At 70.4% G+C, this 56,201-nt stretch carries 36 protein-coding genes and 1 rRNA gene; 22 read left to right on the top strand and 15 right to left on the bottom strand.

The features are described 5' to 3' along the window. Positions 1 to 508: 508 nt before the first annotated feature. Together ltrA and VF092_06575 are read left to right on the top strand one after the other, a co-directional pair. A complete protein-coding gene (gene ltrA, locus VF092_06580; protein ID HEX6746946.1) occupies positions 509 to 1,573 on the top strand; it encodes a group II intron reverse transcriptase/maturase in 1,065 nt (354 codons plus the stop codon). 17 nt (positions 1,574 to 1,590) lie between these two features. Beyond that, a complete protein-coding gene (locus tag VF092_06575) occupies positions 1,591 to 1,902 on the top strand; it encodes a group II intron maturase-specific domain-containing protein (protein HEX6746945.1) in 312 nt (103 codons plus the stop codon). A gap of 268 nt (positions 1,903 to 2,170) precedes the next feature. Here VF092_06575 and argH read toward each other — a convergent pair whose 3' ends face one another. From argH to VF092_06545, 6 genes are all read right to left on the bottom strand, one after another. After that, complete coding sequence (gene argH, locus VF092_06570; GenBank protein HEX6746944.1) at positions 2,171 to 3,712, bottom strand: argininosuccinate lyase; 1,542 nt, start codon at positions 3,710 to 3,712, stop codon at positions 2,171 to 2,173. Continuing rightward, positions 3,709 to 4,989: an ATP-grasp domain-containing protein gene (locus VF092_06565; protein HEX6746943.1), complete on the bottom strand. Its 1,281-nt coding sequence runs from the start codon at positions 4,987 to 4,989 to the stop codon at positions 3,709 to 3,711. Before VF092_06565 ends, argH begins: the two co-directional genes overlap by 4 nt. Next, complete coding sequence (locus tag VF092_06560) at positions 4,986 to 6,050, bottom strand: cysteine synthase family protein (GenBank protein HEX6746942.1); 1,065 nt, start codon at positions 6,048 to 6,050, stop codon at positions 4,986 to 4,988. The genes VF092_06565 and VF092_06560 overlap by 4 nt, the downstream gene beginning before the upstream one ends. Continuing rightward, entirely contained in the window at positions 6,047 to 7,048 is a 1,002-nt protein-coding gene (locus VF092_06555; GenBank protein ID HEX6746941.1) for a hypothetical protein, read from the bottom strand. Before VF092_06555 ends, VF092_06560 begins: the two co-directional genes overlap by 4 nt. An 8-nt stretch (positions 7,049 to 7,056) precedes the next feature. Beyond that, complete coding sequence (locus tag VF092_06550; GenBank protein ID HEX6746940.1) at positions 7,057 to 8,085, bottom strand: hypothetical protein; 1,029 nt, start codon at positions 8,083 to 8,085, stop codon at positions 7,057 to 7,059. 773 nt (positions 8,086 to 8,858) lie between these two features. Continuing rightward, positions 8,859 to 10,049: a hypothetical protein gene (locus VF092_06545; GenBank protein HEX6746939.1), complete on the bottom strand. Its 1,191-nt coding sequence runs from the start codon at positions 10,047 to 10,049 to the stop codon at positions 8,859 to 8,861. 975 nt (positions 10,050 to 11,024) lie between these two features. Between VF092_06545 and VF092_06540 the strand changes: the two genes are divergently transcribed. The 3 genes from VF092_06540 (at position 11,025) to VF092_06530 (ending at position 15,427) form a co-directional block, all read left to right on the top strand. Continuing rightward, positions 11,025 to 12,536 (top strand): PLAT/LH2 domain-containing protein, encoded by a 1,512-nt coding sequence (locus tag VF092_06540; GenBank protein HEX6746938.1) that lies wholly within the window; start codon positions 11,025 to 11,027, stop codon positions 12,534 to 12,536. Positions 12,537 to 12,570: 34 nt separating this feature from the next. Then, positions 12,571 to 14,754, top strand: coding sequence for a LamG-like jellyroll fold domain-containing protein (locus tag VF092_06535; protein HEX6746937.1), 2,184 nt, complete (start codon positions 12,571 to 12,573; stop codon positions 14,752 to 14,754). A 529-nt stretch (positions 14,755 to 15,283) separates the two neighbouring features. Beyond that, positions 15,284 to 15,427: a hypothetical protein gene (locus VF092_06530; protein ID HEX6746936.1), complete on the top strand. Its 144-nt coding sequence runs from the start codon at positions 15,284 to 15,286 to the stop codon at positions 15,425 to 15,427. A 134-nt stretch (positions 15,428 to 15,561) separates the two neighbouring features. Here VF092_06530 and VF092_06525 read toward each other — a convergent pair whose 3' ends face one another. Next, a complete protein-coding gene (locus VF092_06525) occupies positions 15,562 to 15,786 on the bottom strand; it encodes a hypothetical protein (GenBank protein ID HEX6746935.1) in 225 nt (74 codons plus the stop codon). A gap of 207 nt (positions 15,787 to 15,993) precedes the next feature. Between VF092_06525 and VF092_06520 the strand changes: the two genes are divergently transcribed. From VF092_06520 to VF092_06475, 10 genes are all read left to right on the top strand, one after another. Continuing rightward, the gene (locus VF092_06520) at positions 15,994 to 18,618 is read left to right on the top strand and encodes a hypothetical protein (protein ID HEX6746934.1); all 2,625 of its coding nucleotides are present in this window, start codon (positions 15,994 to 15,996) and stop codon (positions 18,616 to 18,618) included. 538 nt (positions 18,619 to 19,156) lie between these two features. Beyond that, positions 19,157 to 21,778, top strand: coding sequence for a glycoside hydrolase family 2 TIM barrel-domain containing protein (locus VF092_06515; protein ID HEX6746933.1), 2,622 nt, complete (start codon positions 19,157 to 19,159; stop codon positions 21,776 to 21,778). A gap of 623 nt (positions 21,779 to 22,401) precedes the next feature. Continuing rightward, positions 22,402 to 25,377, top strand: coding sequence for a SusC/RagA family TonB-linked outer membrane protein (locus VF092_06510; GenBank protein ID HEX6746932.1), 2,976 nt, complete (start codon positions 22,402 to 22,404; stop codon positions 25,375 to 25,377). A gap of 23 nt (positions 25,378 to 25,400) precedes the next feature. Beyond that, positions 25,401 to 26,969, top strand: coding sequence for a RagB/SusD family nutrient uptake outer membrane protein (locus tag VF092_06505; GenBank protein HEX6746931.1), 1,569 nt, complete (start codon positions 25,401 to 25,403; stop codon positions 26,967 to 26,969). 121 nt (positions 26,970 to 27,090) lie between these two features. Further along, complete coding sequence (locus VF092_06500) at positions 27,091 to 28,689, top strand: alpha-amylase family protein (GenBank protein ID HEX6746930.1); 1,599 nt, start codon at positions 27,091 to 27,093, stop codon at positions 28,687 to 28,689. Between the two features lie 96 nt (positions 28,690 to 28,785). Next, positions 28,786 to 30,855, top strand: a complete 2,070-nt coding sequence (locus VF092_06495; protein HEX6746929.1) for a glycoside hydrolase family 97 protein — start codon at positions 28,786 to 28,788, stop codon at positions 30,853 to 30,855. Positions 30,856 to 30,953: 98 nt separating this feature from the next. Next, on the top strand, positions 30,954 to 32,129 hold the full coding sequence (locus VF092_06490; protein HEX6746928.1) for an alpha/beta hydrolase-fold protein: 1,176 nt from the start codon (positions 30,954 to 30,956) through the stop codon (positions 32,127 to 32,129). After that, positions 32,126 to 32,536 carry a VOC family protein gene (locus VF092_06485; protein ID HEX6746927.1) on the top strand — a complete coding sequence of 137 codons (411 nt, stop codon included), beginning with the start codon at positions 32,126 to 32,128 and terminating at the stop codon, positions 32,534 to 32,536. Before VF092_06490 ends, VF092_06485 begins: the two co-directional genes overlap by 4 nt. A 360-nt stretch (positions 32,537 to 32,896) precedes the next feature. Further along, on the top strand, positions 32,897 to 34,531 hold the full coding sequence (locus VF092_06480; protein ID HEX6746926.1) for an alpha-amylase family glycosyl hydrolase: 1,635 nt from the start codon (positions 32,897 to 32,899) through the stop codon (positions 34,529 to 34,531). Positions 34,532 to 34,658: 127 nt separating this feature from the next. Continuing rightward, positions 34,659 to 36,089 carry an MFS transporter gene (locus VF092_06475; protein HEX6746925.1) on the top strand — a complete coding sequence of 477 codons (1,431 nt, stop codon included), beginning with the start codon at positions 34,659 to 34,661 and terminating at the stop codon, positions 36,087 to 36,089. A 146-nt stretch (positions 36,090 to 36,235) separates the two neighbouring features. Here VF092_06475 and VF092_06470 read toward each other — a convergent pair whose 3' ends face one another. Then, positions 36,236 to 36,805, bottom strand: coding sequence for a DUF6174 domain-containing protein (locus VF092_06470; protein HEX6746924.1), 570 nt, complete (start codon positions 36,803 to 36,805; stop codon positions 36,236 to 36,238). 42 nt (positions 36,806 to 36,847) lie between these two features. Here VF092_06470 and treF point away from each other — a divergent pair, with 42 nt between their 5' ends. After that, entirely contained in the window at positions 36,848 to 38,626 is a 1,779-nt protein-coding gene (gene treF / locus VF092_06465; GenBank protein HEX6746923.1) for an alpha,alpha-trehalase TreF, read from the top strand. A gap of 524 nt (positions 38,627 to 39,150) precedes the next feature. Next, on the top strand, positions 39,151 to 40,368 hold the full coding sequence (locus VF092_06460) for an ROK family protein (protein ID HEX6746922.1): 1,218 nt from the start codon (positions 39,151 to 39,153) through the stop codon (positions 40,366 to 40,368). Positions 40,369 to 40,641: 273 nt separating this feature from the next. Here VF092_06460 and VF092_06455 read toward each other — a convergent pair whose 3' ends face one another. The 3 genes from VF092_06455 to VF092_06445 all read right to left on the bottom strand — a co-directional run bounded on the left by VF092_06455 (position 40,642) and on the right by VF092_06445 (position 43,187). Next, positions 40,642 to 41,256 carry a hypothetical protein gene (locus VF092_06455; protein HEX6746921.1) on the bottom strand — a complete coding sequence of 205 codons (615 nt, stop codon included), beginning with the start codon at positions 41,254 to 41,256 and terminating at the stop codon, positions 40,642 to 40,644. A 475-nt stretch (positions 41,257 to 41,731) separates the two neighbouring features. Continuing rightward, the gene (locus VF092_06450; protein HEX6746920.1) at positions 41,732 to 42,829 is read right to left on the bottom strand and encodes an ATP-dependent 6-phosphofructokinase; all 1,098 of its coding nucleotides are present in this window, start codon (positions 42,827 to 42,829) and stop codon (positions 41,732 to 41,734) included. Between the two features lie 88 nt (positions 42,830 to 42,917). After that, positions 42,918 to 43,187 (bottom strand): hypothetical protein, encoded by a 270-nt coding sequence (locus tag VF092_06445; GenBank protein HEX6746919.1) that lies wholly within the window; start codon positions 43,185 to 43,187, stop codon positions 42,918 to 42,920. Positions 43,188 to 44,200: 1,013 nt separating this feature from the next. On the opposite strand from VF092_06445, the gene VF092_06440 reads away from it, so the two are divergent. From VF092_06440 to VF092_06430, 3 genes are all read left to right on the top strand, one after another. Next, entirely contained in the window at positions 44,201 to 44,683 is a 483-nt protein-coding gene (locus tag VF092_06440) for a hypothetical protein (GenBank protein HEX6746918.1), read from the top strand. A gap of 95 nt (positions 44,684 to 44,778) precedes the next feature. Further along, on the top strand, positions 44,779 to 45,867 hold the full coding sequence (locus tag VF092_06435; protein HEX6746917.1) for a Gfo/Idh/MocA family oxidoreductase: 1,089 nt from the start codon (positions 44,779 to 44,781) through the stop codon (positions 45,865 to 45,867). Positions 45,868 to 46,199: 332 nt separating this feature from the next. Then, a complete protein-coding gene (locus VF092_06430) occupies positions 46,200 to 47,375 on the top strand; it encodes a di-heme oxidoredictase family protein (GenBank protein HEX6746916.1) in 1,176 nt (391 codons plus the stop codon). 124 nt (positions 47,376 to 47,499) lie between these two features. Here the strand turns inward: VF092_06430 and VF092_06425 are convergent, their stop codons facing one another. The 4 genes from VF092_06425 to glk all read right to left on the bottom strand — a co-directional run bounded on the left by VF092_06425 (position 47,500) and on the right by glk (position 53,885). After that, the gene (locus VF092_06425; GenBank protein HEX6746915.1) at positions 47,500 to 50,190 is read right to left on the bottom strand and encodes a hypothetical protein; all 2,691 of its coding nucleotides are present in this window, start codon (positions 50,188 to 50,190) and stop codon (positions 47,500 to 47,502) included. A 237-nt stretch (positions 50,191 to 50,427) separates the two neighbouring features. Beyond that, positions 50,428 to 50,721, bottom strand: a complete 294-nt coding sequence (locus VF092_06420; protein HEX6746914.1) for a hypothetical protein — start codon at positions 50,719 to 50,721, stop codon at positions 50,428 to 50,430. A gap of 93 nt (positions 50,722 to 50,814) precedes the next feature. Next, entirely contained in the window at positions 50,815 to 52,530 is a 1,716-nt protein-coding gene (locus VF092_06415; protein ID HEX6746913.1) for a sodium:solute symporter family protein, read from the bottom strand. Between the two features lie 284 nt (positions 52,531 to 52,814). Beyond that, complete coding sequence (gene glk / locus VF092_06410; GenBank protein ID HEX6746912.1) at positions 52,815 to 53,885, bottom strand: glucokinase; 1,071 nt, start codon at positions 53,883 to 53,885, stop codon at positions 52,815 to 52,817. A gap of 330 nt (positions 53,886 to 54,215) precedes the next feature. Here glk and VF092_06405 point away from each other — a divergent pair, with 330 nt between their 5' ends. Further along, the gene (locus VF092_06405) at positions 54,216 to 55,442 is read left to right on the top strand and encodes an ROK family protein (protein ID HEX6746911.1); all 1,227 of its coding nucleotides are present in this window, start codon (positions 54,216 to 54,218) and stop codon (positions 55,440 to 55,442) included. A gap of 620 nt (positions 55,443 to 56,062) precedes the next feature. Then, a 16S ribosomal RNA gene (locus tag VF092_06400) occupies positions 56,063 to 56,201 on the top strand; the annotation flags it as partial.

Genomic DNA, 56,201 nt, shown 5'->3' with positions numbered 1-56,201 from the left:
AGATCCAGTTTGATATGAAGGGTTGATAAAACCCCGAAGCAAGAGGAAGCTCGAGTCAGGCGGTTCGCGAACGGTATTCCGGATTCGGTGGTGCGCCGTGCAAAGGCGGCGCGTTCTAGCAGGTGAAAGTCCTGCCGGAGGAGTTGACGGTACACCTCCGTAGCTACGGGCGCATTGCAGAGGATCGCGATGAAGCCGCCCGGACAACTGTCTTCCTTGGGAAGGCTGGCGAGCGTGCGGGCCCAACGAGAGTGAACCCTGAGCAGGCCTCGAAACGATGGATGTGAGTGCCGACCCGCCTACCAATCGGGGAAGGCCGCCGCGCCCGGATCTTCAACCGTCGCAGACCGGGCGACTCGCCGGGGTAATGGGGAGGGCACGCAAGCACAGAGCGCGCACGCAACACGGGAGGCCCGCGCCGGAGTGGAGGTCGCTGCTCCGCAACGCTCGGAAAGCGAGCGGCCGGTGCGGGCGTCGGAGGGGCTCATAGTACCGGGGAAGCCGGGTAATGCCGGTGGAGGGAAGGGGCCCTGCTTCTGGGACGCTTCGGAAGAAGGCGAGAAGAGGAGATTGGCGTGAGCCTGCAAACTCCAGAGAAGATTCGGACCCTTCAGAACAAGCTCTACCTCAAGGCCAAGGGGGAGCCTGCCTATCCTTCTACCTGCTCTACGACAAGGTCTGGAGAGCGGACATCCTGTTGCACGCCTATGGGCTGTGCCGTGCGAACGGCGGGGCTGCGGGAGTGGACGGGGTGACGTTCACCGACATTGACGAATCAGGGTTGGAGGCGTGGCTGGCCGCTCTGGCGGCAGACCTTCGAGAGGAGAAGTACAGGCCCGAGGCGGTGCGTCGGGTGAGGATCCCCAAGCCGGACGGCGGGGAGCGGCTGCTCGGAATCCCGACGGTTCGGGACCGGGTGGTGCAGCAAGCCGCCAAGCTGGTTCTGGAGCCGATCTTCGAGGCGGACTTCGAGCCGAATGCCTATGGCTACCGGCCGAAGCGTGGGGCGCTGGATGCAGTGCAGGAGGTGCATCGGGCGATCCAGCACGGGGAAGTACACGTGGTGGATGCGGACCTGTCGAAGTACTTCGACACGATCCCGCACCGCGAGCTGATGCAGTCGGTCGCGCGGCGAGTCAGCGACGGCAAGATGCTGCGTCTGATCAAGATGTGGCTGAAGGCCCCGGCTGAGGAGACGGATGACCGGGGGCACACGCTGAGAACGGGAGGCGAAGGCTCGCGGGAGGGCACCCCGCAGGGTGGGGTGATCTCGCCGCTGCTGGCCAACGTCTACATCCACCGCCTGCTGAAGGCGTGGAAGAAGTTCGGACTGGAGCGGCACCTGCGGGCGCGGATCATCAACTACGCCGACGATCTGGTCATCCTGTGCCGCGACCGCTTCGACGCCGAAACGGCGCTGAAGTCGCTGCGGTGGATCGTCGAACGCATTGGGCTGAGGCTGAACGAGCAGAAGACGCACCTCCGGTACGCCCGGGAAGAGAGCTTCGACTTTCTGGGCTATACCTTCGGGCCGATGGTGTCCGGAGGACCGGTGGAACGTATCTGGGAGTGACGCCCTCGAAGAAGCGGGTGAAGCGCTTCAAGCAGTCGCTGCGCACCGTGCTGCGACCGGGGAACCAGGGCCGCTCAGGGGAGGTCGTGGCCGAGGTGAACCGGAGACTGGTAGGCTGGGCGAACTACTTCAGCGTAGGGACGCTCGGCGACGTCTACCGGTCCTTGGACGAATACTCCTGCATGCTGCTGCGGAGGTTTCTGGTGCGACGCCACAAGGTCCCCGGGCGGGGGACCCGACGCTTTGGGAATCAGTGGCTCCGGTCGAGTCTCGGCCTGGTGCAACTGTACAAGCGTCGGCAGGTGGTGCCCTCGCATGCCTTGACGTGAACCCAGTCGGAGAGCCGGATGCGGGAAATCCGCACGTCCGGTTCGATGAGCGGGCTGGGGAAACCGGGCATTCACGCCACGGCGCCCCAGCTCGACTCTACTAAATCCTCCGTTTCCTCCGTTCCCTCCGTGTGAGTCATTCTGTTGGTCTGATTGCACAATTAATCCGCAGATTCCGGTATCACGCAGAGCAGCGGAGGCAGCAGAGGTGAGTTCTCTGCTGCCTCCGCGGTTCTGCGTGAGCCAGATCTTTTTCCGGATCGCCCGGTCATCCCGCCGGGGCCGGCTCCGTCGCCGGCGCCGCCATCGGCCCGGACGGCGCGTCGTCGGGCGCAGGCTCGCCGGCCAGCACCCCGGCCGCCGCGGCGTCCAGGGCGCGGTCGCCCTCGCGCCACCGTTCCCGGCGCGCGTGGAGCCGGCGGGCGGCGGCCGACCACTCGCGCCGCAGCTCGGCAACGGCGCGGCGCAGCGCGACCTTGGCCGGCCCTCCGCCGTGCGCCGCCGCCGCCGCGACCGCGGCGGGGTCCAGGCCGGCCGCGTCCGCGTCGATCCCCAGCTCGCGGAAGAGGGCGCCGGCCGCGTCCGCCAGCGGCTCTCCGCGCGCGGCCGCCTCCGTCACCCGCTCGCCCACGCGGTGGTGCGCCCGGCGGAACGACATCCCCGTCTCCAGCACCAGCCGGTTGGCCAGCTCGGTGGCGGCGGTGAACCCCTCGTCCGCCCGCCGGCGCATCCGCTCCGGCCGCGGCTCGGCGCCGGCAACGACGAGGCGGGAGAGGACCACCGCCTCCGTCACCCCCTCCAGCGCGCCCCAGAGCGGCCGCACCCCCTCGGTGCCGACGGCCACCGAGTTGCTGAACGGCGTGGCGTGCATCGCCACGGCGGCCGCGGTGAAGGCCCCCAGCGGCGCCCCGGCCCGCCCCTGCACGTGCTCCAGGAGGAAGGCGTTGCGCTTCTGCGGCAGCATCGAGCTGGAGCCGACCAGGGTGTCGGGGAAGGAGACCAGGCCGAACTCCGCCGTGCTCCAGAGCTGCAGGTCGGTCGCCAGCCGGCTGAGCGTGACGCCCAGGACCGACGCGGCCGAGAGGAGGCGGAGAACCAGGTCGCGCGAGGCCACCGCGTCGATCGAGTGCAGCACGCCCTCGGCGAAGCCGAGGAGCGCCGCCGTCCGCTCCGCGTCGATCGGCACCGTGGTTCCCCCCGCCGCGCCGGCGCCCAGCGGACAGCGGTCGAGGCCGGCGGCCGCGGCCGCGGCCTCGATCCCGTGCAGGTCGCGCAAGAGCGCCAGGGCCACGCCGGCCAGGTAGTGCCCGAAGGTGACCGGGAGCGCCGCCTGGTAGTGCGTGTAGACCGGCATCGTGGTGGCGGCATGGCGCTCGGCGCGGCGGACCAGGACGGCCAGCAGGCGGAGCACCTCGCCGAGGAGGCGGCCGTACGGCTCCCGCAGCCGGAGCCGGAGGACGGTGGCGTTGATGTCGTTGCGCGAGCGGGCCAGGTGCACCGCGCCGCCGGTCTCCTCGCCCAGCGTCTCGACCAGCCAGCTTTCGTAGAGGAGGTACAGCCCGCGCGGCGCCGCGCGCCCCTTCAGCGGCGCGTAGTCTTCCACAACGAGCCGGTCCATCGCGGCCAGGAGCCGCCGCCCGCGCCCGGGGGCAAGGATCCCGCGCTCCACCAGCATCGTCAGGTGCGCCCGGTCGATGCGGACGTAGAACGGGAGCTCGTCGCGGATCGCCGGGCCGGCGTCGTCGCCGAAGACGATCTTTCGCGCGCGCGGGTCCAGCGCCCGGCGGATCCGCCCGGTGTCCTCGCTCACGCCGCCGCCTCTCCCGCGCCCACCAGGGGCGCGGTGGAGTCGGCCGCGGGAGCGGGGGCGTCGACCCGGATGCGGACGATGTCGCGGGCGCGCTCCGCGGCGCGTGACGCCGAGCGGGCCTCCGGGGCGCAGGCGACCACGTGGCCGATGCGGTCGCGGAAGTCGCCGTGGACGGACAGCGCGTCGCCGGCGTGGCGGTACGCGCGCACCTCCACCACGTCGGGGCGGCTGAGCGCGTCCGACATCCCCTCGATCGCCGCCAGCCGCCCCGCGCCGGGCGCGAAGAGGAAGCGGATGGAGGCGTGCCGCCGGTGCGCCCGGACCAGCCCCGGCTTCCGCCCCACCACCAGGCGCAGCGTCTCGCGGATCAGGTCGATCCCCTCGGCGTGGCGCACCAGCTCGGGGATGAAGCCGCCGGCCAGCCGCGGGTTGACCTCCATCGGCACGGCGCGCCCCTCGCGGTCGATCCGCAGCTCCCAGTGGAGCGGGCCCCACCCCAGGCCCAGGAGCGCCGTCCCGCGCATCACCGAGTCGACCAGCGCCGATGCGGCCTCCCCGGGGACGTCGGCCGGGTAGTCGTGCCCCGCCTCGACGAAGAAGGGCGGATCTCCCAGGTGCTTGCGGGTGATCCCCACCACCCGCCCGGAGAAGACCTCGACGGAGAACTCGTCGCCGGCCACGAGCGACTCCACCAGGACGCGGGGATCCTCGCCGTCCCGGGCGAAGAGCGCCGCCGCGTGGGCCCGGACCTCGGCCTCGTCGGCGCAGGCGCGCACGCCCACGCTCCCGCTCCCGTCCACCGGCTTGACCACCACGGGAAAGCCGATCGCGCGCGCGGCGGCCACGGCCTCGGGCGCCGAGGAGACGGCGCGGAAGGCGGGGACCGGGATCCCGCCGGCGGCCAGCACCTGGCGCTGCCGCGACTTGTCGCGCGCGGCGCGAACGGACTCCGCGCTCGGGCCGGGAAGGCCGAAGCGCGCCGCCAGTGCCGCCGCGGTGGCGACGAAGTACTCGGAGCTGGAGGTGATCCCGGCCACCCCGGCGGCTCCGCCCCAGCGCGCGGCGACCAGCGCGTGCAGCTCGTCCTCGTCGACGCGCGGGACCACGACCACCTCCGGCGCGCCCTCCTCGGCGAGGTAGGCGTACTTCCCGGGCCGGGCGGTGATCAGCACCGGGAGGAAGCCCATGCTCCGGGCGGTGCGCGCGAAGAGCCGCCCCGTTCCGCTGGTGTTGCTCTCGACGAAGAGCAGCGCCTTTCCGGCGGGGGCCGTGCTCACGCCGGCACCAGCCTCAGGTTGGCGCCGGGCTGGTCCATCACCTCGGCGTACGAGCGGCGGCCCCAGCGGAAGAACGCCCACGGGTCGTGGCCGTCGTGGGGGTGCTCCCACTCCACGGGCCCCCGCGGGAGCACGTCGAGGCGCGCCCCCTTCGCCTCCAGCCAGGCGTCGTCGTAGACGGTGTCCTGGTAGCGGTACCCCTCGTCGGGAAAGATCACGGCGCCCAGCCGGTCGGGGTTCTCGCGCGCCCACCACTCGGCCACCAGGTACGCCGCGCCGCTGGTGGGGCCCATGAAGAGCGCGTGCTCGCGGTGGAGCTGGCGCGTGGCGCGGAAGGCCTCGGCCGCGCCCACCCAGTGCACCAGGTCGAACGCCGAGTGGTCCACGTTCGGCGGCATCAGCGAGTTCCCCAGCCCGCGCAGCAGCCGCCCGCTTCCGGCGTCGGACTGGCCGAAGATCACGCTGCGGTGCGTGTCCACGCCGATCGCCGTCAGCTCGGGGCAGATCAGCCGCAGGTACGACGAGATCCCGCACACGCTCCCGCCCGACCCCACGGTGCCGATCAGGCAGTCGATGGCGCCCGCCGCGTGGGCCAGCTGCTCGGCGCAGGGGGCGTAGCTCTCCGGGTTGTGCGGATTGCTGTACTGGCGGGGGCAGAAGCTCCCCGGGTGCTCGGCCAGCACCTGCTCGAGCACCGCGAGCCGCGCCTGCTGGAAGCCGCCGGTGGGCCCCGGCTCGCGCACGATGTGCACCGTGGCGCCCAGGTCTTCCAGCCGCCGCTCGAGCGGGGCGTCGATGGCCGGGTCGCTCACCAGCGTCAGCGGGTGGCCGCCGAGCCGCGCCACCATCGCCAGCGCCAGCCCGAAGGTGCCGGAGGTGGTCTCGGCGATGAGGCCGCCCGGCCGCAGCTCGCCCTCCTCCAGCGCCTTGCGCACGATGAAGCGCGCCGGGAGCAGCTTCATCAGGGGGAAGGCCAATCCGATCAGGTTGGGGCGGAGCCGGACCAGGCGGGGAAGCGCGAGCGCGTCCACGAAGTTGGCGTGGATCAGGGGACCGCTCACGCGGCAACCTCCGGGTGCGAGGCGAGCTCGGTGGAGAACTCCCAACTCGAGGACAGGCCCAGCCGGCGCAGGCCGGCGCGCGCGAGCTCGATCCGCCCGGCGGCCCCGGGCCCGGGCTCGAAGAGGAAGCCGGCCACGGTGCCGCTGTGCGCCACCTGCACCCCCAGCGCGCCCGCCTCCTTCGCCAGGCGGAGGAGCTCGGGCATGTGCCGCTTGGGGCGGTGGCGCTGCATGATCAGGGTGCTGCCGGTGGCCACGCGCCCCAGCAGCCCGGGGTCCTGCTCCTCCACCGCGCGGCGCAGCAGCCCCAGGACCGCGCGGTAGGCCTCGATCTCCCACGCCGAGTAGGGGACGGGCGGAAGGGTCAGCGTGGCCACGCCGCGCTCGCCCTCGGTGTTGAAGCCCAGCACCCGCACCGCGGGGAGGGGCCCGCCCAGGTCCAGCAGGACGCGGCCGCGGCGCTGCGCGAAGAGCACCGCGCGGCCGGGGCCGAACATCAGCGAGTCCGACGCGGTCTCGGCGGCCACGGCCAGCCCCGCGATCCACGCCGGCTCCAGCACCGCGCCGAAGGCGTCGGTGACCGCGCGGATGGTGGCCAGCACGTCGGTGGTCGACGAGCCGCACCCCCACTGGACGGGGACGTTGCTCTCGATCCGGATCGCCCCGCCCCACCCGGTGCGCCCCAGCGCGTCCAGCGTGAGCCGGGCGGCGGCCTTCGCCCGCGAGCGGTCGCCCGGCTCCACCGTGAGCGGCCCCGAGGGCAGGGGACGGAAGCGGCCGGCGGTGCGGAACAGGGTGCACGGGAGGGTGACCAGCCCGTGCTCCACCGTCCCGTCGCTCGAGTAGAACATCCCCTGCACGATCTCGCCGTGGTGCGCGTGGATCTCGCCGTGCCCCACGCGGAACTCGCTCGCGGGCGGCAGGATGCGCACGGCGGCCACGGCCGGCGCGGCGTGCGCGGGGGCGTCGCGGGTGTCCAGGAGGAATCCGGGCTGCATGGCCGGGCTCAGGAGGGGGAGGAGATCTCGGCGTCCACGACGCCCGCGCCGCACCACTCCAGCACCGCCATGGCGCTCCACATCTTGTGCTGGGCCTGCACCCAGGCCAGGCTCTGCGGCCCGTCGAGCACCTCGTCGTCCACGTCTTCGCCGCGCACGGCGGGAAGGTCGTGAAGGAACACCGTCCCCCGCGGCTTCGACACCCGCTCCATCAGCGCCCGGGTGACGGCGAACGGCCGGAAGAGGGTCGTCCACTCGGGGTCCGGCTTTTCCACCCCCATCTCCTGCCAGCGGCTGGTGTACACCGCGTCCACCCCGCGCGGGAGGGAACCGGCGTCGTGTGTCTCCTCCACCGTGGCGCCGGACTCGGCGGCCTGCGCCCGCGCGATAGCCAGCTTCCGCGGGTCGAGGCCGTACCCCTCGGGCGTGGCCAGGGTGAGCCGCGTCCCGCGGATGCGGCTCAGCGCCAGCGCCAGCGCGGCGGCGGTCTTGTTCCCCTCGCCGCAGTAGAGCAGGTCGAGCCCCTCCAGCCGCCCGAAGTGCTCCAGCAGGGTGGCCAGGTCGGCGAGCGCCTGCGTGGGGTGCTCGTCCGAGGAGAGCGCGTTGACCACCGACATCCCCGGGTGCGCGGCGAAGGTCTTCATCTCGTCCACGCTCTCGTTGGTGCGCATCACCAGCACGTCCAGGTACCCGGCGAAGGTGCGGGCGGTGTCTTCCAGCGTCTCGCCCGTGTTGGTCTGCAGGTCGCCCGGGCCGAAGGTGGCCACGGTGGCCCCCAGCCGACCGGCGCCCACCACGAAGGAGGTGCGGGTGCGGGTGGACGTCTTGCGGAAGTAGACGCCCACCGTGCGGCCGCGCAGCGTGTCGGGGGCGGTCGGGGCGTGCTTGATCCGCACGGCGCGCCGGGCCAGGTAGTGCACCTCCCCGGGCGACAGGTCGAGGATGGAGAGGACGTGCCGGGTCCGCGCCGCGTCCGGGCGAAGGGCGATGTCGGGGATCCGGAGGAGACCGGGTGCGGGCTCGGCGTGCAGCGTCATTGCGTGCGATCCGTTGGGTGGCGGGGGGAAGTCGGGCAGCACCTTCTCGGGATGCTCATCTCCGGCGCCGGCGGCCGCGCGAGCGCCGCGGCGTCCGGCCGGACGGCGACCCGGCTCCGGGCCGGGGCGCTGGCCGTTCCGCTCTCGATGGGGAAGCCGTTTGTCTCCCTCCGGCGAGACCGTACGCGCGGTGGCGCGTAACGTTCGACGCGGCAAGGGGGTGACGTTGCCTGTCGCCTGGAAAAACTAATCATTTCTCGCCGAAAAACGCAACGGCTTTGCGGCTGCGGCTCGACGAGAGTCGAGACGCCAACCGTTTCGGCGGGTGGCGGAGCCGGTGCGGCCCCCCGGCCGCGCCGCCCCTCCCCGGCGCTCGCCACACGGGGCGAGGCCGAGGGATGAGCGACCGAGACCTCCCCGAGATCCTCGCCGCCGCGGGGATCGCCCACCGCGCCGAGGCCCGTATCACCCGCTCGGTACGCAAGGCGCGCTTCCCATACTTACGCACCATCGAGGAATTCGAATTCACCTTCCTGACCACAGTCAGGCTCCAGATGCGCGGTACCCTCCCCGGCCCCCGGGCCGGTGGCCGAGGGCCGCTCCGCGATCTTCTCCGGTCCGCCCGGACGCGGCAAAGACGCTGCTGCTGGACTGGGCGACGTCGAACGCGGCGAGCGCCGACGCCCGGCCGCCGGTCGTCCCTTGTAACGCACGGAGGGAGCGGCGCGCCGCTCCCTCGTCTTGTTCTCCACCGTTGAGAAGGCGTCCGCCCTCTACAGACCGAGGAGCTTCCTTCTCATGCAGCCGGTGTAGGCGGTGAAGCACTCGGTCTCCTGCAGCCGGGCGGCGGCGCTGCAGGCCAGGTAGCACGTAGTTCCCCCGTTCGTCCTATCGCAGTCCTTGTAGCACTGCTGCTCTTCGGCATCGGCGGCGGCGGTGCAGTCCTCGTACGCCTTCCAGCACTCGCGGCAGGTGCCCGAGGCGAGCGTGGCCTGCAGGGTGTAGCCCCCCGGCGAGAGCCCCGTGATCCCGGCGTCGAAGCTGTACGAGCCCGCCCGCACGTCGGCGGGTGCGATCTGCCGGGTCAGCACCGTCCCCGGCGCGTCGCGGAAGCGCACCGTCTGCGGGGAGAGGTTCGTCAGCTCCACGCGGAAGCTGTCCCTCCCCAGCTCCAGGTTCTCGAGCCCGCTCACCACCACGTGGACGTCCTCGTTCTCCCCGCGCAGCAGGGTCGTCTTCGCCGCGGTGAGGGCGACGCTCGTCACCTGCAGCGGGAACTCCTCGCGGACGCCGCGTTCCTCGACCGCCAGCGTGGTGCGGCCGGACGGAGCGTCCTGGGGGACCTCGTAGAACAGCGCGCGGGGCGATTCCGCGATCAGCTGGGTTGGCCTCCCGCCGACGCTCACCCGCGTGTTCGCCACGTCGCCGTCGAAGTTGCCGGTGACGGTCGCCGGTCGGCCCGGCTGCCCGTAGTACATCGGCGCGAAGTTCCCCGGACGTGGCGTCGCGGGCGGGGTGAGGCTCGCTCGGCTGATCGCCCCGCGCGAAGGCTGGCCGGGCGGTACCAGCGACGGACTCACCGGCACGGAGGTCTCGCCGATCGCGCGTCCCGAGCCGTCCTTCAGGAGCAGCGCGAACGCCGCCGCGCCTGCGGGGACGGCGAACGCGAAGACGCGGTCGCGCACGGCGCTCCTTCGGCCCTGCACCTCGACGACGGCGCCCTGCAGCGTCGCGCTCGGCCGCCGCCCGGCCTCTTCGGGAACCACCACCGTTCCCGAGATCTGGTCGCCGGGACGGATGTCGGCCGGCAGGTTCAGCTCCACCACCTCGCCGCTGAGGGTTCCCACCCTCGTGGTGCGCAGCTGCTCCTGGGCGGCCAGCGCGGACGGCGCCGCCGCCGCGGCCAGCAGCGCCTGGAACCCGACGGCCAGGCGAATTGCCGTATGTCTATGATGAGATTGCATTTCGTCCTCCTTCCTCTGGGTGGACTGCGATCCGCGAAGCTGGCGCCGGCAGCCGCGGAGGACTGCAGGGTGCTGCCGGGCGCATGCGCGTGCGGAGGGGAGGAGAGCGGGCGCGGTCGGGCGCGAAGCGAGGCCGCGGGGACGCGGCTGCGCCGGGGGTGGCGCGCTTCGAGCCGGACAGCCGGGGAGGCATGGCCGCGCTGCGATCTGGAGGGGTTGCGCGGAAGCGGTCGCGCGGACGGGCGACCGAGCGTAGCCCTGGGCAGGTCTACGCGGTTGCACGATGGTTCGCGCCAGCGACGAAGTCAACGAAGTCTTGCGTTTTCGAGGCTTGGGAACGGGGGGTGACTGCATGGCGAACCGAACCGGAGCGGGAATCCGCCCGGGTACGCCGGTCGTTTTCTTCCCGGGGTTGGCCGGTGTTTCGGGAATGGAGGGGAGGCGGAAAGAGGGGAGTGAGGGGATGGGGGCGCTGCGGACCCGGTGTTTTCCTTCGACGTGCTGGACGGCAATCCAGACGTCGAGAACCCGGTCGTCGAGAAGCGCCTTCCGCTCGCCGGGAGTTGCCACGCCTCATGCGGTCGCGAGATTGCGCGTCTCGTCGGGGATCGAAGCGGCTGGCGCGAAGCGACTCCGGGTCGCGCCACGGGACGGGCCCGGACACCGTCGTGTTCTACCGCATATCGCTGGAAGGCGGACCCGTACGGCACGTTGCATTCGAGCCCCGGGTGAGGAGCGATCGCTGACCGCTCGGCCGAGGCACCACGCGAGGCAGGACTCGTCATGGCAACCCGTCCCGGGCCCTGCAAGAGCTCGCGGACGTGCGCCGGGCTCGCTCGGTCGCCCCGGCGTGAAGCCGCCAGAGCTCTACCTCTATCTGACGATTTTCCCTTGCGCGACAAAGGCGCCGGGGGTTATCATCGCGACCCACTGCTACGGTCTTCCGTATCACTTTCGATGGGGAAGGAGCACGTCGTGTCCACGCTGAGCATCGTCACCAGCCTCTCCCTGCCGCCGCTGGACATCAACAACATCAGCAAGGCAAGCTTCACCATCCCCGCGAACGTGCAGGCGTTCTCGTTCCACGTGTGGTACGACGTCAGCCGCTTTCCCGGTGGTGGCTACCTGCAGCTGCAGCTCCGGGGGCCCAACAACGCGCGCGTGCCCACCGACGGGCAGCCGTACCTGTACGACGACATGAAGATGTACGCCGGGGGGCTGAGCCAGGGGTACGTGGCCGCCACCGTTCCGGCGAACACCGCGCTCGCGGCCAACGTGAGCGGCACCTGGGAGGCGCGCGTCAACTTCAGCAACGTGGGAGCCGCGGGCCTTGCGCCGGCGGACTGCACGGTGCGGATCTGCCAGCGCGCCGAAGACGCCATGACCGTACCGGGGGCGCACACCTACTCGGTGCCCGTCAACTTTTTCTACGTGGGGAGCAACTGGCGCGGGCGCTACACCACGCTCCTGCGCGACGCGATCGCGTACCTGGGCACCTCGGTGTTCCAGCAGGCGCAGCTGCAGATCGTCGCCTCGTCGGTGCACTACCTCCCGGGGCAGACCCTCACCTCCGACCTGTACAGCGCGGCCACCTCGGCGCTGGTCAGCGCCAACGCCTCGGCCGGCGCGATCAACGTGTTCGTGGTGGAGCAGATCGACATCAGGGTGCCGGGCGCGCAGGGGTTCTCGATGCTCCCCGGGCCCCAGGGATTCATGTCGCCCTACACCTGCGTGTTCGTGAACGTGCGCAACCCCGACGGCCCCGACGGCGACGCGGTGCGGCTGGGCCGGCGCATCGCGCACGAGGTGGGGCACTACCTGGGGCTCACCCACCGCTCCGCGTGCCTCGACGCACCGTGCATCGTCTCGGGCGCCTGCACCCAGGCCGAGTGCGACGCGGCGCTCACGATCCCCCCGCCCGGCCAGCCCGAGCCTCCGCTCACCCGGCAGGTCAGCGGCAACCTGATGTTCACCCGGCTCCCCGGGAACGTGCTGAACGCCCAGCAGCGCTACCTCCTGCTGCAGGCGCCGATCGTGAACGTGGCCAGCCCGCAGGCGCCGCCCACGCCGGTCACCTCGCTGAAGGTGAAGATCAAGACCGGGAACAAGGTCTACTCGTGGTGGCGGGGCGACGGTGCGGGCACCGACGACAAGGTGTACTTCAGCATCGGCAAGGACGGCCGCATGCCCAGCCAGGAGGTGAGCAGCTTCTGGAACGACTTCGAGGCGAACTCCGACTGGGAATACACGCTGGACCCCCAGGGGCTCAACGTTGAAGACATCGCGAAGTTCACCATCAGCAAGAGCTACGACATCGACGCCCACTCCAACCTGTTCGGCGACGACGCGTGGCTGCTGGACGGCATCCGCATCACCGTGAACGGGCAGCAGGTCTACGACCGCCAGGGAATCAACACCTGGCTGGTGAGCGACGGCAGCCCTGCCGGGTCGTGGGGCGACAGCATCGCGCCGATCAACCCCCACTGAGCCGCCCGCCGGCACCCAGGCCAGGAGATCATCGATGCCCGGAACCATCGTCAACCCGCCCTTCGTCGGCTACCCCGTGTGCCTGTCCTTCGACGGCACCGGGTCGTACGTGTCGCTGGGGAACCCCGCGTCGCTCGCGGTCACCGGCACCATCACGGTGCAGGCGTGGATCCGCCCCAACGGAACGGCGGGGCTGCAGAACATCGTGGCGCACGGCTACACGCGCTCCCCGGACGGAGAGCTGTACCTGCGCATCCTCGATGGACGGTACCAGGTGGGGTCGTGGAACGGGAGCGACCACTTCACCCAGTACGCGGTGCCGCCCGAAGACGTGGGGCAGTGGGTGCACCTGTGCGGAACCTTCGACGGCTCGGCCTGGACGCTGTACCGCAACGGGGTGCAGGTCGCCCGGTCGCCCGAGAGCACCGGCGCGGTGGCGGTGGGCGCGGAGTGGGCCATCGGCGCGCGGGGTGGCGGCAGCGAGCGCTTCTTCTACGGGATGATCCGCAACGTGGCGCTGTGGAGCACCGCGCGCACCGCGCCGCAGGTGGCGGCCGACATGTACGCGCCGCCCGCCGCCGGAGACGCGGGGCTGGCCGGCTTCTGGGCGCTGGACCACGGGAGCGGCACGGTGGCCGACGACCGCTCGGGGAACGCCAACCACGGCCGGGTGGTGCACGCCGCCTGGCTCGTGCCCACGCAGCCGCTGCCCGCCACCCTGGTGCTGCCCAAAACGCCGCGCCCCGGCTACGTGTCGCTGGGCAACCCCGCCAAGCTCAACTTCTCGGGTGCCATCACCCTGATGGCCTGGGTGATGCCGCACAACACCGCGGGGCTCCACAACCTGGTGGCGCACGGCTACACGGTGAACCCCAACGCCGAGGTGTACTTTCGCATCCTCGACGGGCGCTACCAGGTGGGCTCGTGGAACGGGACCGACTACGTGACCCAGTACACGGTGCCGCCGGAAGACATCATGCAGTGGGTGCACCTGTGCGGTACCTGGGACGGGGCCAACTGGACGCTGTACCGCAACGGCGTGCAGGTGGCCCAGTCGCCCGCGGGCACGGGTGCGATCACGGTGCCGGCCGGATGGGCGATCGGCGCGCGCGGCGACGGGTCGGAGCGCTACGCCCAGGCGTGCGTGCGGTCGCTGGCCATCTGGCGGCGGGCGCTCAGCGCCGGCGAGGTGGTGAAGTACATCCAGCAGCCGATCACCGGCTCGGAGAACGGGCTGGCCGGCTACTGGCCGCTGGACGAGGGGGCCGGCCTCGAGGTGTTCGACCGGGCGCCCAACCCCGCCAACGGCACGCTGGTGAACGCGGGGTGGGTCGACACCCCCGGGCCGCCGGGGTGGTTCCTGGCCACGCCCGGGGGCATGTCGCGGAACCTGCCGGTGGTGCTCACCTTCCAGCGGCAGATCTGGGCCATGGCGGGGCAGTACCAGAACGTGGTCTACAGCTCGTCCGACGGCGTGTTGTGGAGCACCGCCACCACGGCGGCGCCCTGGGCCGGGAGGGGGGGCGCGGCGGGCGTGGTGTTCCAGGAGCGCATGTGGCTGCTGGGCGGGAGCAGCGTGGGCGCCGACTGGAACGACGTGTGGTGGTCACCGGACGGGGAGAGCTGGACCTGCGCCACGGCGGCCGCACCGTGGACGCCGCGCTCGGGGCTGTGCGCAGAGGTGTTCGGGGGGAAGATCTGGGTGTTCGGCGGCAGCGACCGCGCCGGGAACGTCTACAACGACGTGTGGTGGTCGGCCGACGGGGCGAGCTGGACTCGCGCCACCAGTTCGGCGGCCTGGAGCCCGCGCGACTCGGGGGGCTCGGCGGTGTTCGGCGGGAAGCTGTGGCTGTTCGGGGGTTCGAACGTGGGGAACGGCACCCAGGACGCGTGGGCCAGCGCGGATGGCGTCACCTGGACGGCGGCGCCCACGCCGCCCTGGCCCTCGCGCTTCGGGCCGAACGTGGAGATCGCGGGCGGAATGCTCCTCCTGATGGGCGGCACCAGCACCGGGAGCCGCGAGCTGGGCGACATGTGGAGCACGGCGGACGGAGTGTCGTGGACGCAGCTCTATGCCTCGTCCCCCTGGTTCCCGCGCCCCGTGCAGGGAACCACCGTGTTCAACGACCGCGTGTACCTGCTGGGTGACATCGTCAACCAGGACCACAGCAACGCCTGCTGGTACTACGTTCCCAAGGTCGCCATGCGCGCGCATTAGCGGGCAGGTTCGCCGGACGCGCCGCTCGGCGTCCGGCACCGGGGGCACCGGGCCGAAGCGGCGGCGTCCGTCCTCTCCCGCGCCTCGATCGAAGCGATGCGCGCGCCCGCGCCAGCGTTACCGAGGGGGTCGCCTACGGACCGGGGCTCTTCGTCCACCGGCGCGACCCGGCGGTGTTCGCGGTGCACGGAGGCGATGATCTGAGCGGCTCCGGAAGGGTGCTTCTCGACTCTGCGTCGTCCCGCAGGGCGGCTCGACCCCGCGAGAGGGGCGGAGAAGGCGGTGCGATCCATCCACTCTATCCAACGAGAGGCATCGTGACGAAGCTGTGCCTAGACGTCGACGCCCTGCGGATCGACTCGTTCGCGGCGGACCCCCTGCCCGGGAGCGCGGGACCGTGGCCGCGCACGAGATGATCACGCAGGGAGCGCAGACGTGCCACGACTGCACGCGTTTCGGGTGTCCGCAAACCGACCTGTGCCTCTGAGCAGGAGCCGTGCGTAATCCACCTCGTTCCCCAGGTGCCCGGATGGAGAAGCTGACGCCGAACCCGGAAAGCCTGCGCGTCGAGGCGTTCGCCGCCACGGCGGAGCCGCGGGAAGACGCCGGGACGGCAGCCAACGCCCTGCGTACGCCGCTCTGCGATCCGCCCACGGTGGGGCCGCACTGCTGATCCACGCGTTCCTGCAGTACATCGGCGGCCGCTCGACGCAGATGTGTCGGGCGGCCGTTCGTCATCGTCGCATGACCGGGGACCCGAACTGTCGAGCCGTCTTTCGCGGTGACGGCCACGCTCGGGCACCCGGTTCAGGGCCGGGGGCAGGTGCTGATGTCGGCCGTGCAGCACTCGCAGCCCACGACGGCGGTGTCGGGGCAGCCGGTGATGTCGGCGGTGCAGGGGCAGCCCACCTCGTCGCTGGTGCGCGGGCAGGTGCTGATGTCGCCGGTGCAGATCTGCTCGGGGCACTCGCACGACGCTTCCTGCGTCACGAACGACGTCACCGTCAGGGAGTCGATGGTCAGCCGGATCATGGGCCCCTCCTCGTCGCGGGGTGAGATCACCTATCGTGGGAAGGCTCAAATGTGCCGGGGATAAATCGAGGGCGCAACGACCCTCGATCTCCCGGATGGAGATCCACCTGCCGCGCGTCCTCCGGGCCTGCTTGACGGGGTTCACGCCGCCGGGCTACATCGTCGGACCCATCGTTTCCGCGATCACACCCGAGCCTTCCCGACGAGATGCCGCGCCTGCTGCGCCTCCTGCCGCTGCTGCTCCTGCTCGCCGCTCCGGCCGCCGCCGCCCAGCGCACCGCGTCGCCTCCTCAGACTTTCCGCCGCGTCTTCGTCGACAACGAGGGGGTGATCCGGTGGCAGGACACGCGCGAGGAGGTGGCGCTGTTCGGGGCGAACTACGCCATCGCGTCGTCGTCGGACTACCGCGCAGCCGGATATCTCACGCGCGACCGCAAGCGCGTGATCGACGACGACGTGGCGCACTTCGCGCGGATGGGGTGGAACGGGATGCGGCTGGCGTTCTGGGGCGACTGGCAGAACTCCGACCGCGCCGGCAACCTCATCCCCAACGACCACCTGGACCTGCTCGACTACCTCGTCGCCCGCGCGCGCGAGCGGGGGATCTACCTCCTCTTCAACCCCATCCACACCTACGACGCCGGCTGGCCCGACGCGCAGGGCGACTCCTTCCCCGGCTTCGCGGCGCACACGCCGAAGAACCGGCTGGGGACGGACTCGGCCGCCATCGCCGCGCAGGTCAACTATCTCCGCCAGATCCTGAACCACGTCAATCCGTACACGGGCGTGGCGCTCAAGGACGAGCCGTCGATCCTCTTCATCGAGATGATCAACGAGCCCCTCCATCACCCCGAGGACCTGGCGGGATCGGTGCGCTACATCGACGCGCTGGCCGCAGCGGTGCGGAGCACGGGGAGCCGCGCCATCCTCTTCCACAACGTCAGCCAGGACTTCCGCATCGCCGGGGCGATCCGGCGCTCGACGGTGCAGGGGGCGAGCTTCGGCTGGTATCCCACGGGGCTGAACTCCGGCCATGAGCTGCAGGGGAACTACCTCCGCACGGTGGACGAGTATCCCGCGTTCGGGATGACCGAGCTCGCCGGGCGGCCGCGGCTGGTCTACGAGTTCGACTCGGCCGACATGACGGCGGGCTACATGTATCCCGCGATGGTGCGCACCTTCCGGCAGGGCGGGGTGCAGCTGGCGGCGATGTTCGCGTACGACATGCTGGTGACGTCGTCGCGCAACCTGGGGTGGCAGACGCACCGGCTGAACCTGGTCTACACGCCGCGCAAGGCGATGAGCGCGGTCGTCGCCGCCGAGGCCATGCGCCGCCTGCCGCGCGGTGGCGACTACGGCGCGTATCCCGGCAACACGAGGTTCGGCCCGTTCCACGTCAGCTACGAGGAGAACCTGAGCGAGCTGGCCGCGCCGGACGCCTTCCTCTACGCGGGGAGCACGCGCACCACGCCGCCGGACGCGCGCCGGCTCACGCGCGTGGCCGGCTACGGCTCGTCGCCGGTGGTGCGGTACGAGGGCGAGGGCATCTACTTCCTGGACCGCGTGCGCGAGGGCGTCTGGCGGCTGGAGGTGTATCCCGACGCGGTGGACGTGGACGATCCGTTCGAGATGCAGCGGGTGGACAAGATCGTCACGCGCGCCATCTACCGCGCCTGGCCGATGACGGTCGATCTCCCCGATCTCGGTCCCTCCTTCTCCATCCAGCCCATCACCCGCGGAAATCCCCAGGCGTCGCGCGCGGAGCGTGGGCGATTCACCGTCCGCCCGGGCGTCTACGTCCTCTCCGCGCGCGGGCCGGTCGACCGCGCCTCGCTCCCGGCGACGGTGGGGCAGCAGGTGCGCTTCGACGAGTTCCACGCGCCGGCTCCGGACCCGCTCCCCGTCCGCGTCATCCCCGCCGCGCGGCCGCAGTACCTCGCCGGGCGGCCGGTGGAGATCGGGGCGCGGGTGGTGTCGGACGCGCGGCCGGACTCCGTCCTTCTCTGGGTGCGGCCGGCGGGGAGGGGCTGGTTCCAGCGCTTCCCCATGCGCGCGGAGGGCGCATACGGTTACCGCGCCGTCATCCCCGCCGACTCGCTGGGCGCGGGGCCGCACGACTATCTGATCAGCGTGCGCTCGGGGGATTCGACCACGACCTTCCCCGAGGGCGTGCGCCGGCGTCCGTGGGACTGGGACTTCCACACCGAGCAGATGTGGACGACGACGCTGGTGCGCCCGGAGACGCCGCTGCGGCTCTTCTTCCCGGCCCAGGACGCGCCGCGGATGGCGTTCAGCCGTATCGGCGACGGGTGGCGCACGGGGATCTTCCGCATCGTCCCCTCCGCGGCGTCGGGCGAGCCGGCGTTCCACTTCGAGCTTCCCGTGCGCGTGGGGGATTACGATCCGGAGGACTACACCGCGTCGCTCGTGGTCCGCGACCTCATCGCCAGCCGCGGCGAGACGGCGGCACGGGCGACGGGGGTGCGCGTGCGGCTGCGCGGCATCGGCGCGCGGCAGCGGCTGCACCTCACGCTGATGGAGAAGGACGGTACCAGCTGGAGCGCGGCCGTGTCGCCGGACACCACGTGGCGCGAGCTCACGATCCCCATCTCCGAATTCCACGCCGCGCGCGGGGTGAAGCTGCCGATGGGCTACCCGGGGACGTGGAACTACTGGGTGGGCCCGGCCGCGGGGCGGGGTGGGGCGGGGGATTCGATCCACCTCCCCGACGTCGAGCGGCTGCAGCTCTCCCTGCGCCGCGAGCCGGGCGTGGAGATCCGCCGCGGCGAGTACGGCGTCGAGGTGGAGTCGGTAACGCTGGTGTTCGATTGATCGGGAATCCGGCTCGAACTCCCGGACGCAGCTCATCCGCTTCGCCACAACTCACGTGCGGGCCGAAGTTCTCTCAACTGCGTCATCGGGTGGTTGCGGTGCCGGCAAGCGTCCGGTGCGTGTCCCTGAATGACGGGCAGGCTCTGCGAGGATGGCGAGAGAACGGCCCTCTCCATAGCGCCGGCGTGCGGCCGAGTCGGATCTTCATCGCGGCACCCGGCGCGGAACGCCCGGTGGATGCTCAGGGCGTGGGGTGCTGCGACACGGAGATGATAGTTAAGTATTCGCTTAAGTATTCCGTGCGTTGTGGGAGGGAGGGTATCGCCCCGGCGCCGAGGGGCGAGTGCGGCGAATCGGAGTCTGGGCATGCGAGAGGAGCCAGCCCCGTCCAGGACGGGAAGCGGCGGATACGCACGTGCGCCGGCCCTGCACCCATCCCCCTGATGAACGCAGTTGGCGATCTTCGGCTACGCTCCATGGCATGGAATCGCCACGATGGAGACGGGGCCCACCGAGTGGATTTTCCGCAATGGGGAGCATGAGGCGTCGAGACTTCATCCGCACCGTGGCGGCCGCGGGCGCCGCGGCGATGCTGGACCACAACGGGCTCTCCGCGGCGGCACGGATCGCCTCCCCGCCGGGCGGCGCGTGGCGGCTGGACACCGGCTGGCGCTTCCTGCGCGGCGAGGCGGCCGGCGCGGAGGCGCCGGGGTTCGACGACCGCGCGTGGGAGCGCGTCTCGCTGCCGCACACCGCGCGCGTCGAGGCACTGGTCACGGGCCCGCCGGGCTCGCCGACGTACCAGTGGCAGGGCACCTGCTGGTACCGCCGCACCCTCCGGATCACCCCCGAGCTCGCGGGCAAGCGGGTGTGGGTGAAGTTCGAGGCGGCGATGAACGTGGCCGACGTCTATCTCGACGGGCGGCCGCTGGGGCGCCACCTCGGCGGCTTCCTCCCCTTCGTCTTGGACATCACCGACCGCATCACCCCGGGACGGGACGCGGTGCTCGCCGTGCGGCTGGACGACCGCGACAACCCGGTCACCGGCCCCAAGCCGCTGCATCTCCTCGACTTCAACACCTACGGCGGGCTCTACCGCTACGTCCATCTCGTCGCCAAGGACCCGCTCCACATCACCGACCCCATCCTCGCGGACCGGCCGGCGAGCGGCGGCGTCTTCGTCACCTATCCCCGCGTCTCCCAAGGCTCGGCGACCGTGCGGGTGCGGACGCACATGCGCAACGACGGCTCCGCGCCGCGCACCTTCAGCGTCCGCGCAACGCTGGTCGGGCGGGACGGCGCGGCGGCGGCGATGGAGACGTCGGACGCGGTGACGCTGCGCGGGGCGGGGGAGACGGAGGTGGTGCAGGAGATCGAGGTCGCCCAGCCGCGCCTCTGGTCGCCGCGCGCGCCCAACCTCTACACGCTGCGCACGGAGATCGTCGAGGGCGGACACGCGGTCGACGCGGAGGAGACACGGATCGGCATCCGGCGCATCGAGATCTCCCGCGAGGGGTTCCGCATCAACGGCGAGCGGATGTTCCTGCGCGGGACCAATCGCCACCAGGAATACCCGTACGTCGGCTACGCCGTCCCCGAGGCGGCGCAGCACCGCGACGCGCGGAAGATCAAGGACGCCGGGTTCGACTACATCCGCCTCTCCCACTATCCCCATTCGCCGGCGTTCATGGACGCGTGCGACGAGCTGGGGATCGTGGTGATGAACTGCATCCCCGGCTGGCAGTACTTCGGCCCCGACCCGGCGTTCACCGAGCTGCAATATCGCAACGCGCGCGAGCTGGTGCGCCGCGATCGCAACCGCCCGTCGGTGGTGATGTGGGAGGTGTCGCTGAACGAGACCGCGATGCCGCCCGAGTTCATCCGCCGCACGCACGCCATCGCGCACGAGGAGTATCCCGGCGACCAGTGCTTCACCTGCGGGTGGATGAAGGGCTACGACGTGTTCATCCAGGCGCGCCAGCACGGGGGATGTACCAGGGAGACGGAGCCCGCCTGCGTGGTCAGCGAGTACGGCGACTGGGAGTACTACGCGATGACCGCGGGGCTGAACCAGGAGTCGTGGCAGGGACTTACGCCCGCGGAAAGCAACAGCCGGCAGCTGCGCTGGCAGGGTGAGCGGGCGATGCTGCAGCAGGCCACGAATTTCCAGGAGGCGCACAACGACAACCGCGCCACGGCCGCTTTCGCCGACGGGTTGTGGGTGATGTACGACTACAACCGGGGGTATTCCCCCGACATCGAGTCGTCCGGCTGCGCCGATATCTTTCGCCTGCCGAAGTACTCGTACCGCTTCTTCCGCAGCCAGCGCGACGCGCTCGAGCGCCTGGCGAACGCCGATTCCGGGCCGATGGTGTGGATCGCCACGGAGTGGACGCCCGCGTCGCCAGCGGACGTGCGCGTGTTCAGCAATTGCGACGAGGTGGAGCTGCGGCTGAACGGGCGGGCGATCGAGCGGCGCCGGCCCGACCGCGACCGGATCAGCGCGCACCTGGCGCACCCGCCCTTCACCTTCCGCCTGGGGAGATTCACCCCGGGCGCGCTGGAGGCGGTCGGCTTCGTCGGGGGACGGGAGATGGCGCGCCACACGGTGCGCACGCCCGGCCCCGTCGCGCGGATGAGCCTGGAGATCGACGTCGCCGGCGCGCCGCACGCGCGCGAGGCGAAGGACGTGCTCTTCTGCCACTCCGCCCTGCGCGACATGGCGGGGACGATCGTGGCGGACGCGTGGGAGAACGTGGCGTTCGGCGCGACCGGCGGGATGGCCCTGGTCGGCGCCAACCCGTTCGCGACGGACGAGGGGATCGCCAGCATCCTGGCGCAGACGGAGCCCGGCGCCGCGCCCGGTGCAGTGTTCGCGCTCTCCGTCGTCCGCCGCGGCGGCGAGGTGCGCGTGCTCGGCGCCAGCGCGGTGACGTCCGGCGCGACGCCGAGGTTCGAGCTGCGCTACACGGCCGACGGGAGCGCGCCCACCGCGCGATCGCCGCTCTACCGCGCCCCCGTCGCCGGCGCGGCGAAGGTGCGGGCGGCGCTGGTCTCCGGCGGCCGCGTGGTCGTCGCGCTGGACGAGGGGACGGAGAAGATCCGCATCCCCGTCAGCGCCCCGCCCGGGAGCGCGCGCGAGCCCTTCCGCCCCGGCTGATCGAAAGAGGTCTCACGCAGAGGGCACAGAGGGATCACTGAATCGTCGAATTCTTCCTCTGCGTCCTCTGCGCCCTCTGCGTGAGAATCCCCCGATCGCCTCTCCCGAAATGAGACTGGCGGGCCCGCGGCGGGAGGTCTGGAGTGGAAACGTTTACACAGGCGGGGCAACGATTTATGGGCCCCCGTGCGGGCGAAATGTTGTTGACACGCACATGTCACATGATTACGATATGGGCGATTCAACCCGTAACGACCGCGTCGCAGGAATCCCTACCCGCACACCCGGACGGTCCGCTGGCCGGCTCGAGCAGCCGCGAGTCACCTCAGCGTCGAGCGCAATTTGTCGGTTTCGTTAACAAACTAGCGCGCGCCCTCCCGATCCCGCGGCCCCGAGCCCAGGGACAGAACGGGGGCATCGTCGCCTCGAATTTGTTGGGAGTCTTGACAAACAGGGCCGCGGCCCCGGATCCACCATCCGGGCGCCGGCGCGAAGCGGCCCGGCAGGCACCGCCCGGCGCGGGTGCCCCCACCCTTCGCGCACCACCGTTTCCGCAGCCCGGCCGGGCTGCCCGATCCACCCCCCTTGGAGGATGCATGATGAGGCGGACAGTATTCGTGAGCATGATCGCCGCGCTATGCGCCGGCGGTCCGCTGTACGCACAAACGGGGCAGGTCACCGGCAGCGTCACCTCGGCCGACGGCGGGCGCGCGCTCTCCGGGGCCACGGTCACGGTGGCGGGCACCTCGGCGCGCGCGGTGACGGGGCCCGACGGGCGCTACACGCTGAACGCGCCCGCGGGCGCGCAGCGCGTGACCGCCACCGTGCTGGGGCACGCGCCCTCGACCCAGGCGGTGACGGTGGCGGCCGGCCAGACGGCCACCGCCAACTTCACCCTCCAGCCCTCGGCCGTGGCCCTCACCGGCGTGGTGGCCATCGGCTACGGCGAGCGCCGGGTGCGCGACGTGACCGGCTCGGTGCAGGCCGTGGGCGCCGAGGAGTTCAACACCGGCCGCGTGGTCTCTCCCGAGCAGCTGGTGCAGGGGAAGGTGGCCGGCGTGCAGGTGGTCACGACGGGCGAGCCCGGCGGCGGCACCAGCATCCGCATCCGCGGCGGCACCAGCGTGAACGCCAGCAACGAGCCGCTGGTGGTGGTCGACGGCGTGCCGCTGGAGCCGGGCGGCGGCCTGTCGGCCGGGCGCAACCCGCTGAACTTCATCAACCCCGACGACATCGCGCGCATCACGGTGCTGAAGGACGCCTCGTCGACGGCCATCTACGGCTCGCGCGGCGCCAACGGCGTGATCATCGTGGAGACCAAGACGGGGGCCACGCGCGGCCCGCAGTTCACCTACAGCAACTCGTTCTCCACCTCGAGCATCATCCGCCAGCCCGACATGCTGACGGCCGACCAGTTCCGCGCGGCCGTGGCGCAGCACGCGCCGTCGCGCGTCTCCTACCTGGGCAACGCCAGCACCGACTGGCGGGCCGCGGTGGAGCGCCACGGCGTGGGGCAGGAGCACTCGCTGGCCATCGCGGGGGCGGGCGGGCAGAACATGAACTACCGCCTGTCGCTGAATTACCTGAAGCAGGACGGCGTGGTGCGCGGGTCGAGCCTGGACCGCGCCTCGGCCGCGCTGAACTACAACCACCGGCTGTTCGACAACCGGCTGAACATCCGCGCAAACCTGCGCGGCGCCCGCACCAACGACGACTTCACCCCGGGCGCGGTGCTGGGAAGCGCCACCAACTTCGATCCCACGCAGTCCATCCGCACGGGGTCGGGGTCGTTCTTCGAGCAGACGGCGTTCACGCTGGCGCCGAACAACCCGGTGGCCGAGCTGGCGCTGGTGGTGGACCAGGGAACGACCTACCGCAGCATCGGCGACGTGGAGGCACGCTACCAGATGCCCTTCCTCGAGGCGCTGTCGGGGACGGTGCGCCTGGGCTACGACGTGGCCAAGTCGGAGCGGCGCTCCTTCTTCCCCAGCACGCTGCAGTCGCAGATCGAGAACCCGGTGTCGTGCACCAGCTCGCCCTGCCCCACCGGCACCGTCAGCCGCTCGAACCCGAGCGAGACCACCGGGCTGGTCGACGCCTTCCTGACCTACCAGAAGCGCCTGGGCGGGCTGAACAGCGACGTGGACGCCACGGCGGGCTACTCGTACCAGTCGACCGACGGCGACTACCCGGCGTTCTACGCGCGCGGGCTGTCGTCGGATCTGCTGGGGATCAACGGCGTGCCCACCGCGGTGGAGAACGTGCCCACGCTGTTCACCCGCGAGACGCGGCTGGCCTCGTTCTTCGGCCGGGTGAACTGGACGCTGATGGACCGCTATCTCCTCACCCTTTCCGTGCGGCGTGACGGCTCGTCGCGCTTCGGGCCGGCCAACCAGTGGGGCACCTTCCCGGCGGCCGCGCTGGGGTGGCGGGTGAACGAGGAGTCGTGGTTCCCGCAGAGCACGCCGCTGTCGGAGCTCAAGCTGCGCGGCTCGTGGGGCGTCAACGGCAACCAGGCCATCGGCGACTACCTGTGGGCCCCGGCCTACACCTACGGCGACCAGTTCGCCCAGGTGCAGTTCGGCAACACCTTCGTCACCACCATCCGCCCGAGCGCCGTCGACCCCAACATCAAGTGGGAGGAGACCACCTCGTGGAACGTGGGGCTCGACTACGGGCTGTTCGACAACCGCATCACCGGCAGCCTCGAGTACTACGTGAAGGACACCGACGACCTGCTCTTCCGCATCCCGGTGGCCGCGGGGACGAACCTGTCGAACTTCGTGACCACCAACATCGGCAGCATGCGCAACACCGGCTTCGAGGTGAGCGTGAACGCGCAGGTGCTGCGCGGCGCCAACCGCGGGCTGTCGTGGAACGCCAGCTTCAACGCGTCGACCAACAGGAACCGGCTGCTGAGCATCAACCCGCTGGCCTCGACCAGCGACCGCATCCTGGTGGGGAACATCTCGGGCGGCGTGGGGAGCCGCATCCAGGTGCTGCAGCCCGACGTGCCGGTGAACTCGTTCTTCGTGTTCGAGCACAAGCTCGACTCGAACGGCAAGCCGGTGTACAGCAACAACCTGCTCGACATGTACGTGGACCGGAACGGCGACAACCAGATCACCTCGGAAGACCGGCGCCCGTTCCACTCGCCCACGCCCACCTGGATCCTGGCGCACACCTCGCAGGTGGGGTGGCGCAACCTGGACATGAGCTTCACGCTGCGCGCCTACCTGGGGAACTACGTGTACAACAACCTGGCCTCGAGCCAGGGGTGGTACAACCTGCTGAACCAGGCCAGCGGCCCCATCAACCTGCACGCGTCGGTGCTGGAGACCAACTTCGTGCAGCCGCAGTTCTTCTCCGACTGGTACGTCGAGGACGCGTCGTTCCTGCGCATGGACAACCTGACGCTGGGGTACACGCTCCCGCGGCTGCGCCAGGTGCAGAGCATGCGCGTGTTCGGCACCATCCAGAACGTGTTCACCCTGAGCGGCTACAGCGGCGTCGACCCCGAGGCGGGTCTCGGCGGCATCGACAACAACATCTACCCGCGCTCCCGGACCTTCTCGGCCGGCGTCAGCATCGGGTTCTGAGGAGAACGCAAGGAGAGATGACCATGAGACTGCGCACGGCGGCGGTGGCCGCGGCGGCGCTCCTGCTGGTGGGCGCCGCGGGGTGCACCGACATCACCACCGAGCCCGAGAGCTCGGTGACGGGCTCCAACATCTTCAACGACCCGAGCTCGTACCGGGCGTTCCTGGCCAAGATCTACGGCGGCCTGCAGGTGACGGGGCAGCAGGGCCCCGCCGGTGGCGCCGACATCGAGGGGATCGACGAGGGCTTCAGCCACTACCTGCGCCAGTACTGGCAGCTCGAGGAGCTGCCGACCGACGAGGCGGTGATCGGCTGGGGCGACGACGGGCTCCCCGAGCTGAACACGCAGCTGTGGGGCGCGGCCAACCCGTTCCTGGCGGCGATGTACTACCGCATCTTCTTCCAGGTGTCGCTGGTCAACGAGTTCCTGCGCGAGACCACCGACCAGAAGCTGCAGGGGCGCAACGCCGGCACCGACCTGGTCAACCAGGTGCACCAGTACCGCGCCGAAGCGCGCTTCCTGCGGGCGCTCAGCTACTGGCACGGGATCGACCTGTTCGGCAACGTGCCGCTGGTGACCGAAGACTTCCAGATCGGCGCCACGCCGCCCACGCAGAGCACGCGGGCCGAGGTGTTCAACTTCGTGGTCAGCGAGCTGAACGCCATCCGCGGCAGCCTTCCGGCGGCCGGCGCGGGCGAGTACGGGCGCGCCGACCGCGGCGCGGTGGACATGCTGCTGGCCAAGCTGTACCTGAACGCCGGCGTGTACACCGGCACCCCGCGCCTGGCCGACGCGCTGGTGGCGGTGCAGAACGTGATCGGCTCGGGCGCCTACTCGCTGGACCCCAGCTACCGGCACCTGTTCCTGGCCGACAACAACACGTCGGACGAGATCGTGTTCGCGGTGCCGTCGGACGGCGCGCACACGCGCACCTGGGGCGGGATGACCTTCCTGGTGCACGCGGCCGTGGGCGGCAACATGAACTCGGCCAACTACGGGATCGACGGCGGGTGGTGGGGGCTGCGGGTGCGCCCCGAGGTCTACAACCTGTACTCGGCCGGCGACGCGCGCGGGGCGTTCTTCTTCACCAGCGGGCAGACGAACGACATCGGCAGCATCGGCAACTTCAACGACGGCGTGGGCGCGCCCAAGTACTCGAACGTGACGTCGGGCGGGCAGCCGGGGTCGAACGCCACCTTCCCCGACACCGACTTCCCGATGTTCCGCCTGGCCGACGCGTACCTGATGTACGCCGAGATCTTCCTGCGCGGCGGGGGCGGCACGCAGGCGCAGGCGCTGGCCTACGTGAACGCGCTGCGGCAGCGCGCCTACGGCAACGCCACGGGCAACATCACCGCGGCGCAGCTGACGCTGCCGTTCATCAAGGACGAGCGGGCGCGCGAGCTGTTCTGGGAGGCGCACCGCCGCACCGACCTGATCCGCTTCGGCACGTACACCACCGCGGGGATCTGGCAGTGGAAGGGCGGCGTGAAGCCGGGGAAGGTGACGGAGGCGTTCCGCGACCTGTACCCGATTCCCTCGTCGGAGCTGCTGGCCAACCCCAACCTGACCCAGAATGCGGGCTACTGAGCCCGCGCACGACGGGGAGGGCGCCTTTCGGGGCGCCCTCCGCGCCACCCTCGCCCCGCAGCCGCTGCCGCACCCCGGCGGCGCTGCGGGGCGTGGTTGCATCAGCCGAGCTGAAGGACCCGTGGTGATTTCGAGATTTCGCTGGATCCTGGCTGCGCTGCTCGTCTCCACGCTCGCCGCGTGCGGCGGCGGAGGGGGAGGGGAGATTACCCCGCCCCCTGTGGAGCCGCCGCCGGCGGGGCGGCCGTCGCTCGATCCCACCTATCGCCCCAGCGGGCACATGGCGGCGGGCGACGTGTTCGTGCACCTGTTCGAGTGGCGGTGGACCGACATCGCCACGGAGTGCGAGACCGTCCTTGGCCCCGCGGGGTTCGCGGCGGTCCAGGTCTCTCCCCCGCAGGAGCACTCCATCACCCCGAACCACGACTGGAGCGAGCGCTACCAGCCGGTCAGCTACTCCATCGACCGGAGCCGCTCGGGGACGCGCGTCGAGTTCATCGACATGGTGAGCCGGTGCAGGGCGGTGGGCGTGGGGATCTACGTGGACGCGGTCATCAACCACATGACCAACTTTCCCAGCCCGGGGACGGGGAGCAACGGCACCGCGTACAGCAAGTACAGCTATCCCGGCCTCTACACCGAGTCCGACTTCCATCACCCCATCTGCGGCGTCTCGAACTACCAGGACGCCGCCAACGTGCAGGACTGCGAGCTGCTGGGGCTGCCGGATCTCAACACCGGCTCGTCGTCGGTGCGGCAGAAGATCGCGGATTATCTGATCGGCCTGGCGAGATTGGGCGTCGCGGGGTTCCGCATCGACGCCGCGAAGCACATGCAGCAGGTGGAGCTGGACCAGATCCTGGACCTGGTCAACCAGACGCTGGCGAGCGAAGGGCGGCCGCTGCCGTACTGGTTCCTGGAGGTGATCGGCGGCTCGGGCGAGGCGTTGCGTCCGCAGGACTACTTCGGCGAGGGATACTCGACCGGCGGCGCGGCCGACATCACCGAGTTCATCTTCACCGGGGTGCAGGACAAGTTCCTGGGCAACGGCGGGCAGCGCATCTCCCAGCTCAACCCCAACGGCCCGGCGGGGAGCCAGTTCTCCGAGGCGGCGTGGGGGCTGATGCCGTCGGACAAGGCCGTGGTCTTCCTGCAGAACCACGACACGCAGCACGCGGGCGGCATCTCCTACCGCGACGGGCAGACCTTCCGCCTGGCCAACGTGTGGATGCTGGCGCAGCCCTACGGCTATCCCTCCATCCTCTCCGCCTACGCGTTCAACCGCCCGGCGCAGAACGACATGGGCCCGCCCAGCGACGCGAACGGTTGGACGCTCCCCGTCAGCTGCGCCGCGAGCCTGGAGACGGCGGCGGTGGGGCAGTGGGTGTGCGAGCACCGCGACCCGTACATCGCGCGGATGGTGGGCTTCCGCCGGCGGGTGGCGGGGACGGACGTGAATCACTGGTGGGACGACGGCGCCAACGCGATCGCCTTCTCGCGCGGCAACAAGGGCTTCGTGGCGATCAACCGCAACGCCGCCGCCGTCTCCACCCCGGTGGCGACGGGCCTCCCCGCGGGGACGTACTGCGACCTGCTGACCGGCGGCCGCACCGGCGCGTCGTGCGTGGGCACGAGCATCATCATCGATGCGGCGGGATCGGTGCAGCTCAACCTGGCCGCGAACACCGCCATCGCCATCGACGCCGCGACGAAGCTGTGATCGGTTGAAGTCCGCGAAGGCGGACTGCGTGTCGTTGTAGCCGCGAGTTCACTCGCATCGTCGCGCATAATCCGAAGACGAACGAAAGAACGAGGGATGAGGAGAGTGGAGATGGGGAGATCGTCGCGGAGGCTGGTTCGCATCGCCGTGGCCGCGGGACTGGCCGCGCTGGCGTCGCCGGCGGTGGCGCAGCAGGAGATGCGCGTGGCCTCGCCCGACGGGCGCAACCGGGTGACGGTGGGCGTGCGCGAGGGGCAGCTCTGGTACGCGGTCACCCGCGACGGGAAGAACATCCTCATGCCGTCGCGGCTGGGGTTCGCGTTCCGCGGGGGTGACTCGCTGCGCACCGGCTTGCGCATCACCGGCGCGTCGCGCGACTCGGCCAACACCGTGTGGACGCAGCCCTGGGGCGAGGTGGCGCGCGTGCGCGACCATCACCGCGAGCTGCGCGTTCGCGTCGCGGAGGACAGGGCGCCCGGCCGCCGCTTCGCCGTGGTCTTCCGCGTGTTCGACGACGGGCTCGGCTTCCGCTACGAGGTGTCGGACAGCGCCGGCTTCCGCGAGTTCGAGATGATGGAGGAGCTCACCGAGTTCGCCTTCGCCGACAACGGGCGGGCGTGGTGGATCCCCTCCACCTGCTGCGACCCCGACCGCCAGGAGCGCCTGTACTCGTCGGGCCCCATCAGCCGGCTCGACAGCGTGCAGACGCCGCTGACGCTGCAGCTGACCAGCGGCGTGCAGGTCGTCGTCCACGAGGCCAACCTGGTCGACTACGCGGGGATGTACCTGGTGAACACGCGCGAGGGCGGGCGGACGCTGCGGTCGTACCTCGCCAAGTGGGCGGACGGCGTGGCGGTGCGGGGGACGGCGCCCTTCGTCACCCCCTGGCGCACCCTCCAGCTCGCCGACCGGGTGGAGGACCTGGCGCCCTCCGTCCTCACCCTCAACCTCAATCCCCCCAGCCGGATCCAGAACACCAGCTGGATCAGGCCGATGAAGTACAACGGCATCTGGTGGGGGATGCACATCAACACGCAGACCTGGGGCTCCGGTCCGAAGCACGGGGCCACGACGGCCAACACCCGACGCTACCTCGACTTCGCCGCGGCCAACGGGCTGGGCGGCACGCTGGTGGAGGGGTGGAACACGGGGTGGGACGTGGACTGGTTCAACACGGGGAAGGCCAACTTCTCCTTCACCCAGCCCTATCCCGACTTCGACCTGCCGGGGCTGGCGGCCTACGCGCGGCAGAAGGGGCTCACGCTGATCGGCCACCACGAGACGGCCACGGTGATCGGCAACTACGAGCGGCAGCTGGACTCGGCGATGGCGCTGTACCAGCGCGTGGGCGTGCGCGCGGTGAAGACCGGCTACGTGGGCGACTACACCGAACAGGGGCACGCGCACCAGGGGCAGTTCATGGTGCGCCACCACCGCCGGGTGATCGAGACGGCGGCGCGCTACGGGCTGATGGTGGACGTGCACGAGCCCATCAAGGACACCGGCGAGCGGCGTACCTGGCCCAACATCATGGCCCGCGAGGGCGCGCGGGGGATGGAGTACAACGCGTGGGGCGGGGAAGGCGGCAACCCGCCCGAGCACGAGACCATCCTCTTCTTCACGCGGATGCTGACCGGGCCGATGGACTTCACCCCGGGGATCTTCGACCTGCTCCTCCGCAGCGCCAACGGCCAGCCGCGCCGCCCCGAGGAGCCGCGGCCGCGCACCACGCTCGCGAAGCAGCTCGCCCTGTACGTCGTGCTCTACTCGCCGCTGCAGATGGCGGCGGACCTGCCCGAGAACTACGAGGGGCAGCCCGCCTTCCAGTTCATCCGCGACGTGGCGGTGGACTGGGATACCACGCGCGTGCTGCAGGGCCGCATCGGCGACTACGTCCTCGTCGCGCGGAAGCAGCGCGGCGCCGACACCTGGTTCTTCGGCGCCATCACCGACGAGGAGGGGCGCACCTTCGACGTGCCGCTCGGCTTCCTCACCCCCGGGCGCCGCTACGTCGCGGAGATCTACGCCGACGGCCCCGGCGCCAACTGGCGCGACAACCCGCTCCCCGTCGCCATCTCGCGGCAGAACGTGACCAGCGCGACGCGGCTGCGCGTGGTGCTGGCGCCCGGCGGCGGCCAGGCCATCCGCATCCGTCCGGCGCCGTGACGATGCGCGTGCCCCTGCGGCCCCTCATCCCCCCGACCCCCTTCTCCCGAACTGCAGGAGAAGGGGGAGAACTGAGTGCGGGACGCGGCTTTCGGCGCATGATTCCGCGCATCGTCGCGGCGGCGGCGCTGCTGGTCACTTCCGCGGCAGATGCGCAGCTGACGCTGAGGCTGCGCGTGCCGCCGTCGACGCCGGCGGACTCGCCCGTCTACATCGCCGGCGGCTTCAACGGCTGGAATCCCGGGAACCCCGACTACCGCCTGGCGCGCGGCGGCGACGGCGAGTACGCCATCACCCTGCCGGAATCCGTGCGCGGGCCGATCGAGTTCAAGTTCACCCGCGGCTCGTGGGAAAAGGTGGAGGTCGACAGCACGGGCGGCGGCGTCGCCAACCGCCGCTTCTTCGTCCCCGCCTCCGGCGCGGCGACGTGGACGGGCGCCGTGGCGGGGTGGCAGGACCCGCGGAAGATCGCGCCGCGGCCGCACACCGCGACGTCGTCGGTCACCGTGCTCGACACCGCCTTCTCCATCCCGCAGCTGGGGCGGACGCGGCGCGTGTGGATCTATCTCCCGCCCGATTACGCCACGTCGCATCGCCGCTACCCCGTGCTGTACATGCACGACGGGCAGAACGTGTTCGACAACGCGACGAGCGGCTTCGGCGAGTGGGAGGTGGACGAGACGCTCGACTCGCTGCACGCGCGCGGCGACCGCGGGGTGATCGTCGTGGCCGTCGACCACGGCGGGACCAAGCGGCTGGACGAGTACTCGCCCTTCCGCAACCCGCGCTACGGCGGCGGCGAGGGCGACGCGTACGTCGACTTCCTGGCGCGCACGCTCAAGCCGTACATCGACCGCCGCTACCGCACGCTCCCCGACCGGCTGCACACGGGCGTCGCGGGCTCGAGCATGGGCGGGCTGATCTCGCTCTACGCGGCGCTCAAATATCCCGAGGTGTTCGGGCGAGCGGGGATCTTCTCGCCCGCGTTCTGGTTCTCGGAGCAGAACTACGCCTTCGCGCGCGCCGCCAGGCCGCTGCCGGGGACGCGCCTGTACTTCGTCGGGGGCGCGCGCGAGGGAGACCAGCCGGCGCTCTACGTCGAGGGCCAGCGGGCGATGATCGACACGCTGCGCGCGGCCGGCTTTCAGGTGGGCACGCAGATGGACGCCATGATCCGCGCCGACGGCACGCACCAGGAGTGGTTCTGGCGCCGCGAGTTCCCGTACGCGTACCAGTGGCTCTTCCCCGACAACCGCCGGACGGTGCGGCGGTGAGCGGCGCGCGGATCGCGCACGCGGCGGTGTGGGCGCGCGACGAGGACGGGCTGGAGCGGCTGCGCGCCTTCTACGAGCGCCACTTCGGCGCGCGCGCGGGGAAGCGGTACGAGAGCGCGCGGCGCCCCGGCTTCGTCTCGTACTTCCTCGCGTTTCCGGGGGATGACGGGGCGGTGTGGCTGGAGCTGATGACGGCGCCGGAGCTCGCGCCACGGCCGGACGGCGAGGCGGTGGGATACGCGCACCTGGCGCTGTCGCTCGGCTCGCGAGCGGCGGTGGACGAGGCGGCGGCGCGGCTCGTGGACGCCGGCGTGCCGCTGGTCTCCGCCCCGCGCGTCACGGGCGACGGCTACTACGAGGCCGTCGTCCGCGACCCCGAGGGCAACCTGCTGGAGATCACGGAGTGAAGGCTGATCCTGCGTCGGGCTTCGCCGAATTCGCGTCCCCGGCGCGACACCCCACAGGGGTGTCATCCTGAGGGCGCGGCGCGGAACTCTCGTCATGGCAGGAGTTTGCCGCGCCCGAAGGATCTGCTCGACGCCGCTGGGAGGTCGAGGCGCCGCACAAGCGCTTTCGCGGGGGTGAGCAGATCCTTCGGTCGGCCCCAACGTTCGGTGGCGGACGAGAATTCGGTGCGGCGCCTCCCTCAGGATGACATCGCGGACGTCTCGCGCATCCGGGTTCGACGGCACGATCGAATGCACGACGAAGTGACACGGCGCGGCCCCGAGGCCGCATCTCCATCACGACCAGTCTCAAGGACCGACATGCGCCGCATCGCCCTGCCCACCCTGTGTGCCGCGCTCCTCGCCTGCGCCGCGTCGGCGGCCGCGCAGCCCGCCCGCCCCGCCGCGCCGCTGCCGGACTGGCGCCGCGGCGGCGTCTGCTACGAGGTGTTCGTCCGCTCGTTCTACGACAGCAACGGCGACGGCATCGGCGACCTCAACGGGCTGACGCAGAAGCTCGACTACATCAACGACGGCAATCCCGCCACGCAGCGCGATCTCGGCGCCGACTGCATCTGGCTGATGCCCGTGGCCGAGAGTCCCAGCTATCACGGCTACGACGTCTCCAACTACTACCGCGTGGAGCCGGACTACGGGACGAACGACGACTTCAAGCGCTTCATGGCCGAGGCGCACCGCCGCGGCATCCGCGTCCTTGTCGACATGGTGCTGAACCACGCGTCGAGCGAGCACCCGTACTTCCAGGCGGCGCTGCGCGACACCACCTCACCCTACCGCGCCTGGTTCCGCTGGTCGCCGCAGCCGCAGGGGAACGGGCCGTGGGGCGGGCCCGCGTGGCGCAAGTCGCCCGTGCGCGACGAGTACTTCTACGGGGTGTTCTGGGAGGGGATGCCGGACCTGAACTACGCCACCCCCGCGGTGCGCGCGGAGGCGAACAGGGTCGCCGACTTCTGGCTGCGGGAGATGGGGGTGGACGGCTTCCGCCTCGACGCCGTCCCCTATCTGGTCGAGGAGGGGACGGTGCTCGCGGGATCGCCAGGGACGCACACGCTGCTGCACGAGTACGGCGACCACGTCCGCGCCGTGAACCCCCGTGCGTGGACCGTGGGCGAGGTGTGGGACAGCACCGGGGCGATGCTGAAGTACTATCCCGACCAGCTCGACTCGTACTTCACCTTCGAGATCTCCGACGCGGTGCTGAAGGCGGTCGACACCGGCTCGGCGGGGGGGATGCTGGACGGCTACATGCGGCTGCAGGGGGCGAATCTCCCCGGCTGGCGCTACTCGCCGTTCCTGCGCAACCACGACCAGACGCGCACGATGACGGTGCTGAAGGGCGATCGGGCGAAGGCGCGGATGGCGACGACGCTCCTGCTCACCCTCCCCGGCCTCCCCTTCGTCTACTACGGCGAGGAGATCGGGATGACGGGCGACAAGCCCGACGAGCGCCTGCGCACGCCCATGCAGTGGAGCGCCGGCCCCGGCGTCGGCTTCACCCGCGGCACGCCGTGGGAGGCGCCGCAGGGGGATGCCGCGACGGTGAACGTCGCATCGCAGGAGAACGATCCCGGCTCGCTCCTCAACCTCCACCGCCGGCTGATCCACCTCCGCACCTCCAACCCGGCGCTGGCGATGGGGCGGCTGATCCCGCTGGTCACCGCGAACGAGCTCGTGGCCGCCTACCTGCGCCGCGAGGGGAACCGCGCCGTGCTGGTGGTCGCCAACCTGGGAAACGTGACGCAGACGCGGCCCGCGCTGGCCTCCGAGGCCGGAGCGCTGCCGGCGGGACGGTACGCGCTGCGGAACCTGCTCGGCGGGGCGGCGGGGGCGCCGCTGCGCGTGGGCGCCGACGGACGCGTGACGGGCTACGTTCCAGTCGCGACGCTGGGCCCGCGCGAGGCGCGCGTCTTCGAGCTCGTGCGCCCCACGCGTTGACGTGAACGGCGGCGGGCGCATCGCCATCGATGCGCCCGCCGGTGCGGCATCCCATTTTGCTCCGGGTCCGGCCGAATCCGTGGACGACGGGCCGGGCATCCCCCTCTCCCTGCGAGCCGAGGGCCTCGTGACCAGACGACCGCGCCTGAACTTCCTGCAGATGTTCAACATGAGCTTCGGCTTCCTCGGCATCCAGTTCGGATGGGGGCTGCAGCTCGCCAACATGTCGGCCGTGTACGAGAAGCTGGGCGCGCGGCCCGACGAGGTGCCCCTGCTCTGGCTGGCCGCGCCGGTGACGGGGCTGCTCGTCCAGCCCATCGTCGGCGCGCTGAGCGACCGCACCTGGGGGCCGCTGGGGCGGCGCCGGCCGTACTTCCTGACGGGCGCCATCCTGGCCTCCATCGCCCTCTTCTTCATGCCGACCTCCAGCGCGCTGTGGATGGCGGCGGGGCTGCTGTGGATCCTCGACGCGTCGATCAACATCTCCATGGAGCCGTTCCGCGCGTTCGTGGCCGACAAGCTCGACACCAGCCAGCGCACCGCCGGCTTCGTGATGCAGTCGTTCTTCATCGGCGTGGGCGCGTCTCTCGCCAACGCGCTGCCGTTCATCCTGCGCTGGATGGGGGTCACGGGGAACACGGCCAGCGGCATCCCGCTCACGGTGAAGTACTCGTTCCAGGCCGGCGCCGTCGTCTTCCTCCTCTGCGTGCTGTGGACGGTGGTGACGACGACCGAGTTCCCGCCCGAGGACCCGGCGGCGTTCGACCGCGCGCGCCGTGGCCGCAGCGGGCTGGCGCACCTGTTCGGCGAGATCGGCGAGTCGATCGGGCAGATGCCGCAGACCATGAAGCAGCTGGCGGTGGTGCAGCTCTTCACCTGGCTGGGGCTGTTCTGCATGTGGCTCTTCTTCGTCCCCACCGTGGCGCGGCACGTGTTCGGCGCGACGGACCCGCAGAGCGAGCTGTACACGCAGGGGATCGAGTGGGGCGGCTTCGTGTTCGCGTTCTACTCCATCACCTGCTTCGCGGTGGCGTTCGCGCTGCCGAAGCTGGCGCGGGCGACGAGCCGCAAGTCGACGCACGCGATCTCGCTCGTCTGTGGCGCCATCGGGCTGCTGAGCGTGTACCTGATCCACGACAGGTGGCTGCTGCTGGTCACCATGGTGGGGGTGGGGATCGCGTGGGCGTCGATCCTGTCGATGCCGTACGCCATCCTCTCGGGCGCGCTGCCGGCCAGCCGGATGGGCGTGTACATGGGGATCTTCAACTTCTTCATCGTGATCCCCGAGATCGTGGCCTCGCTCACCTTCGGGCCCATCATCCGCACCGTGTTCGGGCAGGACAACCCCAACGCGCCGCTGTACATGGTGATGACGGGCGGCGTGTGCCTGCTGATCGCCGCCGCGCTGGTGGCGCGCGTGAACGACGTCGGCGAGCGCGCCGGCGGCGAGGAGGCGATGATCGCCGCCGACGAGCACGAGCCGTTCATGATCCAGGAGTCCGCCCAGCCCGTCCCCAGCGACGCGCTGATCAACCCGGACCCCGCCGACCGGTCGTGAGCCGCCGGGCAGGCGATGCGGTCCGACCCTGATCCGGGGCAGGCGAAGGAGCCGGCGGAGATCGTCTCCGCCGGCTCCCGGCTTCATCTCTTCTGATACGGCGGCATCGAGATCCCGGCACCGGCATGAGCGCCGGGCGGACACGGCTACAGCGGGCGCAGGTCGCTGATGCGGTACCCGATGAAGTTGGGGTTGTCGGGCGTGCCCATGTTCATCCCGTCGCCGAGGATCATCTCGGTGGGATAGCCCAGCTCGGGGTGGTACGTGGCCGGGCCGAGGCGGTCCGCCCGCGCCTCTCTCCTGGCCCGGTCGAAGAGCTGCGGAACGGTGAGGATGTACGCTAGGCGGGCGGCTGTCCCGGGCTCGGTCGTCATGGGTAGCAGCCGCGGAAGCCCCACCGACGTGATGCGCCCGCGACGCACCTCCACCGCGTAGTCGCCACGGTAGTTGCAGAAGCAGATGATCGTCAGGGTGTACGCATAGCTCGACGGCCCGCGCTCGCTCCATGCGCGCCGCGCTGCGTCCAGCGCCGCCTTCTGGGCGGCAGATGCGGAGTCGCGGTTGAACCGCGGCGCGGGTTCCGGACGGGAAGCCGCGGGCTGCATGGTGTCCGTCGGCATCCGCGTGGTGTCGGCAGGCGCCGGTGGATTCGTCTGGCTCCACGCGGTGGACGACAGCGTGCAGAGGAGCGCGAGCAGGGTGGCCTGGAGCCGCATGGCAGGGATCGGTGGTGGGTGTAGTGGGTGTTTTCGCCCGACATGATGCGCTGCATAGAGCCAGGAACTAATGTCTCCATGAAGACGCGTGCGCAACACTGTCGTCTCGGAACCGCAAGGCTGTGTGACGTGCTTGCCACCCATCGAACCGGCCCCCCGCGAAGCCTGAGCGTTCGCACGCCGGCACGCGTGGTCGCTCTCGCCGCGATGCTCGCGCTCGCGGCGTGCGGGGGACCGCGAACGACGCCTGCCGCGCCGCAGGCCGCCGCGGTATACGATCCGTCGCGCGCGCTGGGGGAGCTCTTCCACGACGTACAGGTGGCCGGCGTCTTCCCCGACTCGAAGACGTTCGTCGATGCGCGGCCGCTGCGGGCGCCGGAGGAGATCGCAGCGCGTTACGCGGCCGAGCGCGGCACGGCGGTCGGATTCGATCTCCGCGCGTTCGTCGGGCGCGAGTTCGAGCTCCCGCGCGCGGCGGGCGAAGGCTTCCACGCGGACACCTCGCGGGCGATGGAGGACCACATCCGCGCGCTCTGGCCGGCGCTGACGCGGCCGCCGGACCGGGCGGACGCGCGCTCCTCCCTCATCCCCCTGCCGAATCCGTACGTCATTCCCGGGGGGCGCTTCCGCGAGGTGTACTACTGGGACTCGTACTTCACCATGCTGGGGCTGGTGGAGAGCGGGCGGACGGACCTGGTGCGCAGCATGCTCGACAACTTCGCGCACCTGGTCCGCACCGCCGGGCACGTCCCCAACGGCAACCGCACCTACTACCTGAGCCGCAGCCAACCGCCGTACTTCGCGGCGATGGTGGGGCTGTACGCGCGGGCCACCGACACCGCGCAGGCGCTGCGCTGGCTCGACGCGCTGGAGGCGGAGCACGCGTTCTGGATGGATGGGAGCGAGCGCCTGGCGCCAGGGACGGCGAACCGCCGGGTGGTCCGCCTCCCTGACGGGGCGGTGCTGAACCGCTACTGGGACGACCGCCCGGAGCCGCGCCCCGAGTCGTACCGCGAGGACTGGACGCTGGCGCAGACGGTGCCCGAGGCGGCGCGCGAGCGCTTCTTCCGCAACGTGCGCGCGGCGGCGGAAAGCGGGTGGGACTTCTCCAGCCGCTGGATGCGCGATCCCGCCGACCTGCGCACGCTGGAGACGACCGAGCTCGCGCCCGTCGACCTCAACTCGCTGCTGTACCACGCCGAGCGCACCATCGCGGCCTTGCACCGCTTCCGCGGCAGGGCGGAGGATGCGGAGGCGGCGGCGCGCTTCGGTCAAATGGCGTACGAGCGGCGCCGCGCGCTCCTGGCCGCGGCGTGGGATTCGGCAGATGGCTGGTTCTACGACGTCCGCTGGCGCAGCGGCGAGCGCGTCCGCGACCGCCCGACGCTGGCCGCGGCGGCCGCGCTGTACTTCGGCCTGGCGTCGCCCGAGCAGGGCCGCGCGGTGGCCGACCGGCTGGGGCGCGACTTCCTGAAGCCGGGGGGATTCGTCACCACGCTCGTCCGCTCGGGCCAGCAGTGGGACGCGCCGAACGGGTGGCCGCCGCTGCAGTGGCTGGCGATGGAGGGCGTGCGGAGATACGGCCGCGCCGCGCTCGCGGACACCGCGAGGGGGAGATGGCTGGCGCTGAACCGGCGGACGTATCGCGCCACCGGGAGGATGATGGAGAAGTACGACGTGGTCGACGCCCACCGCCCCGCCGGCGGCGGCGAGTATCCCACGCAGGACGGCTTCGGCTGGACCAACGGCGTCGCCCTCGCGCTGATCGCGCAGGAGAGGCAGGGCGTGACCCGACCGCTCGCGCCGGCCGTGAGGCAATAGACACCGTCCGATGTCATCCTGAGGAGGCGCCGCGCCGCCCTCGCGGCTGATCCGCACTCCGGCGCCGACGAAGGATCTTGCGGCGCCCGCGGAGATGCCGGTTCGACGCGCCAATCTCGCGCATGCCGATGCAAGATCCTTCGCCCGCGCCAGACATTCGCACAGACGCGATTCTCGTCGGCGCGGCCTCAGGATGACACCTCGGGCGATGCGCGTGCTGTCGTCCTCACGAAGCCTGTCGCGCGCGACGACGCCTCGGCCGAGCCGAAGCCGGTAGTCCGCGAAGGCGGACTTCGTGTAGTTGTAGCCGCGACTTCAGTCGCACCCAACAACACCGACGACCGCCATGGATTCATAACCTCATCCGATGAATCCGGCCCGAGCCGCATGTAAAATCCAAGGCCTCCAATCATTTGTTAGAGTTCCTTGCAATTCGGCGGGGAGATGGGTTATCGTTGGATTGCGTGCTTCGCGAGAGTGACCGCATCTCTCCGGGAATTCACAGGGCTCACGGGACAAGAGCGATGCGGAAGATCAACACACGCCAGTTCAACCGGGCCACGCGCTCCACGCCGCGCGAGATCAACCGCAAGATCGTGCTGAACCTGGTGCGCGAGCACCAGCCGATCTCGCGCGCGGACCTGGCGCGGCAGATGGAGGTGGGGCGGGGGATGATCACGCAGCTCGTCGACGAGCTCATCGCCGACGAGGTGATCGCCGAGGGAGCCGTCGCGAACGTGCCGCGCGGGCGCAAGCCGCGGCTGCTGCACGTGCGTACGCGCGACCGCTACTGCATCGCGGTGGACGTGCGCTTCAGCCGCACGCACCTGGCGCTGACCGACCTCGACGGCCGCCAGCAGGCGCTGGAGACGCTGGAGACCCACTTCGACCCGGCGGCGCTCGTGGCCGACGTGGCGGACCACGTGGCGCGGCTGCTGCGCGTGCACGGCCGCGAGAAGTGCGAGGGGATGGGGGTGGTGGTGCCGGGGATGATCCACCGCCGCACCGGGCAGATCCTCAACTCGCCGCAGCTGGGGTGGCGCGACGTGCCGCTGCGCGAGATGCTGGCCCAGGCCACCGGGCTGCGCGTGCTGATCGAGAACGCGCCCATCGCCTGCGCGCTGGCCGAGATGTGGCTGCCGCCCTTCGCGCGCGACGGGGTGGACAACTTCGTGTACGTGACGGTGTCGGACGGCGTGGGGGTGTGCGTCGTCGACCACGGCGAGGTGTTCCGCGGCCACGGCGACACCGCCGGCGAGTTCGGGCACCTGCCGCTGAGCCTGGACGGGCCGCGCTGCATGTGCGGGCTGCGCGGGTGCCTCGAAGCGTACACCAGCAACGTGGCCACGCTGGCGCGCTACTTCGACCTGGACGCCTCGGTGCCGTCGAGCCGCGAGGCGCTGCGCGGCCACGGCTTCGGCATCGAGGACCTGGTGGCCCGCATGCGCGCCGGCGACGTGCGCGCCGAGGCCGCCCTGCGCGAGACCGGCCGCTACCTCGGGATCGGGCTGGCGGGGATCATCACCGCGCTGAGCCCGGCGCGTGTCGTGCTGAGCGGCGAGATCACCGCCGCGTGGGACGTGATCGGGCCGCTGGTGGCCGACGGCGTGCGCGAGCGCACCATCACCCGCGCGGCCGCGTCGACGCCCATCGTCATCGCCCCCGCCGGCGACGCGCCGCGGCTGCGCGGCGCGACGGCGCTGCTCGTGGCCCGCAGGTTCGCGGCGCCGAAGGTTGCCTGAAAAGATTTCGATCAGGGGCAGCGGAGCCGGCGAGGGTCTGGTGCCCATCGCCGGCTCCGCTTCGATGTGATTCGGGTTCCGCGCAGGTGCGAGGCTGAGGACTCACTCTATCTCGAGCCTGCTTCGGTTTGGATTGGTGCTGCCAAGCGGCGGGACATACGAACGAGCATGCTCGTTGGCTTCGATTTTCGCAGGTGGGGGGAGCGGGGACGTTTTCCGGACCGACAGCGCGAGGTTATGTCCATGTCCGCGCGCGCGAGCGGGGAGAAACCCTCAATAGTATGAAGTTCGCCAGTCCCAAGGCTCGTCTTCATGGAGCTCGGCATCCCGTCTAGCTGCCTCAAGCCTCGCTAGCCACCTGTTCGGCTCCCAACCTGGCAGACTCAGAGAGTGAAAAAGCGCGATCAGGGCTTCCTCCCCTTCATCCATCTCCTTCACTTCCTCGTAGCTAAGTCTATCTGGACCGACCGAGTATCTAGCTTGGCAGAGCTCAACGTACGCTTCCTGAAGCGCTGCGGCATAGTGCTCAAGAAGGTTTCGAGACCTCAAATATGCATAGCACATCGTGATCAGAAGCAAACATGCAATCTGCTTCTGTTTCAGTTCAGAAAAGTTGCAGTTGCTGAAGAACCTCTGCGATTCCACTTCCGCAGTTCTACGGAACGCCTCCCTCGCACTCTGTAGGTGGCCGATTACGATTGCGACCTCGCGTTCAGGCTTCTCACTGAGCCTCGCATCGTTTGAAGCAGTGATTGCAGCACGTAGCTGCACGTCTCCCATCTCCACAAGTACACCGGTCATTTCATCCACAACGAAAGACTTAATCAGTTGGAAAGTCTCTGCAGCGAGCTTCGCTTTCGCGAGCATAATTCCTATTGTGACTGTCATCGTTCCGCTCCGTTGAAGGTGCCGCAGCTATTTGTCGCAATATCAATACGGACGCGCGCTACGTTCTGCAACGAATGTAGCGGCCGCGCGGGCGCGCCGACGCAGGTGATGTGGGGAGCCCAGGCGGTGCGAGTGCTAAGTCGTTGGCCTTGAATTTCGCCGTCGATACTTAAGCAATCGCTAAACTGTCAGGCGGTGGACGCGGTGAATCTTCTCGACAGGCGGGGACTCGTCCGCGCTCCGATCCTCCTGATGACGCAGTTGAGATAGCAGAAGAGGGCCCGGGAGTCGAAGGACCGCGCGAGGGAGCATATCCCCTGAATTTCACTGTCGATACTTAAGCAATCGCTAAAGTATCAGGCGGCGGACGCGGTGAAGCCTCCTCGGCAGGCGGGAATTCGACCGCGCTCCGATCCCCCTGATGACGCAGTTGAGATAGCAGAGGGCGGCTTGGGGGCCGGAGGAACGCGAGGGATCAGTCCCCGAACGACACGCCGAGCCGCCGTGCCGTCCGCACCACCTCGCCGTCGGCGGGGACGCGCTTGATGTCGGTGATGGCCTCGCCGAGGGGGACGCTGCGCACCGACTTCCCCTGCAGCCCCACCATGCACCCGAAGTTGCCGCGCTCCACCGCGTGCACCGCCGCCGCGCCGAAGCGCAGCGCCAGGTTCCGGTCGTACGGCACCGGCGTTCCCCCGCGCTGGATGTGGCCGAGGACCAGCGGCCGCGTCTCCTTCTCCGTGAGCTCCTGCAACTCCTCCGCGAGCCGGTCCGCGATCCCCCCGTATCGTCCGCTCGATCCGTCGACGTAGCTGGGCGCTCCGCCGTTCGCGCGCGCGCCCTCCGCCACGACGATGATGCTGAAGCGCCGCCGCGCCCGCTCGCGCTCGGCGATCTTGGCCGCGATCCGCTCGACCGAGAAGGGGATCTCGGGGATGAGGATCACGTCCGCGCCGCCGGCCAGTCCGCTCTCCAGCGCGATCCACCCCGTGTGGCGCCCCATCACCTGCACCACCATCACCCGCTGGTGCGCCTCGGCGGTCGAATGGAGGCGTCCGATGGCGTCGGTGGCCACGTCGACCGCGGTCTGGAAGCCGAAGGTCATGTCGGTGGCGCCCAGGTCGTTGTCGATCGTCTTCGGCACGCCCACCACGCGCAGCCCGCGGAGGAAGAGGCGGTGGGCGATCTTGAGCGAGCCGTCGCCGCCGATGGCGATCAGCGCGTCGATCCCCAGCGCCGCGAAGCGGGCCATGATCTCGTCCGACGGGTCGCGGTCGCCCCAGGTGCCGTCGGACTCGCGCACCTCGAGGCCGAAGAGGTTGCCGCGCGCGGTGGTGCCCAGGATGGTGCCGCCAAGGTGGGTGATCCCGCGCACCCGGTCGGCGCAGAGGTGCACGATCCCGGGCTCGCCGTCGACCTCGTCGTGCAGCAGCCCCATGTAGCCGCGCCGGATGCCCAGCACCTCCCACCCGTTCTCCAGCGCGGTCAGGGTGGCGGCGCGGATCACGGCGTTCAGCCCGGGCGCGTCGCCGCCGCCGGTGTTGATGGCGATGCGCCGGATCGGTCGGTCCATCGGGAAACTGCGTTGTCAGGGGGATGAAGGAACCCGCCCCGGCGCCGCTTCGGTGCGCGGCGCCGGGGCGAGGTCGTGCGGAAGCGGATCAGGCGCCGGGAGAGCGCCCGTCGCCGCCCGACGACTCCACGCGGGTGACGCGGAACGGGTACCAGTGCCGCTCGCGCTCGGCATGGACGACCACCTGTCCCATCCCGCCCGCGTCCAGCGAGAACACGCCGAAGTGCGCGCTCTCGGCCAGCACGCGCGTGGGGACGAAGTCCTCGCCGAACTGCTGCTCGGCCAGGTGGCGGAGGTCCTTGGGCGTGGTGAACATGGCTCCCACCAGCTCCTGCGGCGCAACGGCGGTGCGTTCCATGGGATGCTCGTGTGACGCGGTGTCGAACGCGGGCGCATCCGCCCAGAATCCGTAGAAGGGCACGGCGTTGCTCCGCCATGCCTCGCCGGTCCGAATCCGTGGTTCTCCAGCCATCGACTCTCCCTCCAGATCGCCTCTCCCGCGGCCGGCACCAGCCGGGCGGGAGCCTCGTCCCTTTTATTGGAAGCCGTGCTAACAATATTCGGCCGCGAAACCCGTTCGCACAAGTACCCGGCTTCCCGATTCGACGAATTCGCCCTGCCTACCGTCACTGGGATCTGCGTAGCGCACTCGAGTCGCAGCAGCCGCGGCAGCGTCGGATCAGCACAGCGCAAGATGCTGCAAAGTTTATTCTTAGAACAATATCGATCTGCTGCTGCGCGGCCATGTAGCAGCGCACTTCGGAAGTGCTGGGAGTTGATTCCATCTCACAGCCTCCCGACCTGCACCGTTACACGATTGTTAGCTTCGTTTGCGTTTGGCGCGGTGCGCCGAGGCAGCCGCCAACACGGCTCGATCCGCTGGGACCGCCGGGGAACAGGTGGGACGACTTCGCCTCAGGCCAAGTGCTGCGGACCGCATGGAACCGCATCTCCAATGGTGTTCGTAAATCTCTCAATAGCAATGATTTGAAGACTTCGAAAGTGTGATTCCCGGATTTCCGGTCCACACCATGCTTAAGGTCGTGACGGCGAGCGGACGATGGGGTCGCGCCATTCCGTGAGCACCCACCAGCCCACGAGGTGAACCAGGAAACTGCCGAGCACTCCGTCGCAAACTCTCCCCGATCTCCCGCGCCGAATCCATCCCGGCGCACCGCATACCTTCCTCACGACAGCGAGAATCCCACCATGCGCGTATCTGCTTCCCTCGCGTTCCTGCTCGTCGCCGCCGCGGCTCCGCTCTCCGCACAGCGCGCGGCGCCGGTCCGCCATGGCGACGGCTACGAGATCGCACTGCCCACACGGTTCGAGGCCGCACCTCCGCAGTCCGAGACGAGGAATGGAGGCCGGATGCAGACGTTCGCGTTCGTCGCGGACGAGCAGGGCGAGGGAGTGGTCGTGCTTCACGTCCGCTTCACGATGACCGACGACACGACGTTCGCGACCCGCCGCGCCATGCTGCAGCTGGCGCGCGTCGGCATGCTCCAGGCCGCCGGTGAGGTGACCCCGCAGGGCGAGCCGCGGGAGTTCGAGCGCGGCGACCGGGTGGGGCTGCGCATCCCCATCCGCATCGAGCAGGGGGAGACGTGCGGGTGCGACGGGCCCGGCTACGGCGTGGCGGAGCTTTCCGTGGCGCGCGAGGGCGGCCCCGAGATGTGGATGGTGATGTACGTCGGCACCCACGGCGGCCCGGCGGCGAGCTCGGCGGCCGGCGAGCGCATGCTCGACACCTTCCGGCTGACCGCCGCGCAGGAAGCGGCGGAGGGCGACGAGGCCGTGCGCGGGCGTGGATTCGTGGAGCTGACCGACATCAAGGCCAAGCCGCGGCCGTAGCCGAGCCTTCCGCCCGCAGGCGCTGGAGCGGCGCAGTCCGTGCTGACGTCATCGGCAGGATTTCCGCCGCTCCCATGCACGACGGATCGAGACGGTTGAACGGACGAGTGGATCGCGAGGGTGATTTCCGCGTCGGGCTGATCGGCTACGGACTGGCCGGCGCCGTCTTCCACGCGCCACTGGTCGCCGCGACACCGGGGCTGCGGCTGGCGATCGTCGTCACCTCGAACCCCGAGCGCGCCCGGCAGGCCCGCGCAGAGCACCCGGGCGTGGAGATCGTCGCCTCCGCGGACGAGCTGTGGGCGCGCGCGGACGAGCTGGACCTCGCGGTCGTCGCGTCGCCCAACCGCACACACGTGCCGCTGGCACGCGCGGCGCTGGAGGCCGGGCTGGCGGTGGTGGTGGACAAGCCGCTCGCCGCCTCGTCCACGGAGGCGCGCGCGCTGGTGGACGAGGCGCGGGCGCGCGGGCTCCTCCTCTCCGTCTTCCAGAACCGCAGGTGGGACGGCGACTTCCTGACCGTCCGCCGCCTCCTGGCCGAAGGCGCGCTGGGCGACGTGCACCGCTTCGAGTCGCGCTTCGAGCGCTGGCGGCCAATGCCGAAGCAGGGGTGGCGCGAGCGGGGCGATCCGGAGGAGGCGGGCGGGCTGCTGTACGACCTGGGGAGCCACCTGATCGACCAGGCGCTGGCGCTCTTCGGCCCCGCGCGGCAGGTGTACGCCGAGCTGGACCGCCGCCGCCCGGGCGTGCAGGTGGACGACGACGCGTTCGTGGCGCTGACGCACGCGTCCGGCGTGCGCTCGCACCTGTGGATGAGCGCCGTCGCCGCGGACGATTCAATGCGGCTGCGCGTGCTGGGCGGCCGCGCGGCGTACGTGAAGAACGAGCTCGACATCCAGGAGGCGGCCCTCCGCGCCGGCCTCCTCCCCGACGATCCGGAGTGGGGCCGCGAGCCGCCCAAGCGCTGGGGCCGCCTCGGCGCCGGCTCGGAGTGGGAGAAGGTGGAGACGGAGCCCGGCGCGTGGCCCGCCTACTACGCCGGCATTCTCGCATCGCTGCGCGACGGCGCGCCGCCGCCGGTCGACCCCGCCGATTCCATCGCCGTGCTGGAGATCATCGAGGCCGCGCAGCGCTCCTCCGCCGAGCAGCGTGTCATTGCCCAGGCGCCGCGAACGAGTCACTGATTCACACCTCGGCGCGTTGAAAACGCAGTGGACGTCCCCATCCATGGGCGACCCAGCTCCCCGCACGGAGTATGGCCGCCCATCTTTTTCACATCACAATTTGTCTCAATCACAGTGGTCACTGTTTGTTTCCAAAGAATGCAGGCGTCACAGTTTAGGGCTTTATCGCTCTGAAAGCCGCGCGGGGAAGGGCATGATCATCCACGTCGGATGGCTTGGATAGTGCGGCGTTAAATGTTTGTTAAGAAGTCCTCCCTCCTCTCCTTCCCCGCGGAGGCCGAATGCGTCGTGCTGTCCCCCTCCTGATTGCACCCCTATGCGCCCTTTCGCTTGTGGCGTGCGCCGACGACCGTCGCGGTGACGAAGCGACGCCGACCGCGCCCGGAGCGCCCCGCGCGAGCGGCTCCGGGCCGCAGCTCGGCGATCCGCTTCCGGGGCTCTCGTCGAGCGAGCTGGCGGCGTTCAACCGCGGCAAGCTGGTGTTCCAGCGCGGGTTCACGCAGTCCACCGGACTCGGTCCCACCTTCAACGCCAGCTCCTGCGCCGAGTGCCACGGCGAGGAAGAGGGCCCGGTGGGCGGCACCGGCGACGAGGTCGAGACCCACTTCACCAACCTGCGCTCCGACGGGACGTGCGACCTGCTTGCCGCGAGCGGCGGCTTCGTGCACCAGGACTCGGTGACACCCGCGCTCTTCGCGGCCACCGGCCTCACCGAGGAGCCGTTCCCCACGGCGCAGCACCAGCGGGGAACACGGAGCATTCCCGACCTGTTCGGATTCGGATTGCTGGCCGAGGTTCCGGCCCAGGTAATCATCAGCTATGCCACGTACGATCCCAACGACAGCAACGGGGATGGGATCTCGGGTCGGGCGCAGCTGTTCGGCAGCGAGGTCGGCCGGTTCGGGCGCAAGGGCAACGAGCCGAGCCTGACCGTGTTCAACGCGGGGGCGCTGCTGAACGAGATGGGGATCACGAACGCGCTGAACATGACGGAGAACAGCATCGGCGGCGCCGCGATCCCGGCGGGAGTCGATCCCACGCCGGAGCCCGAGATCAGCAGCTCGGACCTGGATGACCTGAACGCGTTCGTGCGCTTCCTGGCACCACCCCCTCAGCTCCCGCTCACCGCCGAGGCGACCACGGGCAAGAACCTGTTCGCGTCCATCGGGTGCGCGGGCTGTCACAGGCCGACGCTCACCACCGGCTGGATGAGCCGTTCCCTGGCACTGAGCGGCAAGGACGTCAATGCGTTCACCGACCTGCTGCTGCACGACATGGGCCCCGAGGACGCCGACATCTGCCTCGGCCAGGCGGCGAACGCGGAGTTCCGCACCGAGCCGCTGATGGGCGCGCGCTTCATGGAGTTCTTCATGCACGACGGCCGCGCCACCAGCGTCACCGAAGCCATCCAGTTCCACGGTGGCGAAGGCTCGGGTGCACGGACCAGCTTCTTCAACCTCACCACCGCGCAGCAGTCCGCGGTCCTGGCGTACGTCAACTCGCTGTAGGTCACGGAATTTCTCTGAAGGCACGAAGCTCACGAGCGACAGTCGTCACTCGTGAGCTTCGTGCCTCTGGGATGGCGGTTTGGTCTGGATCGAGAGTCATACAGATCTGCTGAATGGTCCGTCGCTACCTGCACGAGCCGATCCGCGTCAGCCGGATGAGGTCGAGGAGCGCGGTGTTCTCCCGCCGGTCCATGTTCTCGTCCAGCGGCGAGTAGGCGACGGCGAGCGTGTGCGTCCCGCGCGTGAGCCGAAGCCGGACCGCCGTGCTGTATCCCCAGTCGGTCCAGGCATTTACGCCCCGCTGCGGCATCACCAGCACGCCCGCGGCACGGCCGTCGACCAGGAGCGTGCGGACGGCGGCCTTCGCGTCGGTGTTGATCGGCCCGTTGCCGTTGGCGTAGCGCGCCTCCGCGTCGTAAGTGCCAGCGCAGGGGACGTTCACCGTCAGCCGCACGCTGGTGTTGCTCGTCCGCGTCAGGCGCACGTAGCCGGCGCCGTTGAACCCCTGGTGCCGACGCTCCATCGGCGCCCCCACCGGCGCGGCGATGGTGACGCCGCTGTCGCGTTCGTTGCGCGCCGGCTCGCTGAGGAACGACTCGGTGCCCGCCGAGTCCACCGCGAGCACCTGGTATTCCGCGAGTCCGGCGACGGGGTCGATCGCGATGGCCGTGTCGCGCGTGCTCGTCAGCGGGCGCCCGTTACGGTAGACCGTGTACCGCGCGGCGCCGGGCACCCGCGTCCAGCTCATCATGTCCAGGTCGAACGAGACGGCCTTCGGCGTCTCCGGCGCCCACCGGTTCTGTACCAGGTGGATCGTCCCGCGCGGCCACTGGCCGTTCATCTGGATCTCCAGCGTGTGCGCGCCGGTGAGCGTGGCGGGGATCTCCGCGCGCGCGAGCGGGCGCCCGTCGAGCCGCGCGGAGGCGACGCCGTTGCCGGAGCCGCGCACCGTCACCGTGAGGTTCGCGCCACGGTAGCGCAGGTTGCTGAGCGTGCGCTCGCCGCCGTACGCGGGTGGCACCATCGGCGCGAACACCAGCCGGTCGGGGCGGAAGCGCATCCCGAACAGCACGCGATACTGCGTCGCCAGCATCCCCGCCACGCTCCACAGCTGCCGGTCGGAGTTCAGCACCGTGCCGTCGAAGTGGCCGGTGGCGGCCACCATGTTCTCCTTGTTGGTCAGGAAGAGCGCCGCGGGGCGGTAGATCGACGCCAGCCCGTGCTCCACCGCCGCCGTGTTCCCCGCGTCCGCCGCCGCCCAGGTCCAGAAGGTGTTGACGAAGGGCCACAGCGCGGCGTTGTGGTACTTCGTCATGTCGGGGATGTACGGCCAGAACGTCGGCGCTCCGAAGGGGACCACGGGGCTGCGCGACGCCACCCGCGCCGCGCGCGCCGGATCCGCCACGCCGTAGATGATCGCCAGCGCCTCGCCGAGCGCGTCGGAGCGCGGGGAGAGGGCGGGGAAGGCGCGCCCGTAGCGGTACTCGGCGTACCACCCCAGCTCCGGCTGCCACAGGTGCGTGTTGATGGCGACACGGAGCGAATCCGCCGTCCGCGTCCACGGCTGCGACGGCTCGCCGAGCGCGCGCGCCATGTCCGCCAGGATGCGGTAGGTGGCGTAGTGTACCGCGTTCGTCCCCACCGCGGCGGACGTGGCGATGTCGGCCGGCTGCATCCAGCGCGGATAGCTTTGCTCCCGCCAGTCCATGAACGACGTCTCGCCCATCGCCAGCCCCGTCTCGCGGTCGAAGATGGCGTGGCGGTCCGCCTCGGCCGAGCGGCGGATGATGGCGTACGCCTGCCGCAGCCAGCCGCGGTCGCCAGTGACGGCGTAAAGCTCCCATGCCGCCAGCGCCCACGTCATCCGGTCGGTGGAGATCGGCCACGAACCGCCCGTCCCCGTGTCCTGGATGATGCGCCCGGCCGAGTCCACCTTCGCCAGCAGGCTGCGCTTCACCGCGTCGGGCGCGGCGAGCGCGAGGGCGAGCACGGACGAGTAGGACACGTCGCGCGTCCACACCCCCGGCCACTTGGCGCCGGCGGAGAGCGCGCCGTCGCCGCGCACCAGCTGCGTCAGCTCCTCGAGCGACATCCGGTACAGCGCGTCGACCAGCCGTTGCGGCGAGCGCAGCTGCGGAAACGCGGAGACGTCCGCACGCCGCGCCCAGATCGCGCGGCCGGCGGCGTCACGAGGCCGCGTGTACTGCGCCTCGATGGGAATCGTCACCGCGTAGATGCTGTCGCCGTCCGGGTCCGCCAGCTCCGCGGGCGAGCCGGGGCGGAGCGTCGCCACGTCCCAGTTCAACGGCTCCGGCATCCCCAGCACGTACACGTGGAAGTCGCGCGCGGGCACCGGCGGCCCCTGCGGCGGATCGTACAAGCCGGTGCGCGCGAACGATCGGAGGACGGCGCGCATGTCGAGCCGGATCGTCACCTGTGCCACGCCCTCCTCGCTGGTCGCGAACGCCTCGGGCGTGGGGTCGCTCGGCGGCGACTCCTCGCCGAAGACGTAGACGGACGAGACGATGCGGCCGCTGGTGGGGCGGATGTAGACGGTGTGCTGCGTGCCGGGGACGAACTCGTTGTCCTGCCCGTCGATGGAGAAGCGGAACTGCATCTCCCGCCCCGAGCGCGGATAGGTGGAGACGAGGGTGTCGCGCGAGAGCGCCACCGCCTCGAACCGCCCCTGCCGCACCGACGTGTCCGTCACCACGAACGCATCCGAGCGATATAGCGCCGTCTGGGTGACGAGCTCGTTACCCGAGATCGTGAGCACAGCGGTGACGATACCGAGCGCGCGGAGATGTCGAGTCATGCTGGATTCGAAGTGAAAGCCAGGAGATCTGTCATTCCGAAGGCGCTGCGCCGTCCTGTCTTCCCGAGCCAAACTCGTGCGCCTGAGGAATCTGTGGCCTGCATCCGCGCGAGCGTCGGCGGTCGGCGCGGGCGCAGGCCATAGATTCCTCAGGCGCCGCCTAGGTTTCGTGTGGACGCGGGTTGTGAGCGGCGGCGCCTTCGGAATGACAATTTTCCCGAAAACGCAACCGTGCTGTCAGTGGCCGCGCGGGCGCCTGTCCTCGTGCTCGAGGCCTTCCGCGTGCTCCCGCGCCTCGGTCGCGCGGCCGGCGGGCTCCGCCTCCGCGGGCTTCACGCCGCTGGTGCCCTTGCGGCCGAGGAAGAGGAAGAGCACGCCGAACGCCAGCACGACCAGTCCCCACGAGAGGTTGATGTCGTGGCCCAGCGAGCGCTGGTACACGGCCTTGTCGGAGAGCAGGCCGTAGCCCGTCAGGATCAGCCCCAGCAGGGCGAACAGCCCGCCGATCGGCAGCCGGATGTCGAGGTTCATGGTCGCGTTCGCGTCGGGGATGAAGTCCTGAGTCCTGAGTCCTGAGTAAATGAGCCACTTGGGACTCAGGACTTGGGACTTAGGACTGTCGGTTCAGAAGAAGATCAGGTTCAGCACCAGCGTCATCGCCAGCACCAGGATCGCCAGCGGTGCGGGGCGGCGGTACCACGGCTCGCCTTCGTCCTTCGGCTTGTCGGTCAGCGAGTACACCAGGCCGCGCAGCTCCTCGTCGGGCCGCGGCTTCGTCACCAGGCTCACCAGGATCGTCACCACGAAGCAGGTGCTCCACGCCCAGATGGCCGTCCAGAAGTTCTGCGCCATCTCGCTGGGATAGGTGTTCACCACCGTCCCCAGCCATCCCCCCTTGATCCCCGCATGCGAGCCCGCGGGGAGCGTCAGCCCGTGGTGCACCGCCGCGGCCAGCGTCCCCGACAGCAGCCCGGTGAACGCGCCGTGGCCCGTGGTGCGCCGCCAGAACATCCCCAGCAGGAAAGTGGCGAACAGCGGGGCGTTCACGAACGCGAACACCAGCTGCAGCATGTCCATGATGTTGTTGAAGTGCGTCGTCGCGTACGCCGTGGCCACCGACAGGGCGATGCCGAACACCGTCGCCATCCGCCCCATCCACAGGTAGTGCGCGTCGCTCGCGCCCTTCTTGATGTACGCCTGGTAGATGTCGTACGTCCACACCGTGTTGAATGCGGTCACGTTCCCCGCCATCCCGCTCATGAACGACGCCATCAGCGCGGTCAGCCCCAGCCCCAGCATCCCCGGCGGGAAGTAGTGCCCCAGCATCAGGGGGATGGAGAGGTCGTAGTTGAGCGAGCCGTCGGGCTTGGCCGGCAGCGCGAAGCCGCTCGTCCCCGCCTGCGTGGTCAGCGCGATGGCGATCATCCCCGGCAGGATCACCAGCGCGGGGAAGAGCATCTTGGGGAACGCGGCGATCAGCGGCGTCCGCCGCGCGGCCGACATCGAGTCCGCCGCCATCGCGCGCTGGACCACGAGGAAGTCGGTCGTCCAGTAGCCGAAGGAGAGGACGAAGCCGAGCCCCATCACCAGCCCGAACCACTCCACGCCCATGGGGTTGGCCGAGGCGCTTCCCATGTGCTGCCAGCTCTCGGTGTACGCGCCTGGCGCGAACCCGGCCTGCTGCGCCGTCACCGCCAGCCGCGACGTCAGCCCGCTCCATCCGCCCACGTCCTGCAGGCCGAGGAAGACGAGGGGGACGAAGCCGGCGACGATCAGGAAGAACTGCAGCACCTCGTTGTAGATGGCGCTCGTCAGCCCGCCCAGGAAGATGTAGAGGAGGACGATGACGGCGGAGACGAGCACGCTGACGCTGAAGTCCCACCCCAGCAGCGTCCCCAGCAGCAACCCCATGGCGTACATGGAGATGCCGGACGAGAACACCGTCATGGTGGCGAAGGAGAGGGCGTTCAGCCCGCGCGTCTTCTCGTCGAAGCGCAGCTTGAGGTACTCGGGGACGGAGCGGGCGCGCGAGCCGTAGTAGAACGGCATCATGAACACGCCCACGAACACCATCGCGGGGATGGCGCCCACCCAGTAGAAGTGGCTGGTGGCGATCCCGTACTTGGCCCCCGACGCCGCCATCCCGATCACCTCCTGCGCGCCCAGGTTGGCCGACAGGAAGGCGAGCCCGGCCACCCACGCGGGGATGGAGCGGCCGGAGAGAAAGAAGTCCGTGGACGAGCGCATGTACCGCCTGAGCGCCACCCCGATCCCCACCACGAACACGAAGTAGAGCGCCAGGATGACGTAGTCGATGGCGTGCAGTTGGATGGACGTCACGGATCCGTCGTGGGTTCGGGGGAGGGAAGATCCGGCCGCGCGCCGGATGGGCTTCTGAGTCTTGAATCCTGCGATTCGTCAGGCAAGAGAAGACGGACGTCCTTGCGACGAAAGACGTCATCCTGAGGCCGGTCACACCGTCGGCTCGTCGAGGACGATGCCCGCAGGCCGAAGGATCTATCGCCGCGTCCGCACGCCAGCAGAACACTCACACCGTCGGCGAACCCTCGCACTCAGCAACTCAGCACTTGGGACTTAGGACTTGGGACTTAGGACTTTTCCGTTCAGACCATCGCCATCCCGTACCTTGCCGCGCCCAGCAGCGCCGCCCGCGGCTCCAGGATCACGTGCACGGGGATGGTGGCCATCAGCCGCGACATCGGTCCCTTCTCCAGGAACCCCTCGCGGAAGGCGCGCCCGCGCAGCACCGGCAGGATGCGCGGGGGGATGCCGCCGCCCAGGTAGACGCCGCCGGTCGCCAGGCCGCGCAGCGCCGCGTTCCCGGCTTCCGCGCCCAGGATGGCCGCCAGCAGCCGCAGCGCGCGCCGGCAGGTGGCGTCGCCGCGCTCGCCGCCCATCCCCGCCTCCACCAGCGCGGGGGTGATGTCGCCGCCGACGGCCAGGCGCGCCGCCAGCCACACCGGCGGCGGCTCGTCCGCGCGCTCCGCGAGGAAGCGGTACAGATTGGCGATCCCCACGCCCGAGCACACGCGCTCGTAGCTCACGTGGACGTACGTGCGCTGGAGATGCGCGAGCAGCCGCCGCTGCAGCGCCCCGCGCGGCGCGAAGTCGGTGTGCCCGCCCTCGCTGGCCAGCGCGGTGAAGCCGTCGGGCCCGTGCACCAGCAGCGCTTCGCCCAGCCCCGTCCCCACGGCGATCACCGCGCGGGGGCCGGTGGGATCTCCATCTCCCCCCAGCAGTTGCGTGAGCTGGTCGGGGCGCAGGAAGGGGATGGCGCACGCCGTGGCCTGCAGGTCGTTCACCAGCAGCGCGCGGTCTACGCCGATGGCGTCGGCCAGCTGCGGCTCGTCCAGCCGCCAGGGAAGGTTGGTGATGTGCGCGTGCCCGGCGATCACCGGCCCCGCCACGCTGAACGCGGCGCGGCCCACGGGCGCGGGGTGCGTGGCGCGGAACGAGGCGACCACGGCCTCGAGCGACGCGTATTCGCGGCTGGGGAAGACGGCCTCCGCCACCACTTCCGCGGATCCGTCGCCCTCGCGCACCAGCGCCAGCACCGTCTTCGTCCCGCCCACGTCGCCGGCCAGCAGCAGCCCGTCGTCGGACGACGCGCTCCACGGGCTCGTGGGTCGGGCGGCGCCGGCGTCGGGAATCTCGCGGTGCGGGGGTTGCAGCAAGGGTCGCGGCGCCGTTCGGGGTGAGCCAGGCGGGCGGCGGGCGGCACCCCGAATCCGTCGGAGAAGCGCGGCGCCGGCATTTTGTCAGCTTTCTTGACAAAGATGGGGCAGAATAAGCCCGCAGACGCGGCGACGCAACCCTTTCTTGTGCTGTGACACCGACTTCGGACGGTCGTACGGACGTTCTGCGACCTTGCGTCGGGCGCCTATGGAAGAGCATCTTCCGGTCCCGGCGCGCCGAAACGATTTTGGACGGCGAACGTACAAAATCCCGTCCGCAGCCGCCGAACGGCGCCCGATCCCGGCGCGATCCCCCGATTTGACTGGTCCGTGCGAAAGATCGATCCCCGCAACTTCCAGCGTGCCACGCGCACGACCACCAAGGAGATCAACCGCCAGATCGTCCTCAACCTGGTGCGCGAGTACCAGCCGATCTCGCGGGCCGACCTGGCGCGGCGCATGGAGGTGGCGCGGGGGATCGTTACGCCGCTGGTCAACGAGCTGATCGAGCAGGGGCTGCTGGTGGAAGGGGCCACAGGTGCGTCCCCCCGCGGCCGCAAGCCGACCCTCCTCCACGTGCGGGCGCACGACCGGCTGGCCGTGGCCGTCGACGTGCGGCTGTCGGAGACGCAGCTGATGCTCTCCGACTTCAGCGGCCGCCCGCTGGCCACCGAGCTCCTGGCCACGCCGGGAACGCCCCAGGAGCTGGTCGGCGCCCTCGCCGCCCGCGTCCGCCGTCTCCTGGGCACGCACGCGGCCGACGGCTCGTGCCAGGGGATCGGCCTGGTGGTGCCGGGGATGGTGGACGGCGCCACCGGCAAGCTGGTGAACGCGCCGACGCTGGGCTGGCGCGACGTGGACCTGCGCGGCGCGCTGGAGGAAGCCGTCGGCGTTCCCGTGCACATCGAGCGCGACGCCGTGGCCTGCGCGCTGGCGCAGATGTGGATGGGGCAGGGCACCACCAGCGGCGGCGAGAGCGACAGCTTCGCCTACGTCACCTTCTCCGACGGCGTGGGCGCGGGGCTGGTCATCGGCGGGCGCGTGGTCCGCGGCCACCGCGACGCCGCCGGCGAGTTCGGCCACATCCCCCTCTCGCTCGACGGGCCCGCGTGCCCCTGCGGCTCGCGCGGCTGCTGGGAGGCCTACACCTCCAACGCCGCCGTCGTGGCCCGCTACCTGGGCCGCGACCTCACCACCCGCGAGAGCTACGCCCAGGTCCGCGAGACGCGCCTCACCGTGGCCGACGTCGTGGCCCGCGCGCGTGCGGGGGACGCGGCCGCCCGTGCCGCGCTCGAGGCCACGGGGCGCTACGTGGGGCTGGGGCTGGCGGCCATCGTCAACTCGCTCAACCCCGCGCGCATCATCGTCGGCGGCGAGATCGCCGCGGGGTGGGACCTGATCCGCACGCAGGTGCTGCAGGCCATGGCCGAGCGCACGCTCACGCAGGGCGCCGCGTCCACCCCGGTCATCCCCGAGCCGCACGACCCCCAGACCCGCCTCCGCGGCGCCGCGGCCCTCGTGGTCGCCCCCGTCTTCGCCGCCCCCAACATCGGCTGATCCATATAAGACGTCAGCCGTACGAAGAAGAAATCCCCACATCGATTTACGTAGCCTTCCCCCGTTGACTCGGCGGGCGCATCGGTTTATCTTCGGAACCCCTGCGAAAACGAGGGCGATGGAGAGTCCGGCACGGGGTTGACGCCGGGGTTCAGGGCTGATATCCTTTAAGGCTGTCGCCCGAACGGAGTCGGTCTTGGCGGAGCGGAGAAAACATCCGGAACCGCCTCTTGACCGAAGCGCCTAAGTGGTTTAACTTGAGAGAGTTAACCGACGGCACGCCACGGCAGAAGTTCGAAAAACGGATGAAGCCGAGGGGTTGACGGACGGGCGGAGCGGGGTTAGATTGAAGGGCTCGCTGAAACGGCGGGCGAAGGAAAGCAGGACAGACGCGACGCGCCGGGTGAAACCGGTCGGACGCCATGAAGCGGATCAAGGGTCCGCGGAAGTTTGACAATCAGGGTGTTGGGGAGTGCTTGAACAGGGCGTCCCCGTGGCACAGGCCGGCTTTCGAGCCGGGCCAGGAGGCATCGTGTCCTCCGCGTGCCGAGAAACGGGGAACTGTCAACACGAATTCCGAACAAGCGTAACAACGTTTGTTCCAAGGAGCTGTTTGAACTCTAATGGAGAGTTTGATCCTGGCTCAGGACGAACGCTGGCGGCGCGCTTAACACATGCAAGTCGAACGGGCGTCTTCGGACGTCAGTGGCGAACGGGTGCGTAACACGTGAGCAACCTGCCCATGCATGGGGGATAACC

It is taken from the genome of Longimicrobium sp. (assembly GCA_036377595.1).
Classification (GTDB): Bacteria; Gemmatimonadota; Gemmatimonadetes; order Longimicrobiales; family Longimicrobiaceae; genus Longimicrobium.
The sequence above is the reverse complement of the archived record's forward strand: the minus strand, read 5'-3'. Positions and strand labels throughout refer to the sequence as shown.

Excerpts from the sequence above, each read along its gene's own strand:
- ltrA (HEX6746946.1), top strand. The coding sequence starts at position 509 with ATGCCGGTGGAGGGAAGGGGCCCTGCTTCTGGGACGCTTCGGAAGAAG.
- VF092_06555 (HEX6746941.1), bottom strand. The coding sequence starts at position 7,048 with ATGCAGCCCGGATTCCTCCTGGACACCCGCGACGCCCCCGCGCACGCC.
- VF092_06550 (HEX6746940.1), bottom strand. The coding sequence starts at position 8,085 with ATGACGCTGCACGCCGAGCCCGCACCCGGTCTCCTCCGGATCCCCGAC.
- VF092_06545 (HEX6746939.1), bottom strand. The coding sequence starts at position 10,049 with ATGCAATCTCATCATAGACATACGGCAATTCGCCTGGCCGTCGGGTTC.
- VF092_06535 (HEX6746937.1), top strand. The coding sequence starts at position 12,571 with ATGCCCGGAACCATCGTCAACCCGCCCTTCGTCGGCTACCCCGTGTGC.
- VF092_06530 (HEX6746936.1), top strand. The coding sequence starts at position 15,284 with ATGGAGAAGCTGACGCCGAACCCGGAAAGCCTGCGCGTCGAGGCGTTC.
- VF092_06525 (HEX6746935.1), bottom strand. The coding sequence starts at position 15,786 with ATGATCCGGCTGACCATCGACTCCCTGACGGTGACGTCGTTCGTGACG.
- VF092_06520 (HEX6746934.1), top strand. The coding sequence starts at position 15,994 with ATGCCGCGCCTGCTGCGCCTCCTGCCGCTGCTGCTCCTGCTCGCCGCT.
- VF092_06515 (HEX6746933.1), top strand. The coding sequence starts at position 19,157 with ATGAGGCGTCGAGACTTCATCCGCACCGTGGCGGCCGCGGGCGCCGCG.
- VF092_06510 (HEX6746932.1), top strand. The coding sequence starts at position 22,402 with ATGATCGCCGCGCTATGCGCCGGCGGTCCGCTGTACGCACAAACGGGG.
- VF092_06505 (HEX6746931.1), top strand. The coding sequence starts at position 25,401 with ATGAGACTGCGCACGGCGGCGGTGGCCGCGGCGGCGCTCCTGCTGGTG.
- VF092_06495 (HEX6746929.1), top strand. The coding sequence starts at position 28,786 with ATGAGGAGAGTGGAGATGGGGAGATCGTCGCGGAGGCTGGTTCGCATC.
- VF092_06490 (HEX6746928.1), top strand. The coding sequence starts at position 30,954 with ATGATTCCGCGCATCGTCGCGGCGGCGGCGCTGCTGGTCACTTCCGCG.
- VF092_06480 (HEX6746926.1), top strand. The coding sequence starts at position 32,897 with ATGCGCCGCATCGCCCTGCCCACCCTGTGTGCCGCGCTCCTCGCCTGC.
- VF092_06470 (HEX6746924.1), bottom strand. The coding sequence starts at position 36,805 with ATGCGGCTCCAGGCCACCCTGCTCGCGCTCCTCTGCACGCTGTCGTCC.
- treF (HEX6746923.1), top strand. The coding sequence starts at position 36,848 with ATGATGCGCTGCATAGAGCCAGGAACTAATGTCTCCATGAAGACGCGT.
- VF092_06460 (HEX6746922.1), top strand. The coding sequence starts at position 39,151 with ATGCGGAAGATCAACACACGCCAGTTCAACCGGGCCACGCGCTCCACG.
- VF092_06455 (HEX6746921.1), bottom strand. The coding sequence starts at position 41,256 with ATGACAGTCACAATAGGAATTATGCTCGCGAAAGCGAAGCTCGCTGCA.
- VF092_06450 (HEX6746920.1), bottom strand. The coding sequence starts at position 42,829 with ATGGACCGACCGATCCGGCGCATCGCCATCAACACCGGCGGCGGCGAC.
- VF092_06445 (HEX6746919.1), bottom strand. The coding sequence starts at position 43,187 with ATGGAACGCACCGCCGTTGCGCCGCAGGAGCTGGTGGGAGCCATGTTC.
- VF092_06440 (HEX6746918.1), top strand. The coding sequence starts at position 44,201 with ATGCAGACGTTCGCGTTCGTCGCGGACGAGCAGGGCGAGGGAGTGGTC.
- VF092_06425 (HEX6746915.1), bottom strand. The coding sequence starts at position 50,190 with ATGACTCGACATCTCCGCGCGCTCGGTATCGTCACCGCTGTGCTCACG.
- VF092_06420 (HEX6746914.1), bottom strand. The coding sequence starts at position 50,721 with ATGAACCTCGACATCCGGCTGCCGATCGGCGGGCTGTTCGCCCTGCTG.